This is a genomic window from Bifidobacterium miconisargentati (assembly GCF_019331675.1).
Classification (GTDB): Bacteria; Actinomycetota; Actinomycetes; order Actinomycetales; family Bifidobacteriaceae; genus Bifidobacterium; species Bifidobacterium miconisargentati.
Genome location: NZ_JAHBBJ010000002.1, coordinates 1 through 57,671 on the forward strand (window position 1 = coordinate 1; position 57,671 = coordinate 57,671).

Annotated in this window: 41 protein-coding genes and 1 tRNA gene; 36 read left to right on the plus strand and 6 right to left on the minus strand. The window is 64.1% G+C overall.

The window, feature by feature from the left end; all coding sequences use genetic code 11:
* The 10 genes from KIH81_RS01315 to KIH81_RS01360 all read left to right on the plus strand — a co-directional run.
* A partial coding sequence (locus tag KIH81_RS01315) for an IS3 family transposase (RefSeq protein WP_214303740.1) occupies window positions 1-81 on the plus strand: 81 nt, incomplete at its 5' end.
* A 355-nt stretch (window positions 82-436) separates the two neighbouring features.
* Entirely contained in the window at window positions 437-1,528 is a 1,092-nt protein-coding gene (gene nudC / locus KIH81_RS01320) for an NAD(+) diphosphatase (RefSeq protein WP_420829113.1), read from the plus strand.
* A gap of 52 nt (window positions 1,529-1,580) precedes the next feature.
* Window positions 1,581-1,985, plus strand: a complete 405-nt coding sequence (gene gcvH, locus KIH81_RS01325; RefSeq protein ID WP_420829109.1) for a glycine cleavage system protein GcvH — start codon at window positions 1,581-1,583, stop codon at window positions 1,983-1,985.
* A gap of 95 nt (window positions 1,986-2,080) precedes the next feature.
* Window positions 2,081-3,478 (plus strand): App1 family protein, encoded by a 1,398-nt coding sequence (locus KIH81_RS01330; protein WP_214303743.1) that lies wholly within the window; start codon window positions 2,081-2,083, stop codon window positions 3,476-3,478.
* A gap of 37 nt (window positions 3,479-3,515) precedes the next feature.
* Entirely contained in the window at window positions 3,516-6,026 is a 2,511-nt protein-coding gene (locus KIH81_RS01335; protein WP_420829110.1) for a S9 family peptidase, read from the plus strand.
* A gap of 103 nt (window positions 6,027-6,129) precedes the next feature.
* Window positions 6,130-7,161 carry a 3-isopropylmalate dehydrogenase gene (locus KIH81_RS01340; RefSeq protein WP_109057893.1) on the plus strand — a complete coding sequence of 344 codons (1,032 nt, stop codon included), beginning with the start codon at window positions 6,130-6,132 and terminating at the stop codon, window positions 7,159-7,161.
* A 180-nt stretch (window positions 7,162-7,341) separates the two neighbouring features.
* Complete coding sequence (locus KIH81_RS01345; protein ID WP_214303745.1) at window positions 7,342-8,475, plus strand: lipoate--protein ligase family protein; 1,134 nt, start codon at window positions 7,342-7,344, stop codon at window positions 8,473-8,475.
* Window positions 8,476-8,543: 68 nt separating this feature from the next.
* Window positions 8,544-9,263, plus strand: a complete 720-nt coding sequence (locus tag KIH81_RS01350) for a Crp/Fnr family transcriptional regulator (RefSeq protein ID WP_214303746.1) — start codon at window positions 8,544-8,546, stop codon at window positions 9,261-9,263.
* Window positions 9,264-9,383: 120 nt separating this feature from the next.
* Window positions 9,384-11,765 carry a transglycosylase domain-containing protein gene (locus KIH81_RS01355; protein ID WP_214303747.1) on the plus strand — a complete coding sequence of 794 codons (2,382 nt, stop codon included), beginning with the start codon at window positions 9,384-9,386 and terminating at the stop codon, window positions 11,763-11,765.
* Window positions 11,766-11,918: 153 nt separating this feature from the next.
* Window positions 11,919-13,256 (plus strand): NADH:flavin oxidoreductase/NADH oxidase, encoded by a 1,338-nt coding sequence (locus KIH81_RS01360; RefSeq protein ID WP_214303748.1) that lies wholly within the window; start codon window positions 11,919-11,921, stop codon window positions 13,254-13,256.
* 132 nt (window positions 13,257-13,388) lie between these two features.
* Here KIH81_RS01360 and KIH81_RS01365 read toward each other — a convergent pair whose 3' ends face one another.
* Window positions 13,389-14,537 carry a quinone-dependent dihydroorotate dehydrogenase gene (locus tag KIH81_RS01365; RefSeq protein WP_214303749.1) on the minus strand — a complete coding sequence of 383 codons (1,149 nt, stop codon included), beginning with the start codon at window positions 14,535-14,537 and terminating at the stop codon, window positions 13,389-13,391.
* A 242-nt stretch (window positions 14,538-14,779) separates the two neighbouring features.
* On the opposite strand from KIH81_RS01365, the gene KIH81_RS01370 reads away from it, so the two are divergent.
* From KIH81_RS01370 to KIH81_RS01395, 6 genes are all read left to right on the plus strand, one after another.
* Window positions 14,780-15,583 carry a DeoR/GlpR family DNA-binding transcription regulator gene (locus tag KIH81_RS01370; protein WP_033891309.1) on the plus strand — a complete coding sequence of 268 codons (804 nt, stop codon included), beginning with the start codon at window positions 14,780-14,782 and terminating at the stop codon, window positions 15,581-15,583.
* Window positions 15,584-15,588: 5 nt separating this feature from the next.
* The gene (gene galT / locus KIH81_RS01375) at window positions 15,589-16,839 is read left to right on the plus strand and encodes a galactose-1-phosphate uridylyltransferase (protein ID WP_109057889.1); all 1,251 of its coding nucleotides are present in this window, start codon (window positions 15,589-15,591) and stop codon (window positions 16,837-16,839) included.
* Between the two features lie 93 nt (window positions 16,840-16,932).
* Window positions 16,933-18,183, plus strand: coding sequence for a galactokinase (gene galK / locus KIH81_RS01380; RefSeq protein WP_214303750.1), 1,251 nt, complete (start codon window positions 16,933-16,935; stop codon window positions 18,181-18,183).
* Between the two features lie 498 nt (window positions 18,184-18,681).
* The gene (locus KIH81_RS01385) at window positions 18,682-20,160 is read left to right on the plus strand and encodes an MFS transporter (protein WP_338024725.1); all 1,479 of its coding nucleotides are present in this window, start codon (window positions 18,682-18,684) and stop codon (window positions 20,158-20,160) included.
* Between the two features lie 95 nt (window positions 20,161-20,255).
* Window positions 20,256-20,528, plus strand: coding sequence for an ACT domain-containing protein (locus tag KIH81_RS01390; RefSeq protein ID WP_109057887.1), 273 nt, complete (start codon window positions 20,256-20,258; stop codon window positions 20,526-20,528).
* Window positions 20,529-20,558: 30 nt separating this feature from the next.
* Window positions 20,559-21,923 (plus strand): PFL family protein, encoded by a 1,365-nt coding sequence (locus tag KIH81_RS01395; RefSeq protein ID WP_214303751.1) that lies wholly within the window; start codon window positions 20,559-20,561, stop codon window positions 21,921-21,923.
* Between the two features lie 228 nt (window positions 21,924-22,151).
* On the opposite strand, the gene KIH81_RS01400 is transcribed toward KIH81_RS01395, so the two are convergent.
* Both KIH81_RS01400 and KIH81_RS01405 read right to left on the minus strand, forming a co-directional pair.
* The gene (locus KIH81_RS01400) at window positions 22,152-23,153 is read right to left on the minus strand and encodes a hypothetical protein (protein WP_214303752.1); all 1,002 of its coding nucleotides are present in this window, start codon (window positions 23,151-23,153) and stop codon (window positions 22,152-22,154) included.
* A 238-nt stretch (window positions 23,154-23,391) separates the two neighbouring features.
* Window positions 23,392-24,054, minus strand: coding sequence for a tRNA (cytidine(34)-2'-O)-methyltransferase (locus KIH81_RS01405; RefSeq protein WP_214303753.1), 663 nt, complete (start codon window positions 24,052-24,054; stop codon window positions 23,392-23,394).
* 20 nt (window positions 24,055-24,074) lie between these two features.
* Here KIH81_RS01405 and KIH81_RS01410 point away from each other — a divergent pair, with 20 nt between their 5' ends.
* The 4 genes from KIH81_RS01410 (at window position 24,075) to KIH81_RS01425 (ending at window position 33,871) form a co-directional block, all read left to right on the plus strand.
* Window positions 24,075-25,064, plus strand: coding sequence for an HhH-GPD family protein (locus KIH81_RS01410; protein ID WP_214303754.1), 990 nt, complete (start codon window positions 24,075-24,077; stop codon window positions 25,062-25,064).
* Window positions 25,065-25,129: 65 nt separating this feature from the next.
* Window positions 25,130-25,885 (plus strand): hypothetical protein, encoded by a 756-nt coding sequence (locus tag KIH81_RS01415; protein WP_214303755.1) that lies wholly within the window; start codon window positions 25,130-25,132, stop codon window positions 25,883-25,885.
* Between the two features lie 220 nt (window positions 25,886-26,105).
* Window positions 26,106-29,669, plus strand: a complete 3,564-nt coding sequence (gene rpoB / locus KIH81_RS01420) for a DNA-directed RNA polymerase subunit beta (protein ID WP_214303756.1) — start codon at window positions 26,106-26,108, stop codon at window positions 29,667-29,669.
* Between the two features lie 155 nt (window positions 29,670-29,824).
* On the plus strand, window positions 29,825-33,871 hold the full coding sequence (locus tag KIH81_RS01425; RefSeq protein ID WP_214303757.1) for a DNA-directed RNA polymerase subunit beta': 4,047 nt from the start codon (window positions 29,825-29,827) through the stop codon (window positions 33,869-33,871).
* 397 nt (window positions 33,872-34,268) lie between these two features.
* Here KIH81_RS01425 and KIH81_RS01430 read toward each other — a convergent pair whose 3' ends face one another.
* Complete coding sequence (locus KIH81_RS01430; protein WP_214303758.1) at window positions 34,269-35,219, minus strand: ROK family glucokinase; 951 nt, start codon at window positions 35,217-35,219, stop codon at window positions 34,269-34,271.
* A 312-nt stretch (window positions 35,220-35,531) separates the two neighbouring features.
* On the opposite strand from KIH81_RS01430, the gene KIH81_RS01435 reads away from it, so the two are divergent.
* The 4 genes from KIH81_RS01435 to xylA all read left to right on the plus strand — a co-directional run bounded on the left by KIH81_RS01435 (window position 35,532) and on the right by xylA (window position 39,244).
* Window positions 35,532-35,608 (plus strand) — tRNA-Asp (locus KIH81_RS01435).
* Window positions 35,609-35,702: 94 nt separating this feature from the next.
* A complete protein-coding gene (locus tag KIH81_RS01440; RefSeq protein WP_214303759.1) occupies window positions 35,703-36,122 on the plus strand; it encodes a peptide deformylase in 420 nt (139 codons plus the stop codon).
* Between the two features lie 51 nt (window positions 36,123-36,173).
* The gene (locus KIH81_RS01445) at window positions 36,174-37,148 is read left to right on the plus strand and encodes an EamA family transporter (RefSeq protein WP_214303760.1); all 975 of its coding nucleotides are present in this window, start codon (window positions 36,174-36,176) and stop codon (window positions 37,146-37,148) included.
* A 746-nt stretch (window positions 37,149-37,894) separates the two neighbouring features.
* Window positions 37,895-39,244 carry a xylose isomerase gene (gene xylA, locus KIH81_RS01450; protein WP_214303761.1) on the plus strand — a complete coding sequence of 450 codons (1,350 nt, stop codon included), beginning with the start codon at window positions 37,895-37,897 and terminating at the stop codon, window positions 39,242-39,244.
* A 430-nt stretch (window positions 39,245-39,674) separates the two neighbouring features.
* On the opposite strand, the gene KIH81_RS01455 is transcribed toward xylA, so the two are convergent.
* Window positions 39,675-40,721: a LacI family DNA-binding transcriptional regulator gene (locus KIH81_RS01455; RefSeq protein WP_214303762.1), complete on the minus strand. Its 1,047-nt coding sequence runs from the start codon at window positions 40,719-40,721 to the stop codon at window positions 39,675-39,677.
* Window positions 40,722-41,086: 365 nt separating this feature from the next.
* Between KIH81_RS01455 and KIH81_RS01460 the strand changes: the two genes are divergently transcribed.
* The 12 genes from KIH81_RS01460 (at window position 41,087) to mmsB (ending at window position 56,936) form a co-directional block, all read left to right on the plus strand.
* Window positions 41,087-42,370 (plus strand): ABC transporter substrate-binding protein, encoded by a 1,284-nt coding sequence (locus tag KIH81_RS01460; protein WP_214303763.1) that lies wholly within the window; start codon window positions 41,087-41,089, stop codon window positions 42,368-42,370.
* Between the two features lie 95 nt (window positions 42,371-42,465).
* Window positions 42,466-43,518 (plus strand): carbohydrate ABC transporter permease, encoded by a 1,053-nt coding sequence (locus tag KIH81_RS01465; protein ID WP_214303764.1) that lies wholly within the window; start codon window positions 42,466-42,468, stop codon window positions 43,516-43,518.
* A complete protein-coding gene (locus tag KIH81_RS01470; protein WP_109057436.1) occupies window positions 43,515-44,411 on the plus strand; it encodes a carbohydrate ABC transporter permease in 897 nt (298 codons plus the stop codon). The genes KIH81_RS01465 and KIH81_RS01470 overlap by 4 nt, the downstream gene beginning before the upstream one ends.
* 179 nt (window positions 44,412-44,590) lie before the next feature.
* Window positions 44,591-46,210 carry a glycoside hydrolase family 43 protein gene (locus tag KIH81_RS01475; protein WP_214303765.1) on the plus strand — a complete coding sequence of 540 codons (1,620 nt, stop codon included), beginning with the start codon at window positions 44,591-44,593 and terminating at the stop codon, window positions 46,208-46,210.
* Between the two features lie 83 nt (window positions 46,211-46,293).
* Window positions 46,294-47,172, plus strand: a complete 879-nt coding sequence (locus KIH81_RS01480; RefSeq protein ID WP_214303766.1) for an alpha/beta hydrolase — start codon at window positions 46,294-46,296, stop codon at window positions 47,170-47,172.
* Between the two features lie 73 nt (window positions 47,173-47,245).
* On the plus strand, window positions 47,246-49,084 hold the full coding sequence (locus tag KIH81_RS01485; protein WP_214303895.1) for a glycoside hydrolase family 43 protein: 1,839 nt from the start codon (window positions 47,246-47,248) through the stop codon (window positions 49,082-49,084).
* Window positions 49,085-49,203: 119 nt separating this feature from the next.
* Complete coding sequence (locus KIH81_RS01490; RefSeq protein ID WP_109057433.1) at window positions 49,204-49,836, plus strand: sugar O-acetyltransferase; 633 nt, start codon at window positions 49,204-49,206, stop codon at window positions 49,834-49,836.
* A 58-nt stretch (window positions 49,837-49,894) separates the two neighbouring features.
* The gene (locus KIH81_RS01495; RefSeq protein WP_214303767.1) at window positions 49,895-51,886 is read left to right on the plus strand and encodes a right-handed parallel beta-helix repeat-containing protein; all 1,992 of its coding nucleotides are present in this window, start codon (window positions 49,895-49,897) and stop codon (window positions 51,884-51,886) included.
* 124 nt (window positions 51,887-52,010) lie between these two features.
* On the plus strand, window positions 52,011-52,205 hold the full coding sequence (locus tag KIH81_RS01500; protein ID WP_214303768.1) for a hypothetical protein: 195 nt from the start codon (window positions 52,011-52,013) through the stop codon (window positions 52,203-52,205).
* Window positions 52,206-52,803: 598 nt separating this feature from the next.
* Window positions 52,804-53,919, plus strand: coding sequence for a substrate-binding domain-containing protein (locus tag KIH81_RS01505; protein WP_109057430.1), 1,116 nt, complete (start codon window positions 52,804-52,806; stop codon window positions 53,917-53,919).
* Between the two features lie 191 nt (window positions 53,920-54,110).
* Window positions 54,111-55,652 carry a sugar ABC transporter ATP-binding protein gene (locus KIH81_RS01510; protein WP_217624838.1) on the plus strand — a complete coding sequence of 514 codons (1,542 nt, stop codon included), beginning with the start codon at window positions 54,111-54,113 and terminating at the stop codon, window positions 55,650-55,652.
* A gap of 72 nt (window positions 55,653-55,724) precedes the next feature.
* Window positions 55,725-56,936, plus strand: a complete 1,212-nt coding sequence (gene mmsB, locus KIH81_RS01515) for a multiple monosaccharide ABC transporter permease (RefSeq protein ID WP_214303769.1) — start codon at window positions 55,725-55,727, stop codon at window positions 56,934-56,936.
* A gap of 287 nt (window positions 56,937-57,223) precedes the next feature.
* Here the strand turns inward: mmsB and KIH81_RS01520 are convergent, their stop codons facing one another.
* Entirely contained in the window at window positions 57,224-57,568 is a 345-nt protein-coding gene (locus KIH81_RS01520) for a hypothetical protein (RefSeq protein WP_214303770.1), read from the minus strand.
* Between the last annotated feature and the right edge of the window lie 103 nt (window positions 57,569-57,671).

The window sequence follows — 57,671 nt, forward strand, 5'->3', positions numbered from 1 at the left end:
CACTGGAACACCAAACGACGCCAGAAACGACTGGAGGGACACACCCCGGAGGAATTCCGGAACATGTCCCTCACAGCCTGATCAGGTACCCTTAATAAACCACGTCCAACTTCCAGGGCGCAGTTCAATCCGTGGACTCCCCTCAGTCACCTGCGGTGACAGCTCCCCTCAGGGAGGGGAGCCAAAACAGAGCTTGAATCAAAAGGAGTTTGGAATGACCGCCGATATTCATTTTTCACCGTTGGCGCTGACACGCGCGCTGCCGTTCCTGCCGTTGGCGCAGGGCGACATCGACTATCAGGTGGATCGGCGTGACGAGCCGGATCTCATCGAGAACCTGCTGGCGGATCCGAACACCAAAGTGGTGCTCACCCGCGGCGGCCGCATCGCGGTGCCGCGCGGCCAGGGCGACCTGGTGGATTACGAATCCGTCAAGATGCGGCTTGCCACGTTGCCGGGCGGATACGTCGCCTCCGAACTGAGACGCTACCCGGAAGCGGTGGCCATGTTCCTGGGCTCCTATGGCGGCGCGCGCGGCGCATCCGTCATCGCCGTGGACATCACGCGCGTGCCCGAAACGGGCGCGTCGTCCGGAACCAGCGGCACCGGTCATGGCAGCGGCGGCAATGGCGGCAGCGGCATGGACCCGGCCTCCTGCGGCAGCGGCATGCCCGGCGTGCTGGGCGTGCAGGACTCCGGCACGGTGGACGGTTCGATGGGCCAGTCCAACCTGCCGTCCTCCGGAAGCCGCGCAGCCGCATCCCATACGGCCGGACAGCACATCGCCAGCCCCCTCGGCGTCTCCGATTCCGCCGGTCAGGGCGCGGATGATGCCTTCGACGATACCGTCGACCCCTCCGCCGGGCACGAAGCCCCCAAGCCCACGTTGCTTCAGCAGGCCGTGGGCCGGTTCGATTGGGTGGATCTGCGCGGATTCGCACCCCACGCCAACGCGCGCGAGGCCGGACAGGCCACCAGTGCCATCACCCTGAGCATCTGGCACTCCCGCCAGCGGTTCTGCCCCACCTGCGGCGCGCCGGTTCAGGCCGCGCTCGCTGGCTGGGCGCAACGCTGCACCAATGAGGCGGACGGGCACCGCATCCTGTTCCCGCGCGTGGAACCGGCGGTCATCACCGCCATCGTGGACGGCCAGGACCGTCTGCTGCTGCAGCACAACGCGGCCTGGAAGGATTCCAAGCTGTATTCCGTGTCCGCCGGATTCGTGGAGGCGGGGGAGAACCTCGAGCACGCCTGTCGCCGCGAGGCCATGGAGGAGACCGGCATCAAGCTCGGCGAGGTGCGCTATCTCGGTTCGCAGCCGTGGCCGTTCCCTGCATCGCTCATGATGGCGTTCAAGGCGCATGCGATCACCACGGACGTGCATGTGGACGGGGCGGAAACCATGACCGCCCGCTGGGTCACGCGCGACGAATACACCGCCGAACTCATCTCCGGTCGTATGGTCGCCCCCGGCAAGGCCACCATCGCGCGCTACATGATCGAGGAGTGGCTCGGCCGCGAGCTGTGAGGCATCACGTCGTCTGTGGCTTCGGCGTTTGATTTGGGTTAGGCTGGTGTGCATGAACGAAAATGACAACGAACAGCCATTGAACCTCGACATCCCTGACCACCTCGAATACTCCGAGGAACACGTATGGGTGGACCGTTCGGTCGACCCCGCGATCATCGGCATCACCGAATACGCGGCCGACCAGCTCGGCGAGCTCGTGTTCGTGGACATGCCCGAACCCGGCTCCCGTGTGGAGGCAGGCGACGAAGTGGTGGAACTGGAGTCCTCCAAGGCGGTCCAGCCGCTCATCAGCCCCGTGGCAGGCACGGTGAAGTACGTGAACCATGACGTGGCGGACGATCCGTCCGTGGTCAACGGCGATCCGTACGGCGAAGGCTGGATCCTGAAGATCGAACTCGACGATGACGAACCCGACCTGCTTTCCGCCGAGGAGTACGCCAAGGTCGTCAAGTAGGGCGGTCCCCTAAGTGCTTCCCTCAGGGAGGGGAGCCGAGTTTTCAGGGTGGAACTTAGCCCACTCATAACCACCATGGCTTAGTATGGGAGACCATGAGAAGCCCACGCGAGGATTTTGAAGCGGCCGAAAGGCGCTTGGCACGGCATTATCAGGCGGGATCGGACATCGATCCCGCAGGCGGAAGCGCGCCGGATCCGGTGTCTGCGGACATGCAGACCGCCGGATCCTCGGGTGCCTCCGCCGCCTCCGCCGCGCTTCATGCGGATAGCGCCAAGCAGGCGGTTCCGAACCCATCCTCCGGCGACGACATGCCCACCGTGCCCATCCCCGCGCGCAAGGCCGTCACCACCTTCGACGCCGCATCCAAGCGAGAGCGCATCGAAGTCAAGCCTTTCGCCACCCGTCTGATGCGTCGCACGGTGACCGGCGCGTTCGGCGTCTGGTCGCGCATCTCCACCACCGTCGTCCGCAGGCTCGGCTGGTACCCTCGCGTCGAGCCGTACGTGGGCTACGGCACCGGCGATTACTCCCGACTCATCTGCCGTACGGTGTACTCGCCGGAACACGCGCAGTCCGGCGTGCTGAGCCGTGGCATCCGCGGCATGCTCGCCGTGGCCGCGCCGCATACGCATGTGCAGGCCAGCATCGATGGCGTGCCGCTCAACACCGTGCAGGTCGGCGTCTCCGAGGTCTATGACCGTGTGGATTCCGCGCGGGCCCACGGTGTGGAGTACGCCGTCTCCGATTCCGCCGGCTACCTCGATCTGGTGGCCGCCCGCCGTCTGGAGCCCGGCATCCACAGCGTCTACTACAGCGTGGAGCACCGCAAGCCCGTGGCCGCGAACCTGTACACCATCCCGGCCAGCGCCAAGGTGGGCATCATCTCGGACGTGGACGACACCATCATGATCACACAGGCGCCGGTGTTCTGGAAGGCCGCCTACAACCTGTTGCTGCTCGACCCCAAGAAGAAGGCATCCGTGCCGGGCATGAGCGTGCTGTTCGCCCGCATCGCCGACCTGTTCCCCGGCGCGCCGTTCTTCTACCTGTCCACTTCGCCCTGGAACGTGGAAAGCTCCATCCGCAACTTCATCACCGATCACGGCTTCCCGGAAGGCCCGCTGCTGCTGCGCGATCTCGACCCGCGGCCCAAGACCTTCGTGCCCACCGGCCCGCAGCACAAACTGGAGTTCGCCGAACAGCTCATGGCCGACTTCCCGGACATGAAGTTCATCCTCGTGGGCGACGACGGCCAGAAGGACCCGACCACCTACGCCACCATCGCCCGGCGCTACCCTGGCCGAGTGCTGGCCATCGCCATCAGGCAGCTGAGCCCGAAGGAATCCACCGGCATCGCATCGGTGGCCGGCGTGACCGCCACCCAGCCGATTCCGGTCACGGACGTGCCCGTGTTCACCGGCACCACCGGCTCGAACCTGCTCAAGACCATGCTGCCGTACCTGAAGGCGCATCTGGATACGCTGGACTGACGCTCGACCGGCACCCAGCGGGGCGATGCCATGGCTCATGCCTATAATCGCGTTCATGACTGACCAGAGCAAGAACGCGGCGGCCGCGATGCCGCCAGTGGCCAAGCGCGAACCCAAGCGTCGCGAATTCCACGGGGACGTATTCGAGGACGATTACGAATGGATGCGGGACAAGGAATCGCCCGAGGTCCAGGACTACGTGGCCGCGCAGAACCGCTACTGCGACGAGCGTATGGCCCATCTGGCCGGATTCCGCCGCACGCTGTTCGAGGAACTCAAGGCGCATGTGGAGGAGACCGACATGTCGGTGCCCACGCGCGTCAACGATTACTGGTACTTCACCCGTACCCAGCAGGGCAAGCAGTACGGCGTGCAGTGCCGCATGCCCGTGCGCGGCGCGGACGACTGGGATCCGCCGGCCGTGGACCCGATGGGCGCGCCCGGCTCCATGCCCGGCGAGCAGATCGTGTTCGACGCGAACGTGGAGGCCGAAGGACACGATTTCTTCCGCTTGGGCGGCATGGACCTGAGCCACGACGGCCGTTGGCTGCTCTACGGGGTGGACGTCGCCGGCGACGAACGCTACGACTTCCGTATCCGCGACCTTGAGCACGACACGCCCGAAGGCAAGCCGGTCGAACTGCCGGAGGTGTTCAGGGGCATCGGCGGCGCGTCTTTCACCCCGGACGGCAAATGGGTCTTCTGGGTGGGAGTGGATGATTCCTGGCGTCCCTTCGCCATCTGGCGGCATAAGGTGGGCACGCCCGTGGAATCGGACGTGTGCGTGTACCGCGAGGAGGACGAACGCTTCTGGGTGGGCGTCGGCATCAGCTTCGACGAACGCAGCATCGTGATCGGCACCGGCTCCAAGACCACCACCGAGGTGCTCATGCTGCCGGTGGCCACGCCCGAAGGCGAGTTCCAGGCGTTCATCCCGCGTCAGACGGACATCGAATACGACGTGAGCTTCGCCTGCTTCGAAGGCGCGGGGGCGGACGGCGAGGACATCCCGCTGGCCGTGGTCTACCACAACGCCGCCAACCCGAACTTCGAGATCGACGTCATCGACATGCGCGACCACGAGCCGCCGTACCGTCTGGGCGAAGGCGTGTGCGTGGCCGCCGGCTCGCCGTACGGCTGCGAGCACGGCGAACCCGACCGGCCCATCACCGAGGCGTACTTCAACCCCGTCAACCCCGCGATCCTGCAGGGCGCGCATGGCCTGGGCATCGAAGGCATCGGCCTGCACCGCAACTTCGTCTCCCTGAGCTACCGGTCCGACGGCCAGCCGCACGTGGCGTACATGACGAAGACCGACGCCGCCGAGGACTTCCTGGCCGGGCGCCCCTGGCGATTCCGCGAGCTGCTGCCGCCGCCGCTGGAGGATGACTGGGACATGGTGGCCGCCGACCGGTCCGACATGACCGGCGACCACGGCGAGACGCTGTGGCAGGACGGCGACGGCACGGGCGATACGGATGATACGGCATCGCACGGCACCCGCCCGACCGATCACACCTCCTCCTCGGACGGTGCCAGCGACGATCATCTGCCCGGCGAAACCCGTCGTCTCTATACCATCGGCATCGGCGGCAACCCCTCGTACGACGCGCCGCGCATGCGCTACTCCTTCGCCAGCTACACGCGCCCCGGCGAACTGCACGAGATTGACCCGGTGACCGGCTGCGACACGCTGCTCAAGCGCGCCACCGTGCTGGGCGACTTCGACCCGCGCAACTACATGGAACGTCGCGTGTGGATCACCGCCCGCGACGGCGAACGCATCCCCGTCTCGCTGGTGTGGCACCGCGACTTCCCCGCGCAGGACTCGCCGATGTTCATCACCGGCTACGGCGCGTACGAGATTTCCTCCGACCCTGGCTTCTCGGTCTCCCGCCTGAGCATGCTCGACCGCGGTGTGCTGTACGCCGTGCCGCACATCCGCGGCGGCGGCGAAATGGGCCGCGCCTGGTACGAGCAGGGCAGGAGGCTCAACAAGATGCACTCGTTCGAGGACTTCGTGGACGCCACCCGCGCTCTGGAGGCTGCGCATCTGGCCGACCCGCGCCGCACGGTGGCCAACGGCGGCTCGGCCGGCGGCCTGCTTATGGGCGTGATCGCCAACATGGCCCCCGAATGCTACGCCGGCATCGAGGCGGACGTACCGTTCGTGGACGCCCTCACGTCCATCCTCGACCCCGACCTGCCGCTGACGGTGACCGAATGGGACGAGTGGGGCGACCCGCTGCACGATCCGGAGGTCTACCGGTACATGAAGTCGTACACGCCGTACGAGAACGCGCCGGAGGCCCCGGAGAACGCCCAGGGCTTCCCGCGCATCTTCATCACCACCTCGATGAACGACACCCGAGTGCTGTACGTCGAACCGCTCAAATGGCTGGCCCGTCTGCAGACGGCCGGCGTGGACGCGGTGGCCAAGATCGAGGTCGAGGCCGGCCACGGCGGCATCTCCGGACGGTACAAGCAGTGGGAGGAAGTCTCCTACGAGAACGCCTGGTGCCTGGACGTCATGCACGTGACCCGCTGACGGGCCGGACCGCCGTCCGCCGATTGGCGCCGGTCATGCCGCGTGTCCATAAACTGAGCGCGGCGTGACCGTCCAACGGATGCACGACTAGGCTCCAGAAGCTATGGCAAAGACATACAAGATCGCCGTCATCCCCGGCGACGGCATTGGCAAGGAAGTCACGCCCTGGGCGCAGAAGGCCCTGGAAAAGGCCGCTGAAGGCGTGGCTGATTTCGAGTACGAGCACTTCGACCTGGGTGCCGAGCGCTACCTGCGCGACGGCGCGATCCTGCCCGAGGACGAAGAGGAGCGCATCAAGCAGAACGACGCGATCCTCCTCGGCGCGGTGGGCGACCCGCGCATCAAGGCCGGCATCCTGGAGCGAGGCCTGCTCCTGAAGCTCCGCTTCGACCTGGACCAGTACGTGAACCTGCGCCCCTCCAAGCTGTACAAGGGCGTAACCTCGCCGCTGGCCAACCCCGGCGACATCGACTTCGTGGTGGTGCGCGAGGGCACCGAGGGCCTGTACTGCGGTGCGGGCGGCGCCGTCCGTCGCGGCACGCCGAACGAGGTGGCCACCGAGGTGTCCATCAACACCGCGTACGGCGTGGAGCGCGTGGTACGTTACGCCTTCAAGCTGGCCATGAAGCGCCGCAAGCACGTCACGCTGGTGCACAAGAAGAACGTGCTGGTCAACGCCGGCGACATGTGGCAGCGCATCGTGGACAAGGTGGGCGAGGAGTACCCGGAGGTCTCCCACGACTACCTGCACATCGACGCGACCACCATCTTCCTGGTCTCCGACCCGTCCCGCTTCGACGTGATCCTCACGGACAACCTCTTCGGCGACATCATCACCGATGAGGCCGGTGCCGTGGTGGGCGGCGTGGGCTACTCCGCCTCCGGCTGCATCAACGCCTCCGACGAATACCCGTCCATGTTCGAGCCCATCCACGGCTCCGCCCCGGACATCGCCGGACAGAACAAGGCCAACCCGACCGCCGCCATCCTCTCCGCCGCCATGCTGCTCGAGCATCTTGGCTTCGACGACGCGGCCAAGAAGATCCACACGGCCGTCGAGGCGGACATCGAGGAGCTCGGCTCCACGGTCCGCAGCACCGACCAGGTCGGTCAGGACATCCTGAACCGCATGTGACGCTGCAGCGTCCGCAATGGCATGATGGCCTCCATCGGATTCCCGGTGGAGGCCATTGCCGTATGGGTGTCACTCTCCTTGGCTCCCCTTGTCAGGGGAGCTGGCCGCGAAGCGGACTGAGGGGTAGTTCTGCGACAGAAAGACGCCATTGCATTATGGTGGGTGGCTATGGCTCAATTCATGACGACCAAACGCGGGGAATGCAAGACGCCGGGCGGCAAGCTCGCGGCCGTGACCGTGACGCTTGCGGCCGACGGCACCGTCGAATCCTGCCGGCTGGACGGCGATTTCTTCGTGGAATCACCCTCGGACGCTGCCTCCCGGACACTGCTGCACGACATCGAAGAGGCGCTGAAGTCAGGCCAACCGGTGCAGGCCGCGCTTGAGGCCCACCCCGAAGTCCGGTTGGTCGGCACCGATGCCGCCGCCATCGAAACCGCATACGCAAGGGCGATGGGGGAGGGGAAGGCCGAACCCGTACTTCGTCAGTCGGGAGGCCCCGGTCTTGCAGCCCGATCGGCCACCCCCCTGAACACCAACGCCCCCCGCCGGCCGTCGCCGGACGGCACATCCCGATTCGTCGGGGATGACGCCGGATACCAGGCGCGATGGGAATCGCTGAAGCGGGACCTCGCCGTCATCCATGACGTTCCCCGCATGCCTGCCGAACAGATGGCGATCGACGAAACATGGGCGCGCGAGGTCGCCGCGGGCAAACGACAGCCCACCCTGCGCATCTGGGAATGGGCCGGGCCGGCCGTGGTGATCGGCAAATTCCAGTCGGCTCCGGACGAGGTCAACCTGGACGTGGCCGAACGATTGGGATTCGACGTGGTGCGTCGATGCACCGGCGGCGGCGCGATGTTCATCGAACCGGGCAACACCATCACCTACTCCCTGTACGCGCCGCTTGATTTCGTGGCGGGCGTGAGCATCGAGGAATCGTACCGGCTGTGCGACTGGTGGCTGGTCGAATCGTTGCGCGGACTGGGCCTGGACGTACGGTTCGCGGGACTCAACGACATCGCCTCGCAATACGGCAAGATCGGCGGTGCCGCGCAACGGCGGTTCCCGGACGGCACCCACGCGGGGCCGGGCTCGGTGCTGCACCACGTGACGATGGCGTACGACATCGACGCCGAAACGATGGGGCAGGTGCTCAACACCAGCCGCGAGAAACTGTCCGACAAGGCGGTCAAGTCGGCCGTCAAGCGCGTGGACCCGATGAAAAGCCAGACCGGTCTGAGCCGCGAGGCGATCATCGACCACCTGCTGGCGTGGTTCGGGGAGCGGATGGATACGGTGGACCGGTAGACCGGGCGGGCGCGTTACAATATGACGGACAGCCGACGACGGCCCAACGATAAGGCAAGGATGGTGCGATGAGCTTGGATACGCCGAACGCTTTTGCCGACGAGGAGAACATCCTTCTGCACACGGCGTTGTTCAAGCAGGTTTCCCCCACCGAGGCCGAGGAGCTGCTGCCGCACCTCAAGCGCGCGGTGTATGACAAGGGCGACTACATTTTCTCCGAAGGCGATACCGACCACCGCATGTACCTGCTGGAGCAGGGGCGCGTCAAGCTGATCCGCACCTCCTCGGACGACCGCGTGCAGCTGCTGTCCATCCATGCGCCCGGCGAGGTGCTGGGCGAGATCCCCGTGTTCGACCCGCATGGTGGGCCGCGCACCGCCTCCGCCGTGGCCATGAGCCATGGCACGCGCGTGGTCTGGCTGGAGCATGACGCCCTGTTCGCGTGGCTGGACGAGCATCCGCGCGTGGCCATCGACATGCTGCAGGTCATGGCCAACCGTCAGCGCGCCAACAATGAACGCATCTCCGACCTGGTGTTCATGGACGTGCCCGCGCGCCTTGCCAAGACGCTGCTCAACCTGGGGTCCCGGTTCGGCGAGCCGGTGGAGCAGGGGCTGAAAGTGCCGCACGACCTGACGCAGGAGGAGCTGGCCCAGCTGGTGGGCTCCAGCCGCGAGACGGTGAACAAGGCGCTCATGGACTTCTCGAACCGTGGATGGATCGCGCGTGACGGCCGGTCCATCATCATCTTCCAGCCGGGCATGCTGATTCGGCGCTCGCGGCGATAGTCGCGGGGTCAAGAGCGGCATTCGGCGAATATTCAGCGAATCCTATGCTGGTGCGGTTCTTGTGATGATATGTCCGTAAGGCCGAAGTGGAACACGGGTTGGTAGGGCGGCACCTTTAGAATGGGCCGCATGCCCAAAAAGAAGTCCCTCACAGTCCATCGTGTGCTTGTTCTCCTGCTGGCCTACATCATGCTCGCCGTCTCCGGCGGTGTTGTGGCCAGCGTGCTGCTCGTGCCGGGCGTGTTCGCCGCCAACAACGCAGCCAAGGCCGTGATCCCCTCGCTGAAGGTGGAGAACCTGGACTTCGACGTGACCAGCCTGCCCCAGAAGTCCACCATGTACGCGCGCGACGCCAAGACCGTGATTGGCACGTTCTACAACCAGAACCGCATCGTGGTGCCGCTGAGCAAGATCTCCAAGACCATGCAGCAGGCCGTGGTGGCGCGTGAGGACCGTCGATTCTGGACCCATGCCGGCATCGACGTGCAGGGCGTGATGCGCGCCTTCGTGCAGACCTATCTGCTCAAGGCCGATCAGCAGGGTGGTTCCTCGCTGACCCAGCAGTACGTCAAAAACGTGCTGCTCATGCAGGCCATCGAGGACGACGACTCCATCGCCCAGTACCATGCCACCGAGGACACCATCGCCCGCAAGGTGCGTGAGATGCTCATCTCGGTGCAGATGGAGAAGAAGTACACCAAGCCGGAGATTCTGCAGGGCTACCTCAACATCGCCCAGTTCGGCGTCAACACGTACGGCGTGGAGACCGCCGCCCAGCGTTACTTCGGCGTGTCCGCCGCGGACCTCAACGTGGTGCAGTCCGCCACCATCGCAGCCATCACCAAGAACCCGAACAAGTACGACCCGCTCATCGAGGCGAATCTCGAGGAGAGCCAGAATCAGCGCAACATCGTGCTCAAGCTCATGCTTCAGGAGCAGTACATCACCCAGAAGCAGTACGACGAGGCCGTGAAGACCCCGCTCAAGGACACCCTCAACCCGCAGACCGTGAACGTGGGCTGCCAGGACGCCGGCGACTACGCCTTCTTCTGCGACTTCGTGGTGCACCGCATCCAGAACTCCAAGGAATTCGGCAAGACGCGCGCCGAGCGCAACAAGCTGCTCCAGGAGGGCGGCCTGAAGATCGTGACCACGCTGGACGTGGACGCCAACGCGCAGATGATGGAGGCCGCGCGCAACGCCATCCCCGCCAACGATTCCAGCGGTATGGAAATCGCCATGGCCTCGGTCAAACCGGGCACCGGCGAAGTGCTGGGCTTCGGTCTCAACCGTTACTATGACGCCACCTCCGCCGCGGACAGCGATCCGACCAAGTCCGGACAGAACTTCGCGGTCGATCTGGCGGACGGCGGCGGCTCCGGTTGGACCATCGGTTCGTCCTGGAAGCCGATCAACCTCATCGCATGGATGGAGGCCGGCCATTCCATCAACGACAACCTCCAGACCACGACGCTCTATCCGACCACGGACTTCGCCTGCAGCAACTACACCGGCGGCGCGGATTCCTGGAGCGTGCAGAACGCTTTGGGCTCCGGTACGGTGAACCCCGAAAGCCCGTTCCTCGGTCTGGTCCGCTCCCATAACACCACGCAGGCCTCGATGGGCACCATCCTGAAGCTCTGCAAGGTGGCGGACACGGCCACCGAGGTGGGCTACCACGATGCCGCCACCGGCGAGACCATCGACAAGACCGCCCAGTACACCCCGTCCATGATGATCGGCTCGGTCAATGTCTCCCCGCTGACCATGGCCAGCATCTTCGCCGTGTACGCCTCCAACGGCGTGCAGTGCAACCCGATCGCCCTGAAGAAGGTCACGGACAAGGACGGCAAGGACCTCAAGGTGCCGTCCGCCAACTGCCATCAGGCGGTGGACAAGGACATCATCCAGACTCTGGCCTACACGCTGAACCAGGGCGTGGTCAGGTCGGACGGTGCCGGTTTCGCGTTCCAGCTCAACAACGGCCGCAAGTCGTTCGGTAAGACCGGTACGAGCGACGATTTGGCGATTTCCGCCGGCTCGTTCATCCCGAACCAGATCGCCACGTTCGCTGTGGCCGGTGATGCGCAGAACCCGTACGCCAACCGCATCGCCAACATGACCATCAACGGTGTGTACGAAAGCGTCTGGGATGGTTCGATGATCCCGGCCCCGGCCGTGCGCAACTTCCTCAACGCCTATGCGGACAAGAAGCAGCTGCCGATAGACAACGACTATGGCACGCCGGTATCCAAGTACACCACTTCCGGCAAGTACTACGGCATCGGCGGCCGTGAATACAGCGTGCCGCAGTCCACCACCAACAACAACAGCCAGAACGGCACGACCACCAACAACGGCCAGGGGCAGACCACCACGAACGGCCAGCAGAACCAGACCAACAACGGTGGCACCACCAACACCACGCCGGGCACCGAGAACAACGGCCAGAACCAGGATCAGAGCCAGAACAACGGCGGCCAGACCAACAGCGGCCAGTGAGTGACGCTGACGGCCTGCCGGTTCGGCGGTGAAAAAATTACGTAGTTAACGGGCGTTCGTCTTTCAGACGGCGCCCGTTCTACAATATCTAGGGACTATATGGTCAGTCCTGTCAACAGGCCGCCGGGGACGGCCGACCAACGAAGGGGAGCGATGAACGACACCGAACAGCACGACGATCTCAAGCACGAGAATTTCGATTTCCGGGGGTTCGACCTGCCGGAGTTGAAAGCGGTCACCGAAGCCGCTTCGGCGAAGTCCGGCAAGAATTCGGCGGATGGGGGAACGCCGCAGTCTTCAGCGAAAACCAAATCCGGCAAGCGCAAGCCGGCGGAAGGCCCGGACTCCAAGTCCGGCAGGAAGAAAGGCAAGGCCGTGGCCAAGGAAGACAAGAACGCCAAGAAGAACCGTCCCGGACTGTTCACGCCGATGACGCTGCGTGGCCTGACCGTGCGCAACCGCATCTGGCTGCCGCCGATGTGCACGTATTCCGCGTTCGCGCGCGACGGCCGCCCCACGCCGTTCCACTATCAGCATTATGTCTCCCGCGCATTCGGCGGATTCGGCATGATCATCGCCGAGGCCACCGCCGTGGCGCCGGAGGGACGCATCTCCCCGTGCGACGTGGGCCTGTGGGAGGACGGCCAGATCGATGCCTGGCGCTGGATCGTGGACGGCATCCGCGAGGCCGGTGCCGTGCCCGCCGTCCAGCTCAACCATGCCGGCCGCAAGGCGTCGACCGGTTGCTTCGCCGTGGGGTATGAAGGCCAGAGCGTACCCGAAGAGGCCGGTGGCTGGCCCACCGTGGCACCCTCGCCGATCTCCTTTGGCGGATTGAATACGCCGCGCGCATTGTCCGTGGACGAGATTCACGGTCTGGTGGGGGCGTTCGCCGCGGCCGCCGGTCGTGCGGTGGCGGCGGGCTTCCAGGCCATCGAGATCCATGCGGCGCATGGCTACCTGATTTCCCAGTTCCTTGACCCGCTCATCAACGAACGTGAAGATGAATACGGCGGCGATCTGAACGGACGTTCGCGCTTCCTGGTGGAAGTGGTGGATGCCGTGCGCGGTACGGTGCCGCAGGAGATGCCGGTATTGGTGCGTGTCTCGGCCACCGACTGGGCTGCGGGCGGATGGGATCTCGACCAGACGATCGCGCTGAGCAAGGTACTCAAGGAGCATGGCGTCGATCTGGTGGACGTGTCCACCGGCGGCATGGTGTCCGGCGTGTCCATCCCGGTCAAGCCCGACTATCAGGTGCCGTTCTCGGAGCAGGTGCGGCTCAAGGCCGATGTGCCGGTGACCGCGGTCGGGCTCATCACCAAGCCCAAGCAGGCCGCCAAGATTCTCGCGCGCGGACAGGCGGATGCCGTGGAAATCGGCCGCGCGGCGTTGCGCGACCCGTCCTGGCCGTTGCGTGCCGCCAGCAAGCTCGGCGTGCCCACGGCCGAGGCCCCGTACGCCCCGCAGTACGTGCGTGGCGCGTACTGATTCCTTGTGATTTTGGCTCCCCTCAGAGAGGGGAGCCTTCGCGGCGCAGCCGCTCACCTCACCTACGGACAGTCCACTGGACTGTCCGTTTTACGGTTCGGCCCTCAAGAGGGGAGTCAGGCACGAACGGCGTCACGCATCCACGCCGACGGCGTCGGCGACGTGCTCGAAGCCGTCGCGGCGCAGCAGTTCGGCCAGTCCGCGCTTCAGTACGGTGATCTGCTGCGGGCCGCGATACATCAGCGAGCTGATGAACATGACCAGGCTCGCGCCGGCGCGGATCTTGGCATAGGCCTGCTCCGGCGTGAAGACGCCGCCGATGCCGGCGATGGCGAAACGGTCACCGTAGTCGCGGTACACGTTGCGCACCAGCTCGGTGCTGGCCACGGCGCACGGGCCGCCGGAGAGGCCTCCCTCCCAGTCGCGCGGAATCTCGAGACCGGTGCGGTCCTTCTGCAGGTTGGCCAGCGAGACGCCCTGCACATTGTGCTCGGCCAGCACGTCCAGCAGCTCCTTGAACTCCGGCCACGGCTTGTTCAACGGCATCTTGACCAGCGTGGGCTGGGGGCGGTCGATCCTGTCCAGTGCGGTGAACAGGCGGTCGAGCGCCTCGGGGGAGGACGTGAACGGCTCGCCCACGTGCGTGTTCGGGCAGGAGACGTTCACCTCCACCATCGCCGTGCGGCCGGCGGCCCGGCGCATCGAGATGCAGTAATCCTCGAGGCCCTCGTCCAGATCGCCGCACAGCGCGTCGTTGGTGCGGGCGATGGAGACGGACACCTGCATCTGGCGGGCCTGCGTCCAGGCCTTCTCCGCGCGCTCGATGACCTTGTCCGAGCCGATGTTGGCCAGTCCCACATGCACCATCATCGAATCGTATTCGGGCAGACGGTGGAACCACGGCTTGGCGTTGCCGGGACATGGGCGGGCGGTGGTGGAACCCACGGTTTCGAAGCCGAAGCCGGCGTTGTCCAGCAGCACGGGCATCTCGCAGTTCTTGTCGAGGCCGGCGGACAGGCCGAACGGGTTGCTGAAGTCCACGCCCATCACCTGCGTCTCCAGAATCGGATCCGTGTAGTCGAGCATCGTGCGCTCGGCCCACAGCAGCGGCGGCATGTGCTTGACCGCGGAGCAGAAGGCGATCATCTGGTCGTGCGCCTCGTCCGGGCGATGATTGAACACGAAGTTCGGCTTGATGATGTGCTTATAGCCGAAGGTGAAGAGGTCGGTGGTGGCTTTGTTGACGGCATCATGCCAGAAGCTTTGCGAAACGTAGGTCATGACTCCTATTGTCTCACGGGTTTCGCATGCCGGACGGACCTGGGCCATGCGCCGCGGAATCGGTATCGGGCTGCCGGTTTGTGCGGTCCGATGTCCTGATGCCCCGAGAAATGTGCGATTTTGCGCGATTTCGGGGGAACGTGCCGTGATTCGACGCGGAAAAGTACAAGAATTTCAGGATTTTGTCCTCAAAACGCTCAGGCCGGTTTGTTTTGTGAGTTTTTGTGTGCGATAATGTTCGTATGATTTCGTCACAACGTCAGCACCTGATCCTGAGCAGGCTGCGTACGCGCGGTGCCGTACGCATCACCGCGCTCTCGAAGGAGCTGGGTGTGTCAGCGATGACCATCCGTCGTGACATCGCCGAGCTGGCGGACAAGGGTCTGCTCAAGCGTGTCCATGGCGGTGCCGTGACCACCAGCACCTTGTTGAGCGAGCCGCTCTTCTCCGTCAAGTCCCAAATGGACATCGGGCTCAAGGATGCCATCGCGCAGGAGGCCGTCAAGTACGTGGCCCCCGGCGACGTGATCGCCATCGGCGGCGGCACCACGGCGTACGTGTTCGCCCAGCATCTGCTCGAATCGCAGCAGTCCAGCGGCATCACGATCCTGACCAATTCAATCCCCGTGGCCGAACTGGTGCAGGCGCTCGAATCCAAGGACGTCGAGGTGATCGTCACCGGCGGCGTGATCACCCGATCCAACTCGCTCGTGGGCCCCATCGCCGACAAGGTGGTGGCCTCCCTGCGCGTGAACACCGTATTCCTCGGCACCCACTCGGTGTCGATTCCCCGCGGCTTCCTCATGCCGAACTCGCTGGAGGCCGCAACCGATATGGCGATGATGGACATCGCCGATCGCACCATAGTTTTGACCGACCACACCAAGTGGAGCTGCACGTCGTTGTCCCTGTTCGCGCGCTTCGATCAGGTGGACACGGTCATCACCGACGACGGTCTCGATCCCGACTCCGCCGCCAAAACAAAGGATTTGGTCAAGGAACTCGTGCTGGCCCACCAGAGCGAGACCAATGAGGAAAGTGAGTGACACCCATGGCTGATTTCGCCAACTACACCCCTGGGGAGTACGCGAAGAAGCACATCCGCATCACGCCGACGACGCTCGCCGACGGCCGTGATTTCTTCTACCTGGACGACGATCCGGAGTACGTCTCCGGCGCCAAGACCCGCGAGCTCAAGGATCCGCGCCCGCTGGCCTACCGTTTCGCCCCGCACCTGGACGCCGACGGCAACGAAGTGCCGTACGCCGCCCCGCAGATGCGTCGTGATCCGCTCACCGGCGACTGGATTCCGATGGCGACCGCCCGTATGAACCGCCCGATCACCGCCGGCCCCGGCGCCACCGCCAAGGGCAACCCGCTGGCCGCCCGCAAGCCCGGCGACCCGTACCAGGACGGCGAGGTGCCGGACACCGATTACAACGTCGTGGTGTTCGAGAACCGCTTCCCGTCGATGGTGCGCGTGCCCGGCGTCTCCGAGGATGTGACCTACGTGGACGGCAACCCGCTGTGGGAGAAGAAGCTCGCCGCCGGCCGCTGTGAGGTCATCTGCTTCGACCCGAACGAGCACGGCCTGCCGGCCGACCTGCCGGTCTCCCGCCTGCGCACGGTGGTGGAGGCTTGGGCCTTCCGTACCGCCGAGATCTCCAAGATGGAGGGCATCGAGCAGATCTTCCCGTTCGAGAACCACGGCCAGGAGATCGGCGTCTCCCTCGCCCACCCGCACGGCCAGGTCTACTGCTACCCGTTCATCGCCCCGAAGATGGAGAAGGAACTCCAGCACACCGAGGCCTACCACGAGAAGACCGGCGGCAACCTCCTCAAGGACATCATGAACGCCGAGCTCGAAGCCGGCGAACGCATCGTGATGCGCAACCACAGCTGGGTCGCCTACGTGCCGGCCGCCGCCCGCTGGCCCCTCGAGGTCCATGTGGCCCCGGTGCGCGACGTGCTCACCCTCGACGAGCTCAACGACGACGAGCGCTGGGATCTGGCCTCCATGTACTCGCACCTGCTCAAGCGCGGCAACGCCTTTTTCGACAAGGGCGACGGCAAGGGCATGGACCTGCCGTACATCGCCGCCTGGCACCAGGCTCCGATCCACGACAAGCGCCGTGAGAACTACCGCCTCAACCTGCAGTTCTTCTCCTTCCGCCGCGCCGCCAACAAGATCAAGTACCTGGCTGGTTCCGAGTCCGGCATGGCCGCCTGGATCTCCGACACCACGCCGGAGCTCATCGCCAAGCGTTTCCACGAGCTCGGCGACATCGACATCGCCGACTGATGCACTATCGAGGCTCCCTCAGCCCGTTTGCGGGCGGCTTCCTTCAGGAAGAGGAGCCTCGATATATGAACACGTATAGAAAGAAAAACACCAATGACTGCTGTTGAATTCATCGAACCGATCTCCCATGAAGCCGGCGTGGAGCAGGCCGAGGCCCTGTTCTCCAAGACGTACGGCTCCAAGCCGGAGGGCGTGTGGGCCGCTCCGGGCCGTGTGAACCTCATCGGCGAGCACACCGACTACAACGCCGGCCTGTGCCTGCCGATCGCTCTGCCGCACCGCACGTTCATCGCCCTCTCCCCGCGCGAGGACACCAAGGTGCGCGTGGTCTCCGACGTGGCTCCGGACAAGGTGGCCGAAGCCGATCTCGAAGGGCTCCAGGCCCGCGGCGTGGACGGCTGGTCCGCCTACCCGACCGGCGTGGCCTGGGCGCTGCGCGAGGCCGGTTTCAGCAAGGTCCAGGGCTTCGACGCCGCGTTCGTCTCCTGCGTGCCGCTGGGAAGCGGCCTGAGCTCCTCCGCCGCCATGACCTGCTCCACCGCGCTGGCCCTCGATGACGTGTACGGTCTGGGCTACGGCGATTCCGACGCCGGCCGCGTGACCCTAATCAACGCCGCCATCAAGTCCGAGAACGAGATGGCCGGCGCATCCACCGGCGGCCTCGACCAGAACGCATCCATGCGCTGCACCGCCGGACACGCGCTGCTGCTCGACTGCCGCCCGGAGCTCACCCCGCTGGAGAACGTCTCCCAGCAGGAGTTCGACCTGGACAAGTACGGCCTCGAACTGCTCGTGGTGGACACCCAGGCCCCGCACCAGCTCAACGACGGCCAGTACGCCCAGCGCCGCGCCACCTGCGAGGAGGCCGCCAAGATCCTTGGCGTGGCCAACCTGCGCGTCACCGCCGACGGCATCGCCAAGGCCGACGACCCGTTCCAGGCCCTCAAGGAGACGCTGGACGCCCTGCCGGACGAGACCATGAAGAAGCGCGTGCGCCACGTGGTCACCGAGATCGAGCGCGTGCGCTCCTTCGTGCACGCCTTCGCCAACGGCGACATCGAGGCCGCGGGCCGTCTGTTCAACGCCTCCCACGATTCCCTGGCCGCCGACTACGAGGTCACCGTGCCCGAGCTCGACGTGGCCGTGGACGTGGCCCGCCACAACGGCGCCTACGGCGCCCGCATGACCGGCGGCGGCTTCGGCGGCTCCATCATCGCCCTGGTCGACAAGGGTCGCAGCCACGAGGTCGCCCAGGCCATCGCCGACGAATTCGAAAAGCGCGGCTTCCACGCGCCGAGGGCGCTTGCTGCCGTGGCGGCGCCGAGCGCGTCGCGCGAGGCGTAGTCACAGTCCAGTGGACTGTGACTAGCCGCGGCCGAGGACGAGCCGATAGGTGAGTCCGAGGTAATGATGAGTCGGCCGAAGGCCGTCCATAATTGCGGGATGTTGCCGCGCCTTCGGCGTCACGCGAAGCGTGAGGCATAGCGTCCCTCTTCCGGCTCCCCTCTCCGAGGGGAGCTGTCCGCGAAGCTGACTGAGGGGAGCCCTCCGCGACACGCGCGGCCGTACTTACGAAAAATCGAAAAACGTATTACGGTGACTTTCTGTTTTGAATAATCGCATGCCAACCGGCGTATCACTTGCCGGAGGGCATGCGATTTTTTGTTGCCGAATGTGACCCGGACGTTAGGGGTTTTCGGCGCCTGCCAATGAAGTCGCACACCGTGACCCGCGGAATCATCGCGGGTCACGGTGGGCTGCGGCATGCATGGCGCGCGCCGCGCGACGGCAGCGAATACAGAGATACGGAAGAGGATCCCGTTGTCCGAGAAGCAGACAACCATTCGTAATACCCAATTTGACGATTCCGCATTCGTCCAGGATCAGCACCAGCACTTCGACCACCCGCACAAGGTCATGCTCGGCCTGTACATCAGCGTGTTCCTGGGCATGCTGTCCGAAACGTCCATGAACATCACCCTGCCCGACCTGATGGCCGATTTCGGCATCTCCTCCGGCACCGCGCAGTGGATGGTCGTTGGCTACATGTTGGCCATCGGTGTGGTGCTGCCGTGCGTGGGCTTCATGCTCAAGTGGATCAAGGCCAAGACGCTCGTGCTGTTCGCGCTGGCCTGCTTCCTGATCGGTGCGATCGTATGCACCATCGCGTCCACTTTCCCGATCTTGCTGGCCGGCCGTATCATGCAGGGCATCAGCACCGGCATCGTGCTGCCCACCATGTACGCGGCCATCATGCGTGTGTTCCCGCTGCACAAGATCGGCGCGGCCAACGGCGTGGCGGGTCTCGTTATCATGTTCGCCCCGGTCATCGGCCCGACCATCGCAGGCGCGCTCATCGGCGCGTTCTCCTGGCGTGCGATCTTCGCGCTGTTCGCTCTCGTCGCCGTCGTCGCCATCGTATGCACCGCGCTGTTCTTCGTGACTCCCATCGAACGCACCCGCCCGAACGTCGACGTGCTGTCCATCATCACCTCCGCCATCGGCTTTGGCTGCCTCGTCGCCGGCGTGAGCCTGATCAGCGACATGGGCTTCTCGCCGCTGGTCATCGGCCTGCTCGTGATCGGCGTGCTCGTGCTGGCGTTCTACGCCTACCGCCAGCTGCACATCGCCGCGCCGCTGCTCGACCTGCGCTCGCTCGGCATCGCCGCGTTCCGCACACCGGCCATCATGATCAGCTGTTCGTTCTCCTGCACGCTGGCGTTCATGTACCTGGTGCCGCAGGAACTGCAGCGCGGCATGGGCCTGAGCTCCACCGTCGCCGGCCTGCTCATGCTGCCCGGTGGCGTGATCAACGCGCTGTGCACGCTGGCCGCCGGCCGACTGTTCGATCGTTACGGCGCGAAGAAGCTGGTCTGGATCGGCTCGGTGCTGACCATCATCGGCGGCGCGCTGTTCTGCGCCATCGGTGTTTCGACGCCCGTCATGCTGTTCCTCGCCGCGCACATCATCGTGATGGTCGGCATCCCGTTCATCCAGCAGTCCTCGCAGTCCGCGGCGCTCAAGTCGCTGCCCGGCCACATGGCGGCGGACGGCAGCACGATCATGAACACCATGCAGCAGGTGTGCGGCGCCATCGCCACCGCCGTGGCCACCTGCCTGCTCGGCCTCGGCCAGACGAACTACGCGGCGGCGGGCGGCGCGAACCCCGCCCAGGGCTTCGTGGATGGTTCCCGTTACGGCTACCTGTTCGGCATGGTGCTGGTGGTCATCGTGCTGGCATGCTCCTTCCTGCTCAAGGAACAGCAGGACGAGCCCAAGCTCGTGCCGGTGCACGTGGATATCGAAAAGCTGGCCGCGTGACGGCTCTGTCCCGCTGAGACGTAACGCGCATCGTAACGGGTGTCTCCCTATACTGGGAAGACACCCGTTTTTCGTTTCAACGACCAGGGAGCGCCATGAACAAGGCCATCATCACCGTCGTCGGCCAGGATACCGTCGGCATCATCGCACGAGTCTGCACTTACCTTTCCAATCATCACGTCAACGTTCTCGACATCTCGCAGACCATCATCGATGGCTTCTTCAACATGATGATGATCGTGGACTACTCCGCCTCCGACAAGGAATTCAGCGCCATGGTCGGCAATCTCGAGGATCTCGGCGACGACATCGGCGTGCGCATCCGCTGCCAGCGCGAGGAGATCTTCACCAAGATGCACCGCATCTGATCTCGCCGGACCGAACCGAAAGGAAACACCATGCTGAATATCATGGAGGTCCACGAGACCAATCAGATGATCGAGCAGGAGAAGCTCGACGTGCGCACCATCACCATGGGCATCTCGCTGCTCGACTGCGCGGCGGACACGGTCGAGAAGACCTGCGACAACATCTACCGCAAGATCACCACCTACGCCAAGGACCTCGTCTCCACCGGCCAGGCCATCGAAAGCGACTACGGCATCCCGATCGTCAACAAGCGCATCACCGTCACCCCGATCTCGCTTGTCGGCGCCAGCTGCTGCAAGACCAGCGAGGACTTCGTCCAAATCGCCCACGCGCTCGACAAGGCGGCCAAGGAGGTCGGCGTCGATCTCATCGGCGGCTACTCGGCGCTCGTCTCCAAGGCCATGACCCCGGCCGAGGAACTGCTCATTCGCTCCCTGCCGCAGGCCCTCTCCGAGACGGACATCGTCTGTTCCTCGGTCAACGTGGGTTCCACCAAGACCGGCATCGACATGAACGCGGTGGAACTGCTCGGCCACATCATCAAGGACATCTCCGAACGCACCGCGGACAACGACTCCTACGGCTGTGTGAAGTTCGTGGCCTTCTGCAACGTGCCGGACGACAACCCGTTCATGGCCGGCGGCTTCCACGGCGTGACCGAAGGCGACGCGGTGATCAACGTGGGCGTCTCCGGACCGGGCGTGGTCTCCCGCGCGCTCGACGCCGCCAAGGGCAAGGACTTCGAGTTCCTGTGCGAGACCATCAAACGCACCGCCTTCAAGATCACCCGTGTGGGCCAGCTGGTGGCCCAGGAGGCGTCCCGCAGGCTCGGCGTGCCGTTCGGCATCATCGACCTCTCGCTCGCCCCGACCCCGGCCGTGGGCGATTCGGTGGGTGAGGTGCTGGAGAAGATCGGTCTCGAGCAGGTCGGCGCCCCCGGTACCACCGCGGCGCTGGCGATGCTCAACGACCAGGTCAAGAAGGGCGGCATCATGGCGTCCAGCTATGTGGGCGGCCTGTCCGGCGCGTTCATCCCGGTCTCCGAGGACAAGAACATGATCGACGCCGCCGCATCCGGATGCCTGACCATCGAAAAGCTCGAGGCCATGACCTGCGTGTGCTCGGTGGGCCTCGACATGATCGCCATCCCCGGCGACACCTCGGCGGCCACCATCTCCGGCCTCATCGCGGACGAGGCGGCCATCGGCATGGTCAACCAGAAGACCACCGCCGTGCGCGTGATTCCCGTGGCCGGCAAGGGCGTGGGCGAGATGGCCAACTTCGGCGGCCTCATGGGCTACGCGCCCATCATGCCGGTCAACCAGACCAGCTGCGAGGCGTTCGTGACGCGCGGCGGCCGCATTCCCGCGCCGATCCATTCGTTCAAGAACTGACCGTCTGCCGCCGTCGTTCCGTAGCCGGACAATGGACGTCGTCTCAGCGTACGTTTTCCGTGGTTTTACGTGACGTTCCCACGCTTTGCGTACGCTAAGCGAATGCCAGTGTACGCAAAATGTGGGCAACCTCGGTAAACCCACGGAAAACGTACGCTAAGACGACGGTTTTCGCGGAGCGGGCGGGACGACGGGGAGGAAAGAGCGGTGCGGTGTGCGGGCGTCCGTCTACGTGCCGTAATCGCCGTATTGCCTGATCTGGGGCACTCCGGCGTCCTTGAGCATGTGAAACAGTTTGTTGGACAGTGTGTCTTCATAGGTGCAGTGCAGGATGCATGTCACTCCGGCGGCACGAAGCGTGCGATCACGTTCCTTCTGCTCCCTGAGTACCTGCTTGACTGTCCGTCTGCCGGTCATCGACGCATCCGCGTATTTCGCCATGCCGTCGTACTCGAGAACGATTACCCGTCCGTCATGCAGCCGCCACATGAAATCGGTCCGATACCGGCGTGCGGGGAACACCGGATCGTTGACCTCCACCTGGAGTAGGGGAGTGGCGAATCCGTTGATGATGATATAGGCGCGGACTTGCGATTCGCCGCCGTTTTCGCTGGAACCGTCCACGTAATGCAGCAGATTGCGTATCGGAGCGATATCCACGCGGCGCCGTTTACAGGCGTCGGCCACCAACTGCAGATCCATGTGCTGCCGTGCCGCGGAGTCGAAAATCGGAAGTGCCTGCGCGAACGAGAGTGAGACGGCGCAATCCGTCAACGTGCGCGCCGGCTCGGTCACCAAGATGCCCGACTGCAGCCGGGCGTTGACGGACATCATGAAAACGTGCTCGATCCGATATGCATCGGCATCGGTGGATGCCGTGCCTTGCGCGGACCGCGAATGACGGCCCGTCGTATCGGCTACGAACATACGGCGCCGGTGCAGATTCCAGGAATGGTCGTAACCATATGCGTCGGCGGCGGTCAGTCCCGCGAACACCCACTTCGGATGCAGCACGGACAATGCGCGTGCGACATGCATCGAACGTTGGCATTCATTCAACGTTTGCCAGTAGTCGGGGCGCGCGTACAGGTTCGAGTACGGCGACAGCAGCTCGTTGTTCAGGTATCGCCGCCGCAATGCGCGTCGGATGGAATCGGTCGTGCCGACCGCGCACCGTTGCTCGTTTTCCGCTTGCGTAATCGCGGTGGTCACTGCTTTGTGCTGTTTCATCATTCCACGGTAGGGGAATGGACGGCGCATGCCTAATCCGTCTGTTTCGACCCGGTGGATGACATGCCGGGAAATCCAAAAATGTGGATAACTCCCGTCGGCCTGTGAAGACTTCCCACACTTTACGTACGCTGCGCGCCCGTCAGTGTACGTAAAGTGAGGGAAGGCTCCGTGGCTCCGCGCTTTACGTACGCTGAATAGGTGTACGGGGCGTATGGGACCGTTCCGACTGGTACCGTCAGCGTCCGCCGGCGAAGTTCAGCTGACGCCACGCCTCGTAGATGGCGATGGACGCGCAGTTGGTGAGGTTCAGGGAGCGCAGGGACGGGCGCATCGGCAGCCTCACCTGCTCGGCCACATGCGGTCCGGCCATGATGTCCATCGGATCGGGGATGTCGCCCGGCTCCGGGCCGAACAGCAGGATGTCGGTCGGACGGTATTCGATATCCGTGTACAGCTTGGTGGCATGCGCCGTGAACGCGATGATGCGCGAATTCGGCATCGACTCCACCAGGTTCTCGAAGTTCGGGTGCAGCACCACATGCGCCATGTCATGGTAGTCGAGACCCGCGCGGCGCAGCTTGGTGTCGCGCAGGTTGAAGCCCAGCGGCTCCACCAGGTGCAGGATCGTGCCGGTCACCGCGCACAGGCGGATGGCCGAGCCCGTGTTGCCGGGGATGCGCGGGGAGTAGTAGCACAGGTGCGGCGTCACGGTCTCGGTGGCGGCGGCCTTCTCAGCGGACAGCATCGCGTCCACCACGGAGATCGGGTTGCCATGCGCGTCGGTCACCAGTTCGTCGGGCCCGTAGTTCGACTTGCGGTATCCGTATTCGAACATCTTCTCGACCTTGGATTCCGGATTTTCTGGGGTTTGCGGGTTCAGTTCAGGCTCGTTCGTCATAGCTGCTAAGAATAAGAACGATGAACGACACAGCACAGCCCCGCTCCGATCCGCATTCCCGTGAGCTCCACGTCAGGGTTCACGGTGCCTCGGCCGTTCGGACACCAGAGCCGGACGATGCCGCCGCCCGTGAGGACGTGGCGTTGCGTCTGGCCGCATGGTGGGAGGCGAACGCCCGCGATCTGCCCTGGCGCTTCGGCCGGACCACGCCGTGGGGCGTGCTCGTCTCCGAGGTGATGAGCCAGCAGACGCAAATGAGCCGCGTGGTGCCCTACTGGATCGACTGGATGGCCCGCTGGCCGGACGCCCGCGCGCTCGCCGAGGCTTCCAAGGCCGACGTGATCACCGCATGGGGTCGCCTCGGCTACCCCCGCCGCGCCTTGCGGTTGCAGGAATGCGCCCGCGTGGTGGCCCGCGATTACGCCGATGAGCTGCCCCGCACCTACGACGAGCTGACCGGCCTGCCCGGCATCGGCGACTACACCGCCTCCGCCGTGATGAGTTTCGCGTTCGGCGAGCGGATCGCCGTGATCGACACCAATATCCGCCGTGTGCTGAGCCGCGTGTTCCTCGGCGCCGAATCGCTCGGGGGATCGGCCAGTCCCGCCGAACGTGCGCTCGCCGGCCGGGTGCTGCCCGAGGCCGTCCGCGATTCGGTGACGTGGAACCAGTCGGTCATGGAACTTGGCGCCGTGATGTGCACGGCCAAGTCACCCATGTGCGAGGCCTGTCCGGTCGCCCGTGACTGCCGGTTCCTGAAGCTCGGCAGGCCCGGACTGGGGGAGCGGCGCACCCGGCCGCGCCAGCGATTCCAAGGCACCGACCGACAGGTGCGCGGGCTGGTGCTCGCCGCGTTGCGCGGGTTGCCGGCCGGTGCGACGCTCGCAAGGGCCGACGCCGAGACGCTGTGGAAGGACCGGGCCCAGCTCGCCGCCTGCATCGCCAGCCTTGACGACGATGGCCTCATCGAGATGACCCAGGATGGTGCGTTGCGTCTGCCGCAAGGCTGATGTTCTCGTGAAAAACGCCCCATAGCCGTGTGTGTCCGGGTATGCGGCCGTAGACTGGAACCGTTATGGCAGTGCAGAGGAACAATTCGGGCATGAGGAACGCGCGGGGGAGCAAGGCCGGAGCCGGAAGGGCCGGCAAATCCGTCAGGGGCGGCTCCGGCAGGTCAGCCATGCCCGGACGTTCCGGCGCGCCCACACCCAAAAAGCGCCGGCGCAAGATCAGCAAGAAGCAGCAGGCGATCTACCGTCGCCGCCGCATCGTGGTGGGTGTGGTGCTGCTGCTGGTGCTGGCGCTGATCGGTTTCTGCGGCTACAGCCTCGGCCGCGGCATAAGCGCCATCAACACCGCGATCCACCATGACGAGGTGTACGCGATCTCCCGCGAAAGCGTGCCCACGCCGAAGAAAACCAGCAGCGTCAAGGACTGCTCCACCAAGAACCTCTCGTTGCAGCTGTCCTCGAAATCCCAGTCCATGCCGGTGGGCGGCACCATGGAATTCACCGCCACCCTCGTGCACGAGGGCACGGGCAGCTGCCTGGTGGACGGCTCCGATTCGAGCCGCATCCTGACCATCACCTCCGGTAACGAGACCATCTACAGGTCCGACGTCTGCCCCGCCGACTCCCGCCTGCTGCTCATGGCCAAGGGCGACAAGGACTCCCAGCAGATGAAGTGGAACGGCAACGCGAACGCCACGCTCACCGAATGCACGGACGAGTCCGACTGGCCCACGGTCAACGCCGGCACGTACGTGGCGCAGCTGAGCCTCAAGGACGATCCGAAGGTCAAGAGCGAGAAGGTCGTGTTCACCGTCCAGTAGGGGAGGTGAAAGACATGGGGCGCTTCGGTTTCCGGCCCCTGCGCCGGGAAGGTTCCGGCCCCTTGATTTGTCGCTCCATAGCGCTAATATTGAGATTTTGCATAGGGTATGTCATATTGCGGGCATGCCATCGACAATGAAGCGTCCGCATAGGCATATGGTGGCCATGCCGGCGCTCCCAGGGGAAATTACTCAATAAGCGAGCGATAAGGAACGTCCATTGGCTAACACAGCTACGACGAACACCACCACCATCATCGCACGCGCCGACCAGCATGACATCGATCTGCACAAGGCGTCGGACCGCGTGAACTTCGGTTCCATCAAGGAACCCATCGATGTGCCCTACCTGCTGGGCGTGCAGACCGACAGCTTCGACTGGCTGATCGGCAACGAGCGCTGGAAGGCGCGCGTGGAGCAGGATGAGAAGAACGGCACCAACACCGTTCCCCACGTCTCCGGTCTTGACGAGGTCTTCAACGAGATCTCCCCGATCGAGAACTTCGCGCAGACCATGTCCCTGACCTTCTCAGATCCGTACTTCGAGGAGCCCCGTCACACCGTGCAGGAGTGCAAGGAGAAGGACTACACCTACTCCGCCCCGCTGTACGTGAACGCCGAGTTCGAGAACGGCGACACCGGCGAGATCAAGTCCCAGACCGTGTTCATGGGCGACTTCCCGCTGCAGACCCCGCACGGCACCTTCATCATCGGCGGCACCGAGCGAGTCATCGTCTCCCAGCTCGTGCGCTCCCCGGGCGTCTACTTCGACCGCCAGCAGGACCGCACCTCCGACAAGGAGGTCTTCGGCGCGAAGATCATCCCGTCCCGCGGCGCCTGGCTCGAGTTCGAGATCGACAAGAAGGACCAGCCGCAGGTGCGCGTGGACCGCAAGCGCAAGCAGTCCGCCATCGTCTTCCTCATGGCCATCGGCATGACCAAGCCCGAGATCCGCGAGGCCTTCAAGGACTACCCGCTGGTGCTCGACGCCCTGGACCGCGAGACCCTGGAGACCCAGGACGAGGCCCTGGTCGACCTGTACCGCAAGATCCGTCCGGCCGACACCCCCACCCCCGAGTCCGGCAAGAACCTGCTCGACTCCTTCTACTTCAACACCAAGCGCTACGACCTGGCGCGCGTGGGCCGTTACAAGATCAACCGCAAGCTCGGCCTGTCCGCCGACTTCAACGACCGTTCCCTGCACCGCGAGGACATCATCGCCACCATCAAGTACCTAGTGGCCCTGCATGACGGCGCCGCCACCTTCCCGGGCAAGCGCAACGGCGAGGACGTGGACCTGCGCGTGGACGTGGACGATATCGACCACTTCGGCAACCGTCGTATCCGCCAGGTGGGCGAGCTGATCCAGAACCAGCTGCGCACCGGCCTGTCCCGTATGGAGCGCGTGGTGCGCGAGCGCATGACCACGCAGGACGCCGAGGCCATCACCCCGCAGTCCCTGATCAACATCCGCCCGGTGAACGCCACCATCAAGGAGTTCTTCGGCACCTCCCAGCTCTCCCAGTTCATGGATCAGAACAACCCGCTCTCCGGCGTGACGAACAAGCGTCGTCTCTCCGCCCTGGGCCCCGGTGGTCTGTCCCGCGACCGCGCCTCCATGGAGGTGCGAGACGTGCACCCGTCCCACTTCGGCCGTATGTGCCCGATCGAGTCTCCTGAAGGCCCGAACATCGGTCTGATCGGTTCCCTGGCTACCTTCGGCCGCGTGAACCCGTTCGGCTTCATCGAGACCCCGTACCGCAAGGTCGTCAACGGCCATGTGACCGACGAGGTCGAGTACATGACCGCCGACCGCGATCTCGACCACGTGATCGCCCAGGCCAACCAGGAGCTGGACGAGAACGGCAACTTCGTGCAGAAGTCCGCCCTTGCCCGAGTGGGCGAGGAAGAGGCAGTCGATGTGCCCGTGAGCTCCGTGGACTACATGGACGTCTCCCCGCGCCAGATGGTCTCCCTCGGTGCCTCCCTGATCCCGTTCCTGGAGCACGACGAGGGCCACCGAGCGCTGATGGGTACCAACATGCAGCGTCAGGCCGTGCCGCTGATCGAGTCCGAGCGCCCGCTGGTGGGCACCGGTTCCGAATGGCGCGCCGCCAACGACTCCGGCGACGTCATCAAGGCCGACAAGGACGGCGTGGTGACCTATGTCTCCGCCGACCTGATCCGCGTGATGAACGACGACGGCACCACCAGCTCCTACAAGCTGGCCAAGTTCCAGCGTTCCAACCAGACCACCTGCTACAACCAGCGCCCGATCGTCCACGACGGCGAGCGTGTGGAGGCCGGTTCGGTTCTGGCCGACGGCCCCGCCATCCAGAACGGCGACCTGGCCCTGGGCAAGAACCTGCTCATCGCCTTCATGCCGTGGAACGGCTACAACTACGAGGACGCCGTGATCATCTCTCAGCGCCTCGTGCAGGACGACACCCTGTCCTCCATCCACATCGAGGAGTACGAGATCGACGCCCGCGAGACCAAGCTGGGCGCCGAGGAGATCACCCGCGACCTGCCGAACGTCGGCGAGGACGCCGTGGCCAACCTCGACGAGCGCGGCATCATCCGCATCGGCGCCGAGGTCGAGGCCGGCGACATCCTGGTCGGCAAGGTCACCCCGAAGGGCGAGACCGAGCTGACCCCGGAGGAGCGCCTGCTGCGCGCCATCTTCGGCGAGAAGTCCCGTGAGGTGCGCGACACCTCCCTGCGTGTGCCCCACGGCGAGACCGGTACGGTCATCGGCGTCAAGGAGATCACCCGCGAGGATGCCGAGGAGGACGGCGATGAGCTGCCCAACGGCGTGAACCAGATGATCCGCGTCTACATCGCCCAGCACCGCAAGATCACGGTGGGCGACAAGCTCTCCGGCCGCCACGGCAACAAGGGCTGCATCTCCCGCATCCTGCCGGAAGAGGACATGCCGTTCCTGGCGGACGGTACCCCGGTGGACATCATGCTGAACCCGCTGGGCGTGCCTTCCCGAATGAACCTGGGTCAGGTGCTGGAACTCCACCTGGGCTGGATCGCCCATTCCGGTTGGGACATCTCCCTCGACCCGAACCTGGAGGCCGAGTGGAAGAAGCTCATCCCCTCTGGTGCCGAGAAGGCCGAGCCGGGCACCCCGGTGGCCACCCCGGTGTTCGACGGCGTCAAGCCCGAGGTCCTCAAGGGCCTGCTGTCCACCACGCTGCCGAACCGCGACGGCGACCGCCTCGTGGGTCCGGACGGCAAGGCCACCCTGTTCGACGGCCGCACCGGCGAACCGTACGGCAAGCCGATCTCCGTGGGCTACATGTACATGCTGAAGCTGCACCACCTGGTGGACGACAAGATCCACGCCCGCTCCACCGGCCCGTACTCCATGATCACCCAGCAGCCGCTCGGCGGTAAGGCCCAGTTCGGTGGCCAGCGCTTCGGCGAGATGGAGGTGTGGGCCCTCGAGGCCTACGGTGCCGCCTACACGCTGCACGAGATGATGACCACCAAGTCCGATGACGTCGACGGCCGCGTGCGCGTCTACGGCGCCATCGTCAAGGGCGATAACCTGCCGCCGGCCGGCATCCCCGAGTCCTTCAAGGTGCTCCTCAAGGAAATGCAGTCCCTGTCCCTGAACGTCGAGGTGCTCAACGCCGAGGGCGTGGCCATCGACATGAAGGACGAGGACGACGATCCGGCGAACTCCACCGACGACCTCGGCTTCAACATCGGCGCCCGCCCGGACGCGGCCGCCAAGGAAGACCAGAAGGCCGAAGAGCCCGAGTACCAGTGATCCCTCGGGCCGTCCTCGGCCGGGCCCGCCGTCTGCCCCATCATCGGGCGGGCGGGCCCGGCCCGGACGGCTCCCACAGCGTGAACACGCCAAGACGCCGACATCGTCACGATAAGGCGCGAACAAAACTTTTTCTGAAAGAAACGGATTAACAAGTGCTGGACGTCAACGCATTTGACAAGCTTCGCATCGGCCTGGCCACCACCGAGGACATCCGCGGCTGGAGCCACGGCGAGGTCAAGAAGCCCGAAACCATCAACTACCGCACCCTGAAGCCTGAGAAGGACGGTCTGTTCGGCGAACAGATCTTCGGCCCGACCCGCGACTGGGAGTGCGCCTGCGGCAAGTACAAGCGCGTGCGCTTCAAGGGCATCGTCTGCGAGCGATGCGGCGTGGAGGTCACCAAGTCCCGCGTGCGCCGTGAGCGCATGGGCCACATCGAGCTGGCCGCCCCCGTCACCCACATCTGGTTCTTCAAGGGTGTGCCGTCCCGCCTCGGCTACCTGCTCAACGTGACCCCGAAGGACCTGGAGCGCGTGATCTACTTCGCGTCCTACATGGTCACCGAGGTGGATGACGAGACCCGTCACAACGACATGCCCGGCCTGCAGGACGAGTTCGACTCCGAGATCAAGCGTCTTGAGCAGCGCCGCGACGCCGACATCGAAGCCCGCGCCAAGAAGGTGGAGGAGGATCTCGCCGCCCTCGAGGAGGCCGGTGAGGCCAAGGGTCCGGCCCGCGCCAAGCTGCGCAACGGCGCCGAGCGCGACATGACCGCCATCCGCACCCGCTACAACGACCAGATCGCCCGCGTGGACGCCGTCTTCGACAAGTTCAAGAAGCTCAAGCCCGGCGACATGGTGGACGACGTGGATCTGTGGCGCGAGATGCAGGACCGCTACGGCGACTACTTCGACGGCTGCATGGGTGCCGAGGCCATCAAGAAGCGCCTGCAGTCCCTCGACCTGGAGGCCATCTCCAAGGAACTGCGCGAGGAGATCAAGGACGCTTCCGAGCAGCGCAAGACCAAGGCCCTCAAGCGCCTGAAGGTCGTCAACGCCTTCCTGACCACCGGCAACAAGCCGGAGGCCATGGTGCTCGACGTGATCCCGGTCATCCCGCCGGATCTGCGCCCGATGGTCCAGCTCGACGGCGGCCGTTTCGCCACCTCCGACCTCAACGACCTGTACCGCCGCGTGATCAACCGCAACAACCGTCTGAAGCGACTGATCGAGCTCGGCGCCCCGGAGATCATGCTCAACAACGAGAAGCGCATGCTCCAGGAGGCCGTGGACTCCCTGTTCGACAACGGCCGTCGTGGCCGTCCGGTCACCGGCGCGTCCAACCGTCCGCTCAAGTCCCTGTCCGACATGCTCAAGGGTAAGCAGGGTCGTTTCCGTCAGAACCTGCTCGGTAAGCGAGTCGACTACTCCGGCCGTTCCGTGATCGTGGTCGGCCCGTCCCTGCGCATGCACCAGTGCGGTCTGCCGAAGCCGATGGCCCTCGAGCTGTTCAAGCCGTTCGTCATCAAGCGCCTCGTGGACATGAACTACGCGCAGAACATGAAGTCCGCCAAGCGCATGGTGGACCGCGGCGACACCGAAGTGTACGGCGTGCTCGAGGAGGTCATCTCCGAGCATCCGGTGCTGCTCAACCGTGCACCTACGCTGCACCGTCTGGGCATCCAGGCCTTCGAGCCGATCCTGGTGGAAGGCAAGGCCATCCACCTGCCGCCGCTGGCCTGCGCCGCCTTCAACGCCGACTTCGACGGCGACCAGATGGCAGTCCACCTGCCGCTGTCCGCCGAGGCCCAGGCCGAGGCCCGCTCCCTGATGATGGCCTCCGACAACATCCTCAAGCCGGCCGACGGCCACACCGTGACCATGCCGTCCCAGGATATGATCCTCGGTCTGTACTACCTGTCCACCGTCATCGAGGGCGCCAAGGGCCAGGGCCGCGTGTTCTCCTCCCTGGAGGAGGCCGAGATGGCCCTCGACCTGCACGAGATCGACATGCAGGCCAAGGTGCTCATCCGCCTGCCGGAGAACTTCGTGCTGCCGAAGAACTGGGAGCCGGGCGAGGTCAAGGTGCTCGACCCGCGCGAGGGCGAGACCGAGGTCGCCAAGGAAGAGCGCTTCCACGACGGCTCCGTGCTGTTCGCCACCTCCTACGGCCGCATCCTGTTCAATGAGACGCTGCCCACCGACTACCCGTTCGTCAACGACCAGGTGGCCAAGGGTCGTCTGTCCAAGATCGTGGACGACATCGCCATGCGTTACTCCACCCAGCAGGTGGCCGCAACGCTGGACGCCCTGAAGGACCTCGGCTTCACCCGAGCCCCGTGGTCCGGCGTGTCCTTCGCCTTCTCCGACGTGAACGAGCCTCCGGAGCGCGACGCCAAGATCGCCGAGTACGAGGCCAAGGCCGACAAGGTCAACGCCAACTACGAGATGGGTCTGCTGACCGAGGAAGCCCGCCGCCAGGAACTCATCGACCTGTGGACCGAGTGCACCGCCGAGGTGTCCAAGGAAGTCGAGGACAAGTTCGACCCGACCTCCAACCTGGCCATCATCGTGCAGTCCGGTGCACGAGGAAACATGATGCAGATCAACCAGATCGCAGGCATGCGAGGCCTCGTGGCCAACCCGAAGGGCGAGATCATCCCCCGTCCTGTGAAGTCCAACTACCGCGACGGCCTGTCCGTGCTGGAGTACTTCATCTCCCAGCACGGCGCCCGTAAGGGTCTGGCCGATACCGCACTGCGTACCGCAGAGTCCGGCTACCTGACCCGTCGTCTGGTGGACGTCTCCCAGGACGTGATCGTGCGCGAGGAGGACTGCGGCACCAAGCAGGGCCTGATGATCCGCGTGGCCGACCGCGACGCCGAGGGCAACCTCGTGCTCGTCAAGGCCGCCGATGGTGGTCCGTACTCCCGTCTGCTCGCCGCCGACGTCATCGACCCGGCCGACGGCCAGACCGTGCTCTACAAGCGCGACGACGCCCTGTCCATGGACGTGCTCAACGACCTCGTGGCCCACGGCGTGGAGGAAGTCAAGTGCCGTTCCGTGCTGACCTGCGAGTCCAAGCGCGGCGTGTGCGCCAAGTGCTACGGCTGGTCCCTGGCCACCAACAAGCTGGTGGACGTCGGCGAGACCGTCGGTATCGTGGCCGCCCAGTCCATCGGTGAGCCTGGTACCCAGCTGACGCTACGTTCCTTCCACTCCGGTGGTGTGGCCGCGGCTTCCGATATCACCCAGGGTCTTCCCCGTGTGACCGAGCTTTTCGAGGCCCGTACCCCGAAGGGTGAGGCGCCGATCACCGAGTTCGCCGGTACCATCAAGGTGATGGAGAACGATCGCGGCCGCCAGATCATCCTGACCCCGGACGCCGATTCCGGCGCTCCGAAGGAAGAGGGCATCATCAAGCCGATCACCTACCAGGTGTCCAAGCGCGTGCCGCTGAAGGTCGCCGACGGCGACCACATCAAGGTCGGCACCCAGCTGGTCGAGGGTTCCGTGGATCCGAAGAAGATCCTCACCATCCTCGGCAAGCGCGCCGCCCAGGTGAACATCGTGGAGGAAGTGCACACCGTGTACCGCTCCCAGGGCGTGGATATCCACGACAAGCACATCGAGGTCATCGTGCACCAGATGACCCGTCGCGTGACCATCATCGACTCCGGCGACACCGACCTGCTGCCGGGCGAGCTGGTGGACAACGCCCGCTTCCGCGAGATCAACCGCAACACGGTCAAGAACGGCGGCAAGCCCGCCGTGGGCCGTCCGGCGCTCATGGGCATCACCAAGGCCTCCCTGGCCACCGATTCCTGGCTGTCCGCCGCGTCCTTCCAGGAGACCACGCGCGTGCTCACCGAAGCCGCCCTCTCCGAGAAGGTCGACGACCTCAAGGGTCTCAAGGAGAACGTCATCATCGGTAAGCTCATCCCGGCCGGTACGGGTCTCGCCCGTTACCGCAACGCCGTGGTGGAGCCCGACAAGGCCATCCGCGACACCATCTACCCGAACTTCGGTCTGGGTGGCGAGGGCGACCTGGGCGATGCGTCCTTCTCCGACGCCGACCTGTCCGACCTGAACTTCTCCAACCTGGAGTTCGGCGACCTGAAGCTCGGCGACGACTTCAACCCGGACGACTTCTACTCCGACCAGGGTGACGACGACCTCGGTCTCGGCGACCAGCAGTGAGCCGGACCGCCGGCGGGGCTGACGGGTCCTTTTGACCTAAAGCCCCAGCCGGCGGTGGTAGCAAGCCGTTCCCAAACGTCGGCATAACGCAAGTGGCCTGGAACCTCCTCTGATACGAGGAGGTTCCAGGCCACTTGCGTTGTATGCGGGCAGGGGCAGGGGCAGGGGCAGGAAGGCTGGAACGGACACGGTACACTGGCTCCCCTCTCCGAGGGGAGCTGTCAGCGAAGCTGACTGAGGGGAGCTGCACGGGAGATAGCCTCAACGCTACGACTCCCCTCAGTCTCACTTCGTTCGACAGCTCCCCTCAGAGAGGGGAGCCGAAAAGCAAAGAAGCGTGCTCTCCCCAAATCAAGGAAGAGCACGCTTCTTGTGTCATCCGCGGAACCCAGCGGACTTAGCGCAGGGCCAGGTTGGCGGCGCCGATCAGACCGGCGTCCTGGCCGGCGGTGGCGGCGACGATCTTGGCGTGGCCGCGGTAGGCGCTGCCTTCCAGGAAGCGGGAGTAGTTGTAGCGGGCCGGCTCCAGCAGGATGTCGCCGACGGCCACCACGCCGCCGCCGATCACGAAGATGTCCGGGTCGAGCACCGCGGCGGTCGCGGCCATCGTGCGGCCGAGCCATTCGCCGATCTTGTTGAAGGCGTACAGGCCGAGCACGTCGCCCTCCTGGGCGGCCTGGGAGACCATCGGGCCCTCGAGCTTGGTGATGTCGCCACCGCACAGCTCCAGCAGGCGCTTGGCGTCCTGCGGGCGACGGCGCACGGCGGACTTGGCGAAGTTCTCCAGTGAGGTGCCGGAGGTGTAGCGCTCGGCGCAGCCGCGCAGGCCGCAGCCGCAGTGGTCGCCGTCCGGGACCATCGGCAGGTGGCCGAGCTCGGCGGCCATGCCGAAGGAGCCGCGGTACAGTTCGCCGTTGATCACGATGGCGCCGCCGAGGCCGGTGCCCACGGTCAGGGCCACCATGTTCTTGCTGCCCTGGCCGGCACCGTGCACGTACTCGCCCCAGCCGGCGCAGTTCGCGTCGTTCTCGATGATGACCGGCACGGCGTGGTCGATGAGCGCGCCGATGTGCTCGGACAGGTCGTAGTTGAGCCATGCGGGGATGTTCGCGGCGAAGGTCATGGTCTTGCGGTCGGCGCCGACGTTGCCTGCGGCGGAGACGCCGATGGCCTGGATGTCGGTGTGGCCGGAGGCGATGGCCTCGTTGTAGATCTTGGCGATGTTCTGGTTGATGGCGTCGGCATCCATCGGCGTGGGGACGCGCCAGCGCTGGATAATGGTATCGTTTTCATCGCACACGGCGGCGGCGATCTTGGTTCCTCCGATATCGATGGCAAGCGTGGTCATGGCCTCTCCTTTGATTGTCTTGGTACGCTTCAAACACTGGAATCATAACGGTTGCGGAAGACGTAACGTGGTATTTCCCGCATGATTTGCAGCAATGGCAGCATCGATTGCCTGGTTTGCACATGGGTGGGAGCGTTCACACCCACCCCCCCCTAAATCACCAATTGGGAAGCAAACGGTTGCATTGACGCCGATTCGATAGGGGGCATCAGGGGTGGTGTGATGCGACACGCCGCGACACGCCGAAGTTGCGCATATGCCTGTGCTTCCGGTAATGTATCCACTCGTGCCTCACGAGAGTGAGAAACACACGGCCCCGTAGCTCAGTTGGTTAGAGCGCCGCCCTGTCACGGCGGAGGTCACCGGTTCAAGTCCGGCCGGGGTCGCCACCAAGGCTTCCGATGATTCGGAAGCCTTTTTCGTTATCTGACCTGACACAGCGGCTCATCGCCGCGCCAACCCAACGGCAAGGAGTCCGCCACCATGCAGCGTCCGATCATGACCTCCCGTTCCTTCCTGCGCATGCCGTCCGAGCAGGCCGGCCCCGGCGACGAAACCGTGGCGCAGAATCTCGTGGACACGCTGGAGGCCAACCGCTCGCGCTGCGTGGGCATGGCCGCCAACATGATCGGCGTGAACAAGCGCATCATCGCCTTCGTCGACGAGGACTTGGGCGGACGCATCACCGTCATGTACAACCCAGTGATCACCGCCACCGACGGCGCGTACGACACCCAGGAAGGATGCCTGTCCCTGGACGGCGAACGCCGCACGCTGCGCTACCGCCGCATCGAGGTGGATTTCGAGGACCGTCGCTTACGGGCTCGCCATGCCACGTTCACCGGTTTCACCGCCGAGATCATCCAGCACGAAGTCGACCACTGCAACGGCATCATCATCTGAGCCGGACCAGCCAAGCCGGGCCGCACGGGCCGGTTGCGTTAGAATCATCCGGTGAATCCAGCATCATCCGCACCTGACGTCACCGCACATACCGGCACCGAATCCGTCGACGACGGGCACGCCTCCGGCCCGCAGATCGTCCAGACGCCCAAAGGCGTGGCCGCCACGCTCGCGCAGGCGTTCGTATACGGCATGTTCCCGCTGTACTGGGCCGCGCTGGCCAGCGTGCCGTCGATGAACGTGATGCTTTACCGCATCGTCACCGCGGCGGTGGTGATGGTGGTGTTCATGCTGGCGACCGGCCGCTGGCGTGGCCTCGTCGCGGCCGTATGCGCGATGTGGCGCACGCCGAAGGTCTTCGCGATGGCCGTCACGGCCGCCGTGCTCGTGACCATCGACTGGGTGGTCTATATCTATCTGGTCTCGATAGGCCGCACCTCCGAGGCCAGCGCCGCCAACTTCCTCATGCCGCTCATCAACATGCTGCTGGCGCTCGTGCTGCTGCGCGAACGCACCACGCGGCTCGGACTGGTCTCCATGGGCATCGCGGTCATCGGCGGTGCCTTGTATGTGCTGGACACCGGCTCGTTTCCCGGTCTCGCGCTGCTCATGACCTTCAGCTACTCGGGATACTGCCTCATCAAACGATTCGTGCCGCTCGACCCGTTCCAATCACTGACGTTCGAGACCGGCGTGCTCACGCCGATCGCGTTCGTGGCGCTCGCCGTGCAGCCGCGGTTCGGCGTGCCGGCGGGGGAGCCGTGGTGGGTGTGGGCGATGCTTGCCGGTTGCGGCGTGCTCACGGTGATCCCGCTGGTGCTCACTTCGTACGGCGTCAAGCACGCCGCGTTCCTGACGTTGAGTTTTACGCAGTACATCACGCCCACCATCCAGCTGATTCTGGGCATTGCGGTGCTCGGGGAACGGGTGCCGGCGCATCGGTTCATCTCCTTCTCCGTGATCTGGCTGGCGCTCGCCGTGTATACCTTCGACCTGGTAAGGCGGCATTACGAACGCCTGAAGTAGGGGAGCGACACGCCGGTGCCGGCCGCGCGGCTGTGCCTGCGGTGGACAACCATCGGCTCAACCGGTGGATAACCGGGCCGGATGGCGGATTATCCACCGCATGGCCGACCGGTTATGCACATTCGGGAGTGGCGGAATCGTGCGGTTTTCCACTTATCCACCAAACCGGGGCGGGGGATTGCGAACGTTTACATGCGGGGCGTAACGTGTGCCTCACGGCGGAAGGAACATCCGCCGGCCAACGTTATTGAGAGATCTGGTCTGATTCGCCCGATGTGAGGGGACGGGCGGCCGGATAACCCCGTTGGCCATTCGTCGCCATGAGGTACGCGGATGGCTGTCGGGTTCGGGAATCGGGGGACGCTCCGCATATGGCCTGCCGTGGGGATGCGGCGGGCCATATGGCCCTTGTCAGGTTGGTCTAGCGGCCGTTCTCTGCTGGGAGCCCGTGCGGTCTATCGAAAAACGGCCGCGATTCGGCGGATTTCCGTCCGGAATTTGCTAGACCGTGCAGCCTCCTGGCAAGAAACGGCCGCTAATCAGGGCTGCGGCATCCGGGCTGCATGCGGTCCGCTTTTTCGCATGCGTCTTTTCTCCGCGTCTATGCATGGCTGTCGAAAACCGTTGCGATCATTGGCAACACGCTGTGTGCCGCCGTATTAATTCAATCATTTGACAAACATAGTTTAACGGGTTTACTATTAATCCCGTAATCCGTTGAACCACTACTGCAAAGGAGCGCCCAAATGGGTCTGTGGGATGTTGACAAGGTCGAGTACGTCGGTCGTTCTAAGGGGCCGAAGGAGGGCCTGGCCTTCCACTACTACGATGCCGACAAGGTCGTTGCCGGCAAGAAGATGAAGGACTGGCTGCGCTTCGGCGTCGCTTGGTGGCACACCTTCAACCAGGAGCTGGTTGATCCGTTCGGCACCGGCACCGCCCACCGTCCGTACTACAAGTACACCGATCCGATGGATCAGGCCCTGGCCAAGGTGGACTACGCCTTCGAGCTGTTCCAGAAGCTCGGCGTCGAGTACTTCTGCTTCCACGATCGCGACATCGCCCCCGAGGGTGACACCCTGCGCGAGACCGACGCCAACCTGGACAAGGTCGTCGACAAGATCGAGGAGAACATGAAGGCCACCGGCGTCAAGCTGCTGTGGAACACCTCCTCCCTGTTCACCAACCCGCGCTTCGTGTCCGGCGCCGCCACCTCCCCGTTCGCCGACATCTACGCCTACGCCGGCGGCCAGCTCAAGAAGAGCCTCGAGATCGGCAAGCGCCTGGGCGCCGAGAACTACGTGTTCTGGGGTGGCCGTGAAGGCTACGAGAACCTGTGGAACACCGAGATGAAGCGTGAGACCGATCACATCGCTCAGTTCTTCCACCTGTGCGCCGACTACGCCAAGGAAATCGGCTTCGACGCCCAGTTCCTGATCGAGCCGAAGCCGAAGGAGCCGACGCTGCACCAGTACGACTTCGATGCCGCCACCGCCATCGAGTTCCTGCGCAGCCACGACCTGACCGACGTCTTCAAGCTGAACCTCGAGGGCAACCACGCCAACCTGGCCGGCCACACCTACCAGCACGAGATCCGCGTGGCCCGCGAGAACGGCTTCCTGGGCTCCCTCGACGCCAACCAGGGCGACAAGCTCATCGGCTGGGATATGGATGAGTTCCCGACCGACCTCTACGAGACCGTCGCCGTGATGTGGGAAGTCCTGCAGGCCGGCTCCATCGGTCCTCACGGTGGTCTGAACTTCGACGCCAAGCCGCGCCGTACCTCCTTCTACGCCGAGGACCTGTTCCGCTCCCACGTCGCCGGCATGGATTCCTACGCCGCCGGCCTGCTGGTCGCCGACAAGATGAACCAGGACGGCTTCATCCAGGATCTCATGGCCGAGCGCTACAGCTCCTACGACTCCGGCATCGGCAAGGACATCGAGGACGGCAACGTCACCCTGGCCGACCTCGAAGCCTACAGCCTCGACAAGCCGCAGTCCGAGCTGATCGCCGCCACCAAGTCCGATCACCTGGAGTCCGTCAAGGCCACCATCAACAACTACATCATCGACGCCCTGTCCGAGGTTGAGTGAAACTCGGATTCGGTCTCGAATGACTGACTGATACGGATTGCTTCGTCACCGGATGCGTGGTGCCGTGGGCCGTATGGCTTGCGAAAGCGCGCATCCGGCACGATTCGCCATATCTTGCATAACCGAATACGAATAATTGAATATCGATAACTGAAGATGCGATAACTGAATATAAAACCGATAATGCGCTACGGAAGCGGTGCGCCGCCGCCGTGCGCGAGTCGCAGACGGCCGGGCGTCGAAGCCATGCCGTGCGCGACGTCATGGTTGATTTTCCATTTCCTCAATTCTCCTTTCTCTCCTTCCTTCCACCGGAAAGCCCGCCCGAACGCAGATGTTCAGGCGGGCTTTCCGGTTTGTGGGCGAGTGCGTGTGTGATCGGAGCGCGTGGATTGTGATTCGGCTAGCGCAATCCACGCAAAGAATGGGATCAGGCCTTGGCGTGGGCCAGGCGCTGCGTGCTGTCGCGCACTACGAGGGATGTGGAGAGAATCACGCGCTTCTGAATCTGCCGGCCCTCGGTGGTGTCGATGATCATGCGCGCCGCCGTGGAGGCCATGTCCTGCAGGGGCTGGCGCACCGTGGTGAGGGCCGGTCCCATGTAGGCGGCGGTCTGGATGTCGTCGAAGCCGATGATGGACAGGTCCTCCGGGATGCGGATCTTCAGCTGGCGCGCTGCCTCGTACACGCCCATGGCCTGCAGGTCGCTGCCGGCGAAGATGGCCGTGGGCCTGTTCTGCTCGTCCTCCAGCAACGCCATGGCACCCTCGTAGCCGCCTGGGGTGGTGAAGTCGCCCTCGGCGATGAGCTCGGGGGAGGTGGGGATGCCGCGTTCGGCCAATGCCGCCGAATAACCGTCCAGCCGGGCGCGCGAGCACAGCATCTCGTCCGGTCCGGTGATGATGCCGATGCGCTTGTGGCCGAGCTCCAGCAGATGACGGGTGGCGATCACGCCGCCCATCCAGTTGTCCGCCTGAACGGAGAGGTCGTCCAGCGCCGGGTTGCCCGAAGGGTCGAAGACCACGAAGGGGATGTTGTGGGATTGGAGCAGGCTGCGTTCGCTGTCCGTCAGGTTCGAGAACACCAGAATCGCCCCGATGGGCTGTCGTTCGATGATGCCCTTGGCCCATGCGGGGTCGGGATGTTTCCTGTCGCCGCTGGGAACGATCATGACGTTGATGCCGTGCCGCCTGGATTCCTCCAGAATGCCGCGGATCACTTCAAGCGCCCATATGGTATTGAAATCCCGGAAGACCACCTCGATGGTGCGTTGTTGCCGCTCCGGTGAGTTCCGCCTCACATATCCGCTGTCTTTCAACGCCTTGTCGATGGCCTGCCGGGCCATCTCCGAGATGTCGCCTTTGCCGTTGAGCGCCTTGGAGACCGTGGCCAGCGAGTAGCCGGTCTGCTTGGCGATGTCCGAAAGCCTGACCTTCGTGCCGCCATTGGTCTGATGCGATTCAGTTGATGCCATCATTGTCCACCTTGCCGAAAAGTATATTCTCATTATATTCGAAACTTTCGATAGGTCAATTCGGGATAATTTCGGTGTATAAACGGTTAAGAACGTTGGAAATTAAGGGATTTTAGAAGCGCAACGCTTTCGTAAACCAAATTTGACCGTTGAACTAATAAGGTCTTATGATGAAGGCATCGAAAATACAAAGCGAGTTTTCGATAGGGTTGAAAAAGCTCTTCAATACTTGATTTGACGCGGTTGTCGGGCGGTGTTGAGTGTCCGCTGCAAGCAAAGAGAAGTGTGCTTTGCGGCGACCGGCTTTCGAAACTTTCGTAAATCGCTGACTGACGGTGACGTCGGTCGAGATGAAAAAGGAGACGACAATGAAGTTCAAGTCCGTAGCTGCAGCCGTCCTGGCCATGGCCACCTGCGTGAGCATGGCCGCCTGCGGAAGCAGCGGCAACACCAACGCCGACGGCAAGGTCGAGATTACCATGTGGCACAACTCCACCACCGGTGACGGCAAGGCTTACTGGGAGGCCGCGGCCAAGGCCTTCGAGAAGGAAAACCCGAACGTCGAGATCAAGATCGAGGCCATCCAGAACGAGGACATGGACGGCAAGCTGCAGACCGCCCTTCAGGATCCGGATTCCGCCCCCGACATCTTCATGGCCCGTGGCGGCCAGAAGCTGCGCGACGTGGTCGAGGCCGGACAGGCCATGGACCTGACCGACAAGGTCTCCGATACCGTCAAGACCCAGCTGAAGACCGCCGAGGCCACCGGCACCATCGACGGCAAGATCTACAGCGTCCAGCAGTCCGTGCTCCCCGGCGGCATCTGGTACTCCAAGGACCTGTTCGAGAAGGCCGGCATCACCGAGACCCCGAAGACCTGGGACGAGTTCAAGACCGTGGTGCAGAAGCTCAAGGACGCCGGCATCACGCCGATCGCCGTCGGCGGCAAGGACGCATGGCCGGCCGCCCACTGGTGGTACTGGTTCGCCCTGCGCGAGTGCTCCTCCGACACCTTCGAGAAGGCCCAGGCGGACAAGGACTTCAGCGATTCCTGCTGGACCCGCACCGGTGACGACGTGCAGAGCCTGCTCGACCTCGACGCCTTCAACGACGGCTTCCTGACCACCCCGGCACAGCAGGGCGCAAGCTCCTCCGCCGGCCTGCTCGCCAACCACATGGCCGCCATGGAGCTGATGGGCGGCTGGGAGCCCGGCGTGATCAAGGACCTCACCCCGGACAAGCAGGAGATGGCCGACCTCGGCTACTTCGCCTTCCCGACCATGGACACCGGCAAGGGCGATCCGACCGCCATCATGGGTGGCTCCGACGGCATGGCCGTGGGCGCCTGGGCTCCGGACGAGGCTGTGGACTTCCTCAACTTCGTCTCCGAGAAGGAGTGGCAGGAGAAGTACGCCACCGCCTTCTCCACCATCCCGGCCAACAAGGAAGCCCAGGATGCCGTGACCAACGACGCCCTGAAGCAGGTGCTGTCCGTCTACAACGAGGCATCCTCCGTCTCCATGTGGCTTGACACCGTGTTCGGCCAGAACATCGGCAACGCGCTCAACGAGGGCGTGGTCAACATGATGGCCGGCAAGGGCACCGCCGACGACATCGTCAAGGGTGTCGAAAGCGCCGCCGCCAAGGGCTGAGAGATCAACCTGACGCACTGTCCAAGGGCCGTGGTGTCCGCCAAGGAGCGCCACCACGGCCCGTCTTTTCCCAAGGTATAAGGAAGGTCTCACTCATGTCAGCATCAGCGGGCGCAGCAATCAAGCGCCGCCAGTCGGTCCTGACCGACAAGGCTCGCAAACGCATCGAAATCGCCATTCTTTCGCTTCCGGCCCTCATCATGTTCCTCGGCTTCGTGATCCTGCCGGTGTTCATGGCCGGATACTACGGATTCTTCAAGTGGAAGGGCTACGGCAAGCCGACCGTCAACGGCCAGTTCATCGGCTTCGAAAACTACAAGATCATCCTGACCGACCCCAACTTCCAGGAAGCCCTGGGCCACACGCTGTTCGTGGTGGTCGCCTCCCTGATCATCCAGGGCCCGCTCGCCATTCTCTTCGCACTGCTGCTCAATCAGAAGTTCAAGGGCCGCGCCCTGATTCGTACCCTCATCTTCGTGCCGTACGTGGTGTCCGAGGTCATCGTGGGTACCGGTTGGAGCCTGATCCTCCAGACCACCGGTGCGTTGAACGCCATCCTCAAGAAGATGGGATTGGCCGGAGCCGATTGGATCTCCGACCCGAAGATCGCCATCTGGACGTTGATGTTCATCATCTCGTGGAAGTACATCGGCTTCGCCGTCATCCTGATGATCGCCGGCATGCAGTCGATCCCCGAGGACCTGTATGAGGCCGCCCGCGTGGACGGCGCCGGATTCTGGCGCCAGCAGTGGAGCATCACCCTGCCGCTGCTCGGACCCACCATCCGCATCTGGGCGTTCATGTCCATCATCGGTTCGCTCCAGCTCTTCGATCTGGTGTACATCATCTGGGGCCAGTACGTCTCGTCCACCGCCGGCACCTCCACGATGGCCACCTACATGGTCCGCGAAGGCCGACTCGCCAACAACTACGGTTATGGTTCCGCAGTGGCCGTGGTGATCTTCATCATCTCCCTGGTCATCGCCCTGACCTATCAGAAGTTCGTGCTCAACCGCGACCTCGAAGGCGCTCTCACCGACGAGAAGGACGCCAAGCGCCGCGCCAAGCGTGCCGCGAAGGAAGCGGCCAAGCGTGCCAAGGCCAATGGTGGTTCCGTGGCAGTTGCAAATGAGGTGATTTCACAATGACAACCGCAGTTTCCCAGCCTGCACACAAGACCGGCAGGAAGAACTATGACCCGTACGCGCTGAGGAAGTCCTCCAAGACCCCGTGGGGCAATCCCGTGGTCTACTTCTTCTCGCTGCTGCTGGTGGCGCTGTGCGTCGGCCCGGTGCTCTACATCATCATCGGCGGCTTCCGTACCAACTCGCAGATCACCCGCGATCCGGCCGGCTGGCCGAACCCGTGGAACTTCGAGAACTACAAGACGGTGTTCACCTCGAACATCTTCTGGTCCGAGCTGGTCAACTCGCTCATCGTCTCCATCGGCACGATGGTCGGCGTGGTGGTACTGGCCCTCATGGTGAGCTTCGTGATCGCCCGCTACGAGTTCAAGCTCAACAAGTTCCTGTACTCGCTGTTCGCGGCCGGCATGATGTTCCCGATCACCGTCGCCATCACCCCGCTGTACCTGCTGCTGCGCAACCTGCATCTCATCAACTCGCATCTGGGCATCATCCTGCCGCAGATAGCGTTCGGCCTGCCGCAGGCCATCATCATCCTGGTGCCGTTCCTGAAGTCCATCCCCAAGGAACTGGAGGAGGCCGCCGAGCTTGACGGTTGCTCCCGCATCGGCTTCTTCGGCCGCATGGTCTTGCCGCTGAGCTGGCCGGGCGTGGCCACCGTCGGCATCCTGACCTTCGTCAGCAGCTGGAACGCCTACATGCTGCCCCTGTTCCTGCTCAACGATTCGAGCAAGTACACGCTGCCGCTCGGCGTCCAGATGTTCAGCTCGCAGCACTCCGTCGATACGGCCCAGGTGCTGGCCTTCACCTCGCTCTCGATGATTCCGGCCTTGCTGTGCTTCACCATCTTCCAGAAGAAGATCGTGGGCGGCCTGACCGGCGCCGTCAAGGGCTGAGCAAGGCGCCGCCAACCGCGAGCAAGGCACGATAGGCCCAGTGCCGGGCCTCAAACCGGCACATCCCATACCCGTACCGTGGGAAGGACGATCGGTCTTTCTTCCGAGCCGATTCCTTTCATCCTCCTCCTTCCCTGGCCCTTCCCACGGCACCCATTCTTTTCAATGAGGAGAAGAACATGCAAATCTCCAACCCCGTACTCCCCGGTTTCAACGCCGATCCCTCGATGATCCGCGTCGGCGATACCTACTACATCGCCAACTCCACCTTCGACTGGTGGCCCGGCGTGCGCCTGCACGAATCCAAGGACATGGTCCACTGGAACCTGCTGCCCGGCCCGCTCAACCGCGTCTCCCAGCTGGACATGAAGGGCAACCCCTCCGGCGGCGGCATCTGGGCTCCCGACCTGTCCTACGCGGACGGCAAATTCTGGCTCATCTACACGGACGTGAAGATCGTCAACGGCGCGTTCAAGGACTGCGCGAACTACCTCGTCACCGCCGAGGACATCCATGGCCCCTGGAGCGAGCCGATCCGCGTCAACGGCGTGGGCTTCGACGCCAGCCTCTTCCATGACAACGACGGCCGCAAGTACCTGGTCCAGCAGACCTGGGACTTCCGCGAATACCACCATCAGTTCGATGGCATCACCCTGACCGAATTCGACACCGAAACCATGCACCTGAAGCCGGAAACGGCACGCACCATCTGGCGCGGCACGGACGTGAAGCTGGTGGAGGGCCCGCACCTGTACAAGATCAACGGCTGGTACTACCTGTTCTGCGCCGAAGGCGGCACCCAGTACGAGCACCAGGAATCCGTGGCCCGCTCGCGCACGCTGGACGCCGAATCCTTCGAAGGCGACCCGCACAACCCGTTCATCTCCAACTTCGACACCCCGGACACCTACCTGCAGAAGCAGGGTCATGGCGCGCTGGTGGAGACGCCCGGCGGCGAATGGTATTACGCCTCCCTGTGCGGCCGCCCGTGGCGTCACGAGACCGAACCGGCCCACGGCGTGCGCGGCTGGTGCACGCTCGGCCGCGAGACCTCCATCCAGAAGGTCGAATGGGATGAGGACGGCTGGCCGTACGTGGTAGGCGGCCACGGCGGCGAACGCTACGTCGAGGCCCCGAAGGACGCCATCGCGACCGAGGCGCCGACGGACCACTCCCAGCACGACGAATTCGACTCGGACACGCTGGACCTCAACTGGAACACCCTGCGCGTGCCGTTCACCGAAGCCATGGGCCATGTGGGCGGCGGCTCGCTGACCCTGCGCGGCCAAGGTTCGCTCTCCAACCTGTTCGAACTCTCGCTGGTCGGCCGCCGTTGGCAGGCCTTCGACTTCGACGCCGAAACCAAGGTGACCTTCAATCCGGACAACTACATGCAGATGGCCGGCCTCACCAACTTCTACAACCACCTGTGCTGGTCGTGGGCCTTCGTCACCTGGGACGAGAAACGCGGCAAGCGCGTCATCGAGGTGGCCCAGAACGACTTCGACACGTATACCTCGTTCCTCAAGGACAAGGCCATCGAAGTGCCGGACGGGGTCGAATCCGTGTGGTTGCGCACCAAGGTCCGCACCGGCACCTACGGCTACGAGTACTCGTTCGACGGCGAGACCTGGCATGAGATTCCGGTCGTGCTGGACGCCGCCGTACTCTCCGACGACCACGTGGCCCGCAACTACGGCGGCTTCTTCACCGGAGCGTTCGTGGGACTGGCCGCCGTTGACCTGTCCGGCTACGGCAAGGAAGCGGTGTTCGACCACTTCGATTACCGGGAACTGTAGCGGATGATCATGATGCGGTGCGCGGCTTCTCGCAGAACGGCGGGAGCCGCGCACTTCGTCGAGCAGGGGAGAAGGCGATGATTATGGAGCCATCCGTCGAGGTCCTCAGCAGTGATTCCCGGTTCACCGGTGAAATCGACTGCACCGCCGCCGTGCCGTATCATCCCGGCAAACCCGGTCTCACCATGGACGTGATCGGGCCGATGCTCACCAGCGTGCAGGGCGGCACTCTGCCGGCGGTGCTGTTCATACAGGGCAGTGGCTGGACCACACCCAACAGGATGTATGCGGTGCCGCGGCTGCTGAAACTGGTCGCGCGGGGTTTCGTGGTCGCCACGGTGGGGCACACCGACAGCCAGGGCGGCCGGCATCCGTTCCCCGAATATCTGTGCGACGTCAAATCCGCATTGCGGTATCTCAGGCTGCACGCCGAACGGTTCCACATCGACCCCGAACGCATTGGTATCTGGGGTACGTCGTCCGGTGCCAACACCGCGCTGCTGATGGGCATGACGCAAGGCGATGCGCGCTATGACGACGGCAGCAACGCCGGCGCCTCGGACGCCGTGGATTACGTGGTGTCCTGCTTCGCGCCTACCGACGCCTTCGGACTGCTGAACGGCGAGGAACCCGACGCCAACCCGGACATCATCGACTGCGTGGCATGCGTCGCCGGTGCGGCGAATGCGGATGGAGTCGATGACGATACGAGGCGAAGGGCCTATGCGATGAGCCCATACCGCATCGTGACGCCGGACACCGACTGTCCTCCCGCGCTGCTGCTGCACGGCGACTCCGACACGTTGGTGAGCTACGCGCAGACCGAAAAACTATATCGGCGCATGGGCGAGCAGGGGCATGATGCCCGCATGATTCGCGTGGCCGGAGGCGAACATGAGGGGAATTTCTGGAGCGAACCGGTCACCGCGGCGATCATCGACTTCATCGAGGCACATGCATAGCGGTGTGTCCATCCGATGATGGTTTTTCGCGATACGAACAGCAGGGGGAGTGATGGGCATGACAGCGCCAAGCATGCGGACACAGGCATTGACCGGAGAAAAGGACGACCGTGTCTCTGCGCACGCGCGCACGGTCGCCAATCCGGTGATGCGGGGCATGTACCCGGACCCCTCGTGGATATGGGATGAGACGCGCGGCGAGATCGTGCTGGTCAATTCGTCGTTCGAACTGGTACCGGGCTTGCCGATCCACGTCACGCGCGACCTGACGTCCTGGGAGCACATGGGCGATGCCGTGGACGCGGCGATGGCCCGCCGGCTGCTCATCGACGGTGTGGAGGACTCCGGCGGACTGTATGCGCCGACCATCCGGCGCATCCGTGGCCGGTATGCCATCGTATGCACCGTGGCCCGCGTGAATGAGGAACGGGCGCTCGCGGCCGGTTGTGCGGCGGCGGACATCGATGACTGCCGGGCGGCCCAAGGCAACTTCGTCATCACGGCGGACACATTGGAAGGGCCGTGGCAAGGGCCCTATTGGGTGGCAGACGCGGAAGGTATCGATCCGGACATCTTCGAGGACACCGATGGCACGGTCTGGTGGACGCAGACCCGTCCGGCCGTCAAACCCCAGTGGGAAGGCCAGACCGAGGTCTGGGCCCAGCCCATCGACCCGTCCGACTGGACGCTGCGGGGCCACAAGACCGTGATCTGGCGCGGTTACGGATTGGACGCGGTCTGGGCGGAAGGCCCACATCTGTACCGCATGGGCGACTGGCTGTACCTCATGACCGCGGAGGGCGGCACCAGCTTCGAACACAGCGAAATGATGATGCGCACGTATGCACCGCAAGGATTCACGGCCGCGATCGCCGGATTCGAGCAGGGCCTCGCCGCGCGCGACGTGTGGATCGAACCGGCGCGCGAAGGCGAGCACAGCGTCGTCGGCCAATACGACCGCCTGTTCCAGGCCTGCAAACGCAATCCGATACTCACGCACCGTCACCTCGGCAATAAGAAACTCACCCAATGCGTGGGCCATGCCGACCTGCTGCGCCACCCGCAAGCCGGTTGGCTGCTCGCCTGCCTCGGCGTGCGCGAGACTCCGGGACGGGAGCCGGGCGAACTGTTCAGCTACCTGGGCCGTGAAACGTTCGTTGCGCCGGTTGCCTGGGAACGCAACCCCGTCTCCTGGAAGCTGGAGGGCGACAGTCCGGCCAAGCAGGATGACACTGCGGATCCCGGATGGCCGGTCGTCGCCCCCGGACTGGGGCGTCTGCCTGCCGCGCTCGCCGTTTCTTTGGATGATGACGGCGCGCTGCGCTCGGTGGAATCCATCGAGGTTCCGCTGAATTGTTCGGCTGATGACGGATATGCCGAACACATCGACGAACAGGACGATCGTCTGGTCAGCGTCCGCGGCCGCGACGGATACCGGTTCATGCGCGTGGACGCGCCGGACTATGCGGCGATGGTCCCGCCGAACCGGGAACTGATGCTGCATCAGGACTCGACGCACTACGTCACGATGCGCGTAAAGCAGGGCGGACTGACGGCCGAAATCACCGACCGAGGCGAGACCTCGCTGCTGGATCTGGGGACGATCGAGTCGGGCGAATGGTTCGGCGCGCGACTGCATGACAATCGATTGCGATTCCTGGCCGTCCGGTCCGCCGCAGGTGCTGCGGTCCATCCTTCACTGGCGGAGACCGAGGCCGGAACGGTTGCCGATGCGGCCGATGCCTCGGACAGCGGGTCGTCCCGCGAAACCGTGCTGATGGCGCACGCCGACATATCCGGCGCCCGGACGTTGGGGGAGTGCGACGCGCGATTCCTCAGCACCGAATGGGCCGGCGGCTTCGTCGGATGCCTGGTCGGCAGCCGTACAATATCGTCGGGCGCATATAGTTAAACCGTTGAACCGATACTTGATTCAAGCGAAATTTCGGAGGATCATCCCTCATTCGGCTTCGCCGACGGCTCCCGGCAGGGGAGCCAGGGGAAATCACACCAATGCAAGGAGGCAATGCAATGGCCCATGATCTCGAACAATTGAAGCGTGACCACCCGGACGTGGCGAAGCTCTTCGCGGACGACTGGCTGCAATACCGCAAATCGGAAATCCTGCCGGAACTCACGCGCGAGGCCCAGTCCACATGCGACCGTATCAACCGCATCTACTTCGAGGACACCCCCGAAGCCGAGCGGCTGTTCCGCGAGCTGGTGCCGGAGGCCGGCGAAGGCGTGGACTTCCGTCCGCCGATCCGTCTGGATTACGGTCTGGGCTTGAAGATCGGCGACCGCACGTTCATCAACATGGACTTCCTCATCGTGGGCGGCGGCCCGATCTCCATCGGCTCCGACTGCCTCATCGGCCCGCGCGTGAGCATCTACACGCCGAACCACGCCATCGAGCGCAAGCCCAGGCTTGAAGGCTGGCAGCACAACGAGGACGTGACCATTGGCAACAACGTGTGGCTCGGCGGCAACGTAGTGATCTGCCCCGGCGTCACCATCGGGGACAACACCATCATCGGCGCGGGTGCCGTGGTCACGCACGACATCCCCGCCGACTCCATCGCCGTGGGCAACCCCTGCCATGTGATCGGCCAGGTGCCCGAGGACTGGACGCCCGAACAGCGCGCCGCCGTGGAGGGCGCATAGGTTTTCGCCGGCCCATCGGCACTGTCGGGTCGGCACCCATCAGCAAAGGAGCAATGCAATGACGCAGTATCATGTTTCGGCTTCGGCCGGTTCCCCGGCGGGCATCGGCAGTGAGGCAGACCCGTTCCTGACCATCGGGCAGGCGGCGGCCATCGCGCGCGCCGGCGACGAGGTGATCGTGCACGCGGGCACGTACCGGGAGTCCGTGGACCCGCGCTTTGGCGGCGAGAGCGAGACGAACCGCATCGTCTACCGCGCCGCCGAGGGCGAGCCGCGCCCGGTTATCACCGGTGCCGAACGCATCGACACGTGGGTTCCGGAAAGCGGGGGCGTATGGCGCGCCGAGATCCCGAACTCGTTCTTCGGCGGTTACAACCCGTACGTCGAGACCGTGTTCGGCGACTGGACCGTCTATCCCGATCCCAAGGTCGAGGTCCGTCACCTGGGTGACGTGTACCTCAACGGCAAGTCGTTCTACGAGGTCGCGTCGCTGGACAAGGTGCGCGAACCGGAACGCTGGGACACCGGGCGCGACGCGGCCACGGACTCCATTGTGCCGCTGTTGGACCCGGACGCCACGGTGAACGTGTGGTATTGCGAGACGGATGCCGAAACCACTACGATCTGGGCGAACTTCCATGATGCGGACCCGAACGTGGAGGTCACGGAGATCAACGTGCGCGAGACGTGCTTCTACCCGTCTCGCCCGTTCGTCAACTACGTCACCGTGCGCGGGTTCGAGTTGTGCCGCGCGGCCTGCCCGTACACGCCGCCGACCGCGGATCAGGTGGGACTGATCGGCCCGCACTGGTCGCGCGGCTGGGTGATCGAGGGCAACGTGATCCATGACGCGAAATGCTCCGCCATCTCGCTGGGCAAGGAGATCTCCACCGGGGACAACGACTCGACCCGCACGCACCGCAAGTCCGGCTACCAGTACCAGAAGGAGGCCGTGTACAAGGCCCTGCACGTGGGCTGGAGGAAGGGCGTGGTCGGCGGCCATGTGGTGCGCGGCAACGTGATCTACGACTGCGGCCAGAACGGCGTGGTGGGGCACATGGGTTGCGCGTTCAGCCTCATCGAGGGCAACCATATCTTCCGGATCGGCACCAAGCGCGAGTTCTTCGGCTGGGAGGTCGCCGCCATCAAGATGCATGCCGCGGTGGACACCGTGGTGCGCGGCAATCGTGTGCACGATTCGGTGCTGGGCATGTGGCTCGATTGGCAGGCACAGGGCACGGTGGTGGATGCGAACGTGTTCTACCGCAACACGCGCGACGTGATGACCGAGGTGACCCACGGGCCCATCACGTTCACGAACAACGTGTTCGCCTCCGAGTTCAGCTTCGATGACTATGCGCAGGGCGCGGCGTTCGTGAACAACCTGTTCGCCGGTCGCATCCGCCACACCCAGGTGCTCGACCGGTCCACGCCTTACCACTTCCCGCACTCCACCGACCCCGCCGGCGAGGCCTTCGTCTACGGCGGCGATGACCGGTATCTCAACAACCTCTTCATGGCGGTCGGTGGTGCCGGCGAGGCCGAGCGCATGGCTGACGCCGCCGGCGGCGAAGGCGTGGCGGATACGGGCACCGCCTGCTTCGAGGATCATCCGCATTCGCTCGCCGACTATGAGCGACGCATCGAGGAGGCCGGACTCGGTGATGAGGAGCTGTACCGCAGCATTCCGCAGCCCATGACGCTGGCGTCCAACACGTATCTGAACGGTGCCCGTGCCGCCTCGTGGGAGCCGGACGCCGTGGTGTGCGGTGAAGCCGGTGCTTTGAGTCTGCGTGAGACCGATGATGAGCTGTGGCTCACGGTCACGCTGCCCGAAGCGGTGCGCGGGGCGACCGGTCCGGTGGTCTCCACCGCCGACCTCGGCCAGCCGCGCATCGTGGAGGGATACTTCGAACAGCCGGATGGCTCGCCCATCGTGGTGGACCGCGACATCACCGGTGCCGCCCGTGGCGAGCGTTCCGCCCGTGGACCGCTCGCCGCGTATCCGGCGGATGAGGTGCTCGTCTGGCGAAGCGGTGCGGCCAGCTGATGACCCGCTGCGGAACGACGTCGGATGACTTGCGCGTGTAACAAAACGGGTATATGGTTAAATCATTGAACTAAATAACCGTACCCGTTCTGCGTACCTGCGCAACGTCAATGGAGATACCGCTATGCACGCACATCGAATGCTGTTGTTCTCGCTGGCCATGCTGGCCGTGGCCTATGCCGTCCTGCTGTTCGTGGATCCCGTGGCCGCCCCGATCGGCGCCCTGCTGACCGCCGCCGGACTGGTGCTGGTCTCCACGCGCTACGCCTGGCGCCCCAAATTCCTCGCGCTGTTCGAGACGGGGGAAGCCGCCCGCTGAGTCCCGATTCCCGGATTCCTGGTCAGACTATCCGATAATTCAAAACCGCAACCCTTGCGATGTCCCGTCGCAACCCACGCCGTCCCGCACGTCAGCGGGGCGGCGTTTTTCGTTTAGCTTCGTTAAGCCAAGATTGACATGGCCCCCGTTCTCGGCTCCCCTTGTCAGGGGAGCTGGCGGCGAAGCCGACTGAGGGGTAGTCCAATGGAATTCATGTCAATGTTGATTTAACGTCACCTTTCGTTTTGTTGCGGATGATGTGCGATTTTGAACGTAATTCGTGTGTATTTTGGTGTGTTTTGATCGGCCCCGCCGTGTTCGCGGGGTGGAAGGATTTCGGCGTGTCGCGTTTTTCTCAACGTTGAGATAGCGTGACCCATAGTTTGATGAAGTGTTGAAAAACTGTCATTGTTACCGCTCACATTTAGTTAGCTGAGTGAATCAAACACCCGAAAAACGGCCTTATTCCAGCCAAACTTAACGATTGGTAATTGTTAAACCAAAAAACTATGTGGTATATTTTTAACAGGTTCGGCAATGGTTGCCAGACCGCAAGGAAGAGGAAACAAAGTTCCTATCAATGACGAAAGGAATCCCCATGAACAAGTGGACCAAGGCTCTCGGCGTCATCGCTGCGACTGCTATGCTCGTCCCGCTGGCCGCCTGCGGCGGCGGAACCCGCGGCACCACCACCGCCGGTGGCGACAGCAGCAGCTCCGGCGACGTCAAGGTCGGCATCTCCATGCCCGAGCAGATGCTCGAGCGCTGGAAGATCGATGGCGAGAACCTGAAGAAGCAGCTTGAGGGCTACGGCTACGACGTCACCCTGCAGTACGCGGACGGCAAGACCGATCTGCAGACCTCCCAGATTCAGAACATGGCCAACAACGGCATGAACTACGTGGTCATCGCCTCCATCGACGGCACCGCCACCGGTGCTGCCGCCGAGCAGGTCGCGGCCAACGGCGGCAAGGTCATCGCCTACGACCGCCTCATCATGAACACCGATGCCGTCGACTACTACGCCACCTTCTCCCTGGAGGACGTCGGCCGTATGCAGGGCGAGTACATCGAGCAGAAGCTCGGCCTGAAGGACGGCCAGAAGGGCCCGTTCAACGTCGAGCTCATGGCCGGCTCCCCGACCGATAACAACGCGGGCTACTACTTCAAGGGCGCCTGGGACGTGCTCGGACCGTACTTCAAGTCCGGCGTGCTGCAGTCCAAGTCCGGCAAGGTCCCGTCCTCCGCCGACGACTGGCAGTCCATCGGCATCGATAACTGGGACCGCCAGAAGGCCCAGAACGAGATGGAGAACCGCATCAACTCCTTCTACAACGACGGCACCAAGCTTGACGCCGTGCTCGCCCAGAACGACGCCGAGGCAACCGGTACCTACAACACCGTCGAGGCCGCCGGCTGGGATTACTACCCGATCATCACCGGACAGGACGCCGAGAAGGCCAACGTCCAGGCCATCGTCCAGGGCAAGCAGTCCATGACCGTCTACAAGGACACCCGCGAGCTGGCCAAGGCCACCGCCGAGATGATCAAGGCCCTGGTCGACGGCAAGGAGCCGACCGCCCCGGACACCTTCAACAACGGCACCAAGGACGTCCCGTCCCAGCTGCTGACCCCGGTCACCGTGGACAAGGACAACCTCAAGGAAGTCCTCGTTGACGGCGGCTACATCTCCGCCGCCGATGCCGGCCTGTGATCGGAATCGGAAGTCGATCACCAAGCCATAAGGCATAAGGAAAAGCACAGTACGCGGGCTTCGGCCCGCCGCTAGCTCACAGAACAGGAGGCGCCGCACTGCATCGTTGCGGTACGGCGCCTCCACCATGCACAGGGACATTACTATCGGAGGAGGTAACTGTGGCTACAAACGGTGACGTGATTCTCGAAATGCGTCATATCGTAAAGCGCTTCGGCCCGGTCACCGCATTGAACGACGTGAATATCACGGTCAAGAGGGGCCAGATATTCTCGATCTGCGGTGAGAACGGCGCCGGCAAGTCGACCCTGATGAACGTGCTGTCGGGCGTGTACCCGTACGGCACCTACGAGGGCGACATCGTATACAACGGCGAGACCTGCAAGTTCAAGACGATCCGCGATTCCGAGGAAAAGGGCATCGTGATCATCCACCAGGAGCTTGCACTGGTGCCGTACATGTCCATCCAGGAGAACATCTTCCTGGGCAACCAGAAGAAGAAGGGCATCGCGATCGATGCCGACCAGCAGCGCAAGATCGCGTACGACGTGATGAAGAAGGTCGGTCTGGACGAGAATCCGGACACCCTGATCTCCAACATCGGCGTCGGCAAGCAGCAGCTGGTCGAGATCGCCAAGGCCCTCACCAAGAACGTGAAGCTCCTCATCCTGGACGAGCCGACCGCCGCCCTGAACGACGAGGATTCCAAGAACCTGCTCGACCTGATCGACGGCCTGCGCCGTGACCAGGGTATCACGGCCATCATCATCTCCCACAAGCTCAACGAGATCGCCTACTCCGCCGACGCGGTGCAGGTCATTCGAGACGGCCACACCATCAGCCACATCGACATCGACGCCGAGCACCCGCTGGACCAGGACGTGCTGATCCGCGACATGGTGGGCCGCCCGCTCACCAACCGCTACCCGGTGCACGAGAGCCACATCGGCAAGGAGATGTTCCGCGTCGAGGACTGGAAGATGCATCACCCGCTCGACGAGAACCGCCTGGTCGCCAAGGACGTGAGCTTCAACGTGCGCGCCGGCGAGATCGTGGGCATGGCCGGCCTGATCGGCGCGGGCCGCACCGAGACCGCCATGAGCGTGTTCGGCCGCCAGTACGGCACCAACGCCTCCGGCAAGATCTTCGTGGAAGGCAAGGAAGTCAAGTTCCCGACCGTGCGCTCCGCCATCGACCACGGCGTGGCCTACGCCACCGAGGATCGCAAGGTCTACGGCCTGAACCTCATGAAGACCATTCGCGAGAACACCTCCCTGGCCAGCCTCAAGGAACTGTCCAACAAGCTGGGCGTGGTGGACGAGACCCGCGAGAAGCAGACGGCCGAGAAATACCGCAAGGAGTTCCGCACCAAGGCCCCGACCATCGAAATGCCGGCCGGCAACCTGTCCGGCGGCAACCAGCAGAAGGTCGTGCTCGCCAAGTGGATGGCCACCGACCCGAAGGTCCTGATCCTGGATGAGCCGACCCGAGGCATCGATGTGGGTGCCAAGTACGACATCTACGAGATCATCGACCAGCTGGCCGACTCCGGTTCCGCGGTGATCGTGATCAGCTCCGAACTGCCCGAACTGCTCGGCATCTGCGACCGCATCTACACGATGAGCGCGGGCCAGATCACCGGTGTGTTCAACGCCAAGACCACCAACCAGGAGGAGCTCATGAAGTACATGACCTCCCCGACGGCCCTGCCCAAGGACCAGGTCTTCGCCTGACGCCGCCAGCCGGCCCGATCGACGCGCCGGCATCGTGATAAAGCAAAGAAGCTTCGAAAGGATAATCCCCAAATGTCTACCGCAACCGTTTCCCCCGCCGCGAAGAAGGGTGAGGAGCAGAGCCTCAAGTCCCTGCTGCTGGGCAACATGCGCTCCTACGGCATCTACCTGGCCCTCGTGCTGGTCATCATCGTCTTCCAGATCCTGACCGCGGGCCGCCTCCTGAATCCGAACAACGTGGTGGCCCTGTTCCAGCAGAACGCCTACGTGCTCATCGCCGCCATCGGTATGTTGATGATCATCATCGCCACCCACATCGATCTGTCCGTGGGCTCCGTGGTCGCCTTCATCGGCGGCGTCGGCGCACTGGCCATGAAGCACGGCGTGCCGTGGTGGGCTGCGATCCTGCTGATGATCGCCATCGGTCTGGTCATCGGCGCATGGCATGGCTTCTGGGTCGCCTACGTCGGCGTCCCCGGCTTCGTGACCACTCTGGGCGGCATGCTCATCTTCCGTGGCCTCGCCACCGTCGTGGCCGGCGAGTCCATCCCGGTCTCCAACGCCGCCTTCCGCGCCATCTCCAAGGACTACGTGCCGACCATCTTCGTGGGACCGTACGCGCTGACCGCGCTGATCGTGGGCATCGCCGCCATCGTGCTCGTGGTCTGGAGCCAGCTGTCCAAGCGTGCCAAGGCCGTCAAGAACGGTCTGCCGGCCCAGCCGATGAGCTTCGTGGTCCTCAAGTGCGTGGTCGCCGCCCTCGCCATCGGCTACGTCACCTACCTGCTGGCCATGTCCGGCAACGCCACCCAGGGCGGCATCCCGATCGTCCTCGTGATCATCGGCGTGCTGGTGTGCGTGTACTACTTCGTGCTCAACCGCATGGTCTTCGGCCGTAACGTCTACGCCGTCGGCGGCAACCGCAAGGCCGCCATCCTCTCCGGCATCGACACCAAGAAGGTCGACTTCGAGATCTTCCTGAACATGGGCTTCCTGGTCTCCATCGCCTCCATCATCACCCTCTCCCGCCTGGCCTCCGCTTCCGCCCAGACCGGTATGGAGTTCGAGATGGACGCCATCGCCGCCTGCTTCATCGGTGGCACGGCCGTCACCGGTGGTATCGGCACCATCCCCGGCGCCATGGTCGGCGCTCTGATCATGGGCGTCCTGAACCAGGGCCTGTCCATCATGGGTGTGGACGCCGCCTGGGTCAAGACCATCAAGGGCCTCGTGGTCATCGCCGCCGTGGCCTACGACCTGCTCTCCAAGAAGAAGAAGGGCTGATCCCGCAATCCGTGGGGTCCGGGCCGCATCTTCCAACGGATCGGACCCCACAAGGATAGGAACGTAGTTCCCATTCCTCCTCCGAAAGGGACGTCGCTCAGGCGGCGTCCCTTTTCCGTGTTGCTGCGCCGGATGCCCAACCGGCGCTATGTATGCGGCTCGACCATCATGCCGCATACATAACGCCGGTTAGGACATCGAAAACGGCGCTATGTATGCGTGGCCTTCGTTGGGCCGCATACATAACGCCGTTTTGATGGTTTTGATGATGTGAGGGGAGTTGAAGGCTACTTCTTCTTCGCCTTCTTGACGCGCTTGGCCTTGCCGGCGGGCTTCTTGGGCTCGAGGAACGGCCACTTGGCCAGCGCCCACTGGTGGAACGGCGGAATCTTGCCGACCGCGAAGCCGACCGCCAGTCCGGCCACGATGGCCCACGTCTCCAAATCGCGTTCTGCGATGAGCAGGCCGATGAACACCAGCGCGATGACGAAGCACATCATCTGCGATGCGCGAGACTGCTTGGTGGTCACCTGGTCGGCCTTCATCGGAATGAGGCCCAGGAACGTGCCGCAGGGTATGCAGACGATGCCCAGCGCCGCGCTGATGGCGATGTCCAAAGTGGTTGAATCCATGATGCTCCTTCGATGACGCATATCCGCATGCCGTGCCGCTCCGATCGTGCTGTTGGCCGTCGGTTGTTGGCTGTTTGCCCAGCCGGCGGCGAATCGCGATGAA

Coding starts and splice junctions, on each gene's coding strand:
- KIH81_RS01400 (WP_214303752.1), bottom strand. CDS start 23,153: ATGAAACAGCACAAAGCAGTGACCACCGCGATTACGCAAGCGGAAAAC.
- KIH81_RS01365 (WP_214303749.1), bottom strand. CDS start 14,537: ATGACCTACGTTTCGCAAAGCTTCTGGCATGATGCCGTCAACAAAGCC.
- KIH81_RS01465 (WP_214303764.1), top strand. CDS start 42,466: ATGTCAGCATCAGCGGGCGCAGCAATCAAGCGCCGCCAGTCGGTCCTG.
- KIH81_RS01490 (WP_109057433.1), top strand. CDS start 49,204: ATGGCCCATGATCTCGAACAATTGAAGCGTGACCACCCGGACGTGGCG.
- KIH81_RS01505 (WP_109057430.1), top strand. CDS start 52,804: ATGAACAAGTGGACCAAGGCTCTCGGCGTCATCGCTGCGACTGCTATG.
- KIH81_RS01500 (WP_214303768.1), top strand. CDS start 52,011: ATGCACGCACATCGAATGCTGTTGTTCTCGCTGGCCATGCTGGCCGTG.
- xylA (WP_214303761.1), top strand. CDS start 37,895: ATGGGTCTGTGGGATGTTGACAAGGTCGAGTACGTCGGTCGTTCTAAG.
- mmsB (WP_214303769.1), top strand. CDS start 55,725: ATGTCTACCGCAACCGTTTCCCCCGCCGCGAAGAAGGGTGAGGAGCAG.
- KIH81_RS01470 (WP_109057436.1), top strand. CDS start 43,515: ATGACAACCGCAGTTTCCCAGCCTGCACACAAGACCGGCAGGAAGAAC.
- KIH81_RS01410 (WP_214303754.1), top strand. CDS start 24,075: ATGAACGACACAGCACAGCCCCGCTCCGATCCGCATTCCCGTGAGCTC.
- KIH81_RS01415 (WP_214303755.1), top strand. CDS start 25,130: ATGGCAGTGCAGAGGAACAATTCGGGCATGAGGAACGCGCGGGGGAGC.
- KIH81_RS01475 (WP_214303765.1), top strand. CDS start 44,591: ATGCAAATCTCCAACCCCGTACTCCCCGGTTTCAACGCCGATCCCTCG.
- KIH81_RS01350 (WP_214303746.1), top strand. CDS start 8,544: ATGAGCTTGGATACGCCGAACGCTTTTGCCGACGAGGAGAACATCCTT.
- gcvH (WP_420829109.1), top strand. CDS start 1,581: ATGAACGAAAATGACAACGAACAGCCATTGAACCTCGACATCCCTGAC.
- KIH81_RS01335 (WP_420829110.1), top strand. CDS start 3,516: ATGCCTATAATCGCGTTCATGACTGACCAGAGCAAGAACGCGGCGGCC.
- galK (WP_214303750.1), top strand. CDS start 16,933: ATGACTGCTGTTGAATTCATCGAACCGATCTCCCATGAAGCCGGCGTG.
- KIH81_RS01480 (WP_214303766.1), top strand. CDS start 46,294: ATGGAGCCATCCGTCGAGGTCCTCAGCAGTGATTCCCGGTTCACCGGT.
- KIH81_RS01330 (WP_214303743.1), top strand. CDS start 2,081: ATGAGAAGCCCACGCGAGGATTTTGAAGCGGCCGAAAGGCGCTTGGCA.
- KIH81_RS01355 (WP_214303747.1), top strand. CDS start 9,384: ATGGGCCGCATGCCCAAAAAGAAGTCCCTCACAGTCCATCGTGTGCTT.
- KIH81_RS01520 (WP_214303770.1), bottom strand. CDS start 57,568: ATGGATTCAACCACTTTGGACATCGCCATCAGCGCGGCGCTGGGCATC.
- KIH81_RS01510 (WP_217624838.1), top strand. CDS start 54,111: ATGCGTCATATCGTAAAGCGCTTCGGCCCGGTCACCGCATTGAACGAC.
- KIH81_RS01345 (WP_214303745.1), top strand. CDS start 7,342: ATGACGACCAAACGCGGGGAATGCAAGACGCCGGGCGGCAAGCTCGCG.
- KIH81_RS01370 (WP_033891309.1), top strand. CDS start 14,780: ATGATTTCGTCACAACGTCAGCACCTGATCCTGAGCAGGCTGCGTACG.
- nudC (WP_420829113.1), top strand. CDS start 437: ATGCGGCTTGCCACGTTGCCGGGCGGATACGTCGCCTCCGAACTGAGA.
- KIH81_RS01360 (WP_214303748.1), top strand. CDS start 11,919: ATGAACGACACCGAACAGCACGACGATCTCAAGCACGAGAATTTCGAT.
- galT (WP_109057889.1), top strand. CDS start 15,589: ATGGCTGATTTCGCCAACTACACCCCTGGGGAGTACGCGAAGAAGCAC.
- KIH81_RS01390 (WP_109057887.1), top strand. CDS start 20,256: ATGAACAAGGCCATCATCACCGTCGTCGGCCAGGATACCGTCGGCATC.
- KIH81_RS01430 (WP_214303758.1), bottom strand. CDS start 35,219: ATGACCACGCTTGCCATCGATATCGGAGGAACCAAGATCGCCGCCGCC.
- KIH81_RS01455 (WP_214303762.1), bottom strand. CDS start 40,721: ATGATGGCATCAACTGAATCGCATCAGACCAATGGCGGCACGAAGGTC.
- KIH81_RS01460 (WP_214303763.1), top strand. CDS start 41,087: ATGAAGTTCAAGTCCGTAGCTGCAGCCGTCCTGGCCATGGCCACCTGC.
- KIH81_RS01440 (WP_214303759.1), top strand. CDS start 35,703: ATGCAGCGTCCGATCATGACCTCCCGTTCCTTCCTGCGCATGCCGTCC.
- KIH81_RS01495 (WP_214303767.1), top strand. CDS start 49,895: ATGACGCAGTATCATGTTTCGGCTTCGGCCGGTTCCCCGGCGGGCATC.
- KIH81_RS01340 (WP_109057893.1), top strand. CDS start 6,130: ATGGCAAAGACATACAAGATCGCCGTCATCCCCGGCGACGGCATTGGC.
- KIH81_RS01405 (WP_214303753.1), bottom strand. CDS start 24,054: ATGACGAACGAGCCTGAACTGAACCCGCAAACCCCAGAAAATCCGGAA.
- KIH81_RS01485 (WP_214303895.1), top strand. CDS start 47,246: ATGCGGACACAGGCATTGACCGGAGAAAAGGACGACCGTGTCTCTGCG.
- KIH81_RS01395 (WP_214303751.1), top strand. CDS start 20,559: ATGCTGAATATCATGGAGGTCCACGAGACCAATCAGATGATCGAGCAG.